Origin of the sequence: Williamsia soli, assembly GCF_017377795.1 — a bacterium.
Classification (GTDB): domain Bacteria; phylum Actinomycetota; class Actinomycetes; order Mycobacteriales; family Mycobacteriaceae; genus Williamsia; species Williamsia soli.
On record NZ_JAFRDR010000005.1, the window covers coordinates 1 to 56,849 of the forward strand.

Genomic DNA, 56,849 nt, shown 5'->3' on the forward strand with positions numbered 1-56,849 from the left:
AGGCCCAACGCCTGGCGATGTTCGCCGCGCACCGCGGTTGCTCATCCCCGGGATGCTCAGCTCCGGCGATGTGGGCCGAAGCCCACCACACCGTCGAATGGGCCCAGGGCGGGCTCACCGACATCACTTACCTGGCCCCGGCATGCCCGCAGCACCACAAGCTGATCGGGCCCGGCGAGCATCAGTGGCAGACCATCATGAACACTGACGGCCCCGACGCCGGCCGCTGCGCCTGGATACCACCAGCATTCCTCGACCCCGAGCAGAAGCCGCGGGTCAACCGTGCCCACCATCCCGACGAAGCCTTGATCGAGGCCCGTCAGGCCATGCTCGCACGCCGGAAAGCCCAACTCGAACAACGCAAACGAGAGATCACTGGACAACCGCCGGACCCACCCGACCCGCCAGGCGAATAGTCGTCAGTTGTTGTCGTAGAGATCGTCCAGCTCGTCGATGGTCTTTCCGGACGCGTCGGTGATGATGTCGAGTATCTTGCCGTACACCGGGCGGTCAGCACTGACGATGGACACGTGGTCTTCGCCGTCGGCAAGAACAAGATCGCCGATTCCGTTCTGGCGCTCCACCTCGTCGATGTACCGCTCCGACAGGATCGGCGGCACGAGGGTGTCGGCGGTTCCATGGATGGCGACGACCGGCATGGTCGGATCGATGTTCTGTACCGGGTCCACCGACGCGTACCGGCCGGGGACCTGCTCGGGTGTGCCGCCGAGGGCCGTCACGATCCGGTCGTTTCCGTGGTGCGCGGCGTAGACCATGTCGAGCGGACCTGCCAGGGACACCACCCGGGTGGGGCGGAACTTCGGATCGTGCCCGATCTCGCTCTTGGACAGCTTGTTGCGGGTACCGGCCCACATGGCCAGCTGTGCGCCAGCACTGTGTCCGACGACAAGCTCGTCGTCGGTGGTGAGCTGGGGGTACTGCTGGTCGAGGACCACCACGTAGTCGAGGGCATTGCCGACGTCGGTGAAGGTGTTAGGCCACCCGCCGCCGGACCCGACCCGCCTGTATTCGATGTTGTAGACAGCCATCCCGCGCTTGGCCAGGTCGATGGCGTAGGGGCGCATGGTCTGTGCGTCGAGCTGCGACTTCCACGATCCGCCGTGGATCAGCACGACGAGGGGGATGGTGTCGACGGCTTGTTCGCCTGCGGGTAGGTACAGGTCGCCCCAGTTCTGGGTCGAGTCGCTGCCCTCGGAGATGTCGTAGGAGACGCGGTGAACGGTGACATCGCCAAGGGACTGCACTGTGGACGATGTCGAACTGGGGGTGTCGCTGCTCGTGCAAGCGCACGCCGCCGCGATCACTGCGAGGAAAGCCACGGTGGTCGACACCGCTCTCAAGGTCAGCATGGTCAACAGTTAATCCTGCCCGGGGCATGACGATGGACGGTTCACCGGGATGACGTGCTCCCGGAGCGCGTAGGTATCCACATACCTTTGCCCGGACATCTCCCGGATCTCCATCATGAGCTGGTCGGTACACACGCGAATGTTGTTGCTGTGCAGAACAGATGGCGGCCCGATGGTGATACGAGCCCGGCGCCACGGGCGCACGCGTGCGGTGCCCTGCAGAGCGACGGGGATCACCGGTGCGCTGGTCGCCGCCGCAACCCTGGCGACACCGGTCCGGCCACGATGGAGGTGCCCGTCTGGCGACCGCGTGCCTTCGGGGTGGATCGCCCAGACACCGCCCGACTCCAGGATGTCCGTCGCGGCGTCCAGGGCCGCGGTCGCGGCGTTTCCACCCGCGCGATCGACGGGCACCTGACCTGCGGCAGTGAAGAACCAGCGTTGCACAGCGCCGCGCACCCCGGGCCGCGTGAAGTACTCGCTCTTGGCGAGAAAGGTCAGCCGCCGGTTGATCACCAGGCACAGCAGGAACGAGTCGATGACGGCCAGGTGATTGGCGGCGATGATGACCGGACCCGACCGCGGAACGTGCTGGAGACCGGAGACGATCGGGCGGGCGGTCAGTCGCAGCGCAGGTCCGACCAGCGCATACTTCAAGATTCGGTACCACATGGTCAGAGGGTCCCCTTGTCGACGGCATACGTAGACAATGTCTACGAATGCGATGGTAGACAATGTCTACATGACCCAGGATGTTGGAACTCGAGCGCGGCTGGTTCAGGCAGGCGTGGAGCTACTCGAGGATGGGGGATTGCCGGCTGTCGGGCTCAGGGCGATCACGCGGGCCGCGGGCGTCTCTCATGGCGCACCGAGACGCTACTTTCCTACGCATCGCGCGTTGCTGGCCGCTATCGCAGAAGCGGGCTTCGCAGATCTGCGAGCTGAACTCGAACCGGCGCTGTGTGGTCCGGGGCCGGCTGATTTGGCGGGCGCGCGCGCACGATTGCTCAAGATGGCCGGCCTCTACGTGGCTTTCGCGCGCCGTCGCCCGGACATGTTCGCGCTGATCTTTCGACACGATCTGCTCAAGGGTGCCGGGGAGAACCTCCGCGACAAGACCGGTCCGGTGGTCGATGCGCTGGCAGGGCTGATCGGTGGGCATGCACAGATGCACCGCGCGCTGAAGCTCTGGACATCCGTACACGGCGTCGCGATGCTCACCTCGACCCGAGCGCTTGACCTGTTCGATGCTGACGTAGACGCACTGGTCGCCGCAGCCGTCGATTCGGTGATTGCGCAACGTGATTCATGACCGGACGCAGCCAACCCCTACGTCGCGGCGGCGATCTTCTGTCCGAGCTGGGTGAGCACGTCGATGAACTCGTCCTGGGTGAATTCGAGTGTGCCCCGTAGCCACCGGTCGAGCAGTTCGGTCGTGCCGGCGACCATGAGGATGGTCGAGGCACGGTCCCGCGGGTTGTCCGGGTCGGTGCCGAGAACCTCGGTCATGAGCAGCGGCGTCAGCTCGTCGACGATCGATCGTCGGCGTCCCTCCAGGGTGGTGTTGCCCGACGCCGCGGTATAGAGGTAGGCCGCGCGGGGGTCCGCAGTCAGGGCTTTGACCACTGATGTCGCGACGTGTCCGATCCGCTGGTCGGTGGACAGGTCGGGCGGGAGTTGCTCCACGAGTGCGGTGCCCAGGGGCCTGAGGACGCCGTCGATGGCCTCGACGAGAATCGCGTCCCGATCGCGGAAGCTCTCGTAGAAGTACCGCTTCGACAGACCAGCCCTGGCGCTGATCGAGTCGACGGTGATCGCGGTGGCGCCCGACTCGGCAACCAGGTCGAGACAAGATTGGAGCAATTGCTCGCGGCGCTGGTCTCGACGCGTTTGCGCGGCGACACCCCGGTAGGGACGTACGACGGCGGCCATGAAGCCATATTGACACGTACACGGGACGGGACCTGCAGCTCATCCACAGGTAGGCGGTCGTCGGTCCGATCACATTAGGATCAACCGAGCACGGTGCCGACGGAAGGACATGTGGTGGACGGACTCCAGGTCGTGGTGGCAGACGACGATCTGCTGCTGCGGGAAGGCCTGGCGAGTCTGCTGAGCCAGTCGGGGCTCAACGTGATCGGACAAGCCGGCGATGGCGACGAGCTCATCACGCTGGTGCGCAAAGCTCCTCCGCAGCTGGCCATCATCGACATCCGGATGCCCCCGTCGCACAGCGCCGAAGGTCTCGACGCGGCGAAGCTGATTCGGCAAGAGTTCCCTGACGTCGCAATGCTACTGCTGTCTGCCCACGTCGAGGTCGATCACGCGCTGGAATTGCTCGACAGTGGCAAAGGCATCGGCTACCTGCTCAAGAGTCGGGTCACCGACATCGCCGACTTTGTCGACACCCTCGCTCGTGTGGCGAACGGCGCGTCGGTCATCGACCCGGCGCTTGTCCAAGAATTGATCGCCGCGAAACGGCGTGACGATCCACTGGCGGTGCTGAGTGCTCGCGAGCGCGATGTCCTGACGTTGATGGCCGAAGGACTGTCGAATTCCGGAATCGCCAAACGCCTGTGGATCACCGAGGGCACGGTCGAGAAGCACGTCCGGAGCATCTTGAACAAACTGGACCTCAGCGAGACCTCCGAAGATCACCGGCGAGTGCGCGCGGTCATCCTGTATCTCGATGCGATGAGCTGATCCCGGGAGTTCAGGCGCCGTCGCCGCCGCGCGACATGATCTGCAGAATACGATCGGCCGAGAGCTCGAACTTCGGCAGGAACCCGATCGCCGAACTCGCATCGACCATGTCCGCGAAATCTTCTTCGTCGTGTGTCGACACCAAGATCATGGTGAATCGGGGATCGTCGTCGTGAAGTGCTTCGACCACGTCGAATCCGCTTTCGCCGCCGAGGTCGATGTCCACCAGGATCAGATCGGGGTGGGTGGACCGTGCTGACTGCATCGCCGTGGCAAGAGTCGAAGCCGTCCCGACCACCGTCATCCCGGCAGACTCAAGCACACCGCGTGCTGCGAGGCAGAATGCGGTGCTGTCGTCCACGATCAGACAGCGAGCGTCGGCGGGCTTCACCCTTTCGAGGGTGTCAGAGAAGGACCGGCGAGGCATGCCCGCTAGCGGTACTTCCGCCCGATGACCGCATCCGGATTACGATCGCCGTGTGCGTGATCACGACGGTGGGACCTGGCGAGATCAACTCGTCACCAGTGTATTGCGACCCAGTACCCCACCCGTGGCGTGGGGAATCGCGGTTGGGGCTGCGCTGATCGCGGTCGAGATGCTGATCGTGTTCATGCTGGAGAAGATCGCCCCGGACAGTGCGTTCGGCGCGGTTTTCCTGTTCGGCGTGTTGGTGGTGTCGGCGGGGTGGGGCTTCGGTATCGCAATCGCCACCTCCGTCGCGAGCGCTGCTGCCTATGCGTACGTCCACGTCGCAGAGAACACCCACAGTCTGCTGCCGGCCGTCATCGTGTTCACGAGTGTCGCTCTGCTCACCAATGTGCTCGTCGGCCAATCTCGCCTGCGCGCAGCGGAATCCGATCAGCGTCGGCGGGAAGCAGACATGATGGCGGCTTTTGCGCGAACCATGTTGCGCGAGCCGATGTCCGCGGAGATGTTCAGCGCCGCGAGCGCTCGCCTGACCGAGGTATTGGACCTTCCTGCCCCCTATGCGGTCCTCGGCCCCGCGGATGCTCCGGTGACACCGGAACAACAACGGATCAACCTGCTCGACGACGGCGTTGCCGCAGGTTCGCTGCTCGTGCCGGCAGTGCTGTCGGCTTCAGACACGCGGCGGGTCCGGAGAATCGTGCCCGCTCTCGAAGCGCTGCTCGCGGCGGCGCGAGATCGGCACGAGTTGGGGGAGCAGACCGAATCCCTGGCACGCCAGCAGGCAGCTCTGCGACGGGTCGCGACTCTCGTCGCCCAGCGGGGTGAGCCCGACGTCGTATATCCGGTCGCAGCTGCAGAGCTCGCGGAAGGGCTCGGCGTCGAACATGTATCGCTCGTACGTTTCGACGGCGACGATTCCTGCCTCGTCCTCGCGGCGTGGGACGGCGATCCCGAGGGGCATCACCTCACGGTGGGCGAGCGGCTACCGCTCGGCGGATACAACGCCAGCACCCTCGTTCACGCCACGGGCCAGAGCGTCGCCGTCGACTACTCGAATGCGACCGGTCCCATCGCCGAGCGGTTACGACGACGCGGTTTCCTCTCCGGCCTCGGCGTGCCGATCAAACTCGACGACTCCACCTGGGGCGCCGTGATCGTCGGCTCCGTCGACCACCGTCCAGCCCACGACATCGAGGCGCGCGTGCTGGATTTCGCCGATCTCGTGGCCACGGCCGTGTACAACAGCGAAACACGAGGTCAGCTGACCCGATCTCGGGCGCGCGTCGTCGCGGCGGCCGACCAAGCACGACGGATGATCGAACGGGATCTGCATGACGGGGCGCAGCAACGCATCGTCTCGCTCGGCATGGAACTGCGGGCCGCGCAGATGACTGTGCCACCCGGCGAGGAAGACCTCCGCGAGCGCCTGGATCGCAGCGTCGAGACGCTGTCGCAGGTGCACACCGATCTTCAGGAACTCTCGCGGGGGATCCACCCCGCGATCCTGTCCCGCGGCGGCCTCGGTCCCGCCCTGAAGACCCTGGCCCGCCGTTCGCCGGTGCCGGTGTCGCTCACCATCTCGATTCCGACCCGACTTCCCGACACGGTCGAGGTCGCTGCGTACTACGTGGTTGCAGAGGCGCTGACGAACACGGCGAAGTACGCCCATGCCACGGAGGTCACGATTGCCGCCACCTCTGACGCCGGTGTCCTGGACCTGACCGTCAGCGACGACGGGAATGGCGGCGCCGACTCCGGACGCGGGTCGGGGCTCATCGGACTGCACGACCGAATCGACACTGTCGGTGGCACATTGACGATCACGAGCCCGGCCGGCGTCGGTACGACCTTGGTGGCCCGCATACCCGCGACGCCCTTCTGACCCCGGCTCGTCGTGGGTCGTATACCGGCTAGCAGGTATACCCACCCGCCGAAACTCCTCCCCTGGGTTGGACGCCAGCAGCGACGACGTATGCCTCCGATAGGACGAATGTTGTTCTCACACGAGCGAGCCAACAACCGCAGGAGGACACCATGCCTTACATCACCACCACCGACGGAACCGAGATCTACTACACCGAGCAGGGCGCCGGACAGCCCGTGCTGCTGAGCCACGGTTGGCCGCTCTCCTCCGACGCCTGGCAGATCGAGCTCAAACTGCTCGCCGATGCGGGCTACCGGGCTATCGCACATGATCGCCGAGGACACGGCCGGTCGTCGAAGACGTACCAGGGCAACGACATGGACACGTACGCCAAGGACCTCGCCGAACTCGTCGATTCACTCGACCTCAAGGACCTCATCCTGATCGGACACTCCACCGGTGGTGGCGAGGTGGTTCGCTATGCAGCCCGGTACGGACAAGGCCGCGTCGTCAAGGTGATCACCGCGGGCGCCGTTCCTCCGATCATGGTCAAGTCCGACACCAATCCAGAGGGCACGCCCATCGAGGTGTTCGACGGTATCCGCGAGGGTGTCCTCAACGACCGCTCGCAGTTCTACAAGGATCTGTCCGAGTCCTTCTTCGGAGCGAACCGTGAGGGTTCGAACGTGTCGCAGGGAGCCAAGGACGACTTCTGGCGCCAGGGCATGCTGGTGAACCTCGCTGCCGCCTACGACTGCGTCAAAGCGTTCTCCGAGACCGACTTCACCGAAGACCTCAAGGCACTCGACGTCCCGATCTTCATCGCCCAGGGTGACGATGATCAGATCGTGCCCATCGTCGCCGCGGCCAAGAAGTCCATCGAACTCGTGAAGAATGGTCGGCTCGAGGTCTACCCGGGAGCCCCGCACGGCATCTACGGCGACTACCAGAAGGCCCTGGACAACGACATTCTCAAGTTCATCGCCGAATAAGGCCGCCGAACAAGACATCGCGCTCGAATCTTCGAATCTTCACCCCCACCGCCCACCCGTTTTTGCACCCTCCACACGCAGTAACCGACGGTTCGTGCGAAAACGGGTGGGCGGTCGGGCACCAACCCCACGTTCATCCCATGCAACAGGAGCTTGCCATGACCACCACACCCACCATCGTTCTCATCCACGGCGCATTCGCGGACGGCGCCAGCTGGGCGCCGGTCACCCGACGCCTGCTCGACAAGGGCCACACCGTGCTCGTCCCGCCGGTACCCAACCGCAGCCTGATCGGCGATTCCGCCTACATCCGCTCGTTCGTCGAGCAGATCGAGGGACCGGTGCTCCTGGCGGGACACTCCTACGGTGGAGCGGTCATCACCGTTGCGGGGGCCGCTGACAACGTCGTCGGTCTCGTCTACGTCGCCGGCTACGCGCTGGAAGAAGGCGAGAGCCTCGGTGAACTGCAAGGGCGTTTCCCCGACTCGGACCTCGCGGCCAACCTCGTCTACTCGCCGTACCCGATCGACGGCGCAGAACCCGGCACCGACGTATCGGTGAACATCAAGACCTTCCACGAGATCTTCGCCGCTGGTATCCCGCAGGAAGAGGCGGAGGTGCTCGCGGTATCTCAGCGCCCCTTGGCCGCAGCCGCTTTCGGTGAGGCCGCACCGGTCGCCGCATGGAAGACCAAGCCAGGCTGGGGCATCGTCAGCCGCAACGACCACACCATCAACCCCGACGTCGAGCGATTCGGATACGAGCGCGCAGGCCTGCGCAAGGTCGTCGAGATCGACGCTCCGCACCTGGCGATGATCGCCAATCCGGCCGAGGTCGTCGCTGTGATCGAAGAAGCGCTGACCGAAGTGACCTCGGCTCAGGAAGCCCCGGCATCGGGCGCCCAGTCCTGACATTGCTCGACCTCGACAGCGGAACGGAAGGCTCGATGTCATGACCGGAGCACTCAGCCTGGGGCGGATCGGGAACGTCTTCTACTTCGTCGACCAGTTCGATGAAGCGGTCGACTGGTACTGCGCCCGTCTCGGACGCCAACCGGTCGAGCGGGGCGGTGCGCTGGTCGCCTTCGACATCGACGGGGTCCGGCTCACCATCCACAGATCCGACGAGTACAACTCCCCGGGGCCCACGGGTGTCTCCGCGTACTGGACGGTCTCGGACGTCGACGCGATCGTCGCCGATTGGACCGCCCACGGCGCCGTGGCACACCGGGGGCCGAAGACGGTCTTCACCGGAGAGAGGCTCTGTCAGCTGCTGGATCCGTTCGGCAACCTCTTCGCGATCCGGGAGACCCCGCCATCGGTCGGTACCGACATAGGTGCATCGTCATGACCACCGTCGACCCCGTCGTGACGGGGAACCCGGCGTGGGCGCCGCTTCGAAACCGGATCTACCGGATGCTCTTCATCGCCCAGTTGGTGTCGAACATCGGTCTGTGGATGCAAACCGTTGGGGCGCAGTGGTTCCTGGTGGAGCACCACAGCAGCGCGATCATCATCGCGCTCGTGCAGACGGCCAGCCTGCTGCCGACTCTGTTCCTTGCACTCCCGGCAGGCGGCCTCGCCGACCTGCTCGATCGACGTCGGTTGCTCATCGCGGTGAGCGTGTACACCGCACTCGCGGCGGGGCTGCTGACATTCTTGGCCTGGACCGACGTGTTGTCGCCGATGATGCTGCTGGCCATGACGTTCCTCCTCGGATGCGGGTCCGCTCTGTCGGCACCGGCTTGGCAGGCAATCCAGCCCGAACTCGTTCCGAAGGAACAGATTCCGGCTGCTTCCGCGCTGGGCAGCGTGACCGTGAACGGCGCTCGTGCGGTGGGCCCGGCGATCGGAGGAGTGCTCGTCGCGGCGGCAGGTCCGGCTGCGGTCTTCGCGATCAACGCGCTCACCTTCCTCGCGATCATCGGCGCGCTCATTTGGTGGCGGCGACCAGCAGACAACAAGGCGATCGATCGCGAACGCTTCGGGCGGTCGATGGTCACCGGTCTGCACTACATCCGGTCAGCGCCGGTTGTTCGCCGGATCATGCTCCGCTCGGCGCTGTTCGCCGTCCCGGCCTCCGCGCTGTGGGCGCTGTTGCCCCTGGCTTCGGCGCAGCATCTGCACTTCGGTGCCTCGGGTTACGGACTGGTTCTGGGACTGCTCGGCGTGGGCGCGTTGGTGGGGGTCGTGGTGTACCCGAGACTTCGAAAGAAGCTGTCGAGCAACGGTATCCTGATCGGCTCGGCAGTCGCCTATGCATCGGGGGTCGTCGCCGTGGCGCTCTTTCCGGTGTGGGCGGCGTTGCCCCTGCTACTCGTCGCCGGCGCGGCGTGGATCGGAACGCTGACCACACTCAATGCGTCTATCCAGCTGTCGCTCGCCCATTGGGTCCGGGCTCGAGGGATGTCGGTCTACCTTCTGGTGTTCATGGGCAGTCAGGCTCTGGGGTCGTTCATCTGGGGTGTGATCGCCTCGCACACCGGTTTCTCTGCTGCGCTGTTGATCTCCGCTGCCCTGTTGGTCGTCGCTGCGGCGAGTGTCAAGGTGCTCCCGCTGCGACCCGAGACCGGGACCCTGCCGCGTGGGGTGTCGACTGCGTGGCCGACGCCGATGGTGGTCTTCGGCCCCGAGCCCGACGACGGTCCCGTCATCATCTCCAACACCTACCGCGTCCGGCCCGGTGAACTCGAACAGTTCGAGGACGAGATGGTGGCGGTGGGCAGAGCCCGGCGCCGAACGGGCGCCTATTCCTGGGGTCTGTACTGCCACGGCGGGGACCCGGATGTCCGCGTCGAGCAATTCACTGTCCCGTCGTGGGGAGAGTTCGAACACCAGCATCGCGAACGGTGGACCGACTCCGACCACGACCTCATCACCGCTGCGCTCGCCCATACCACCACCGGGGCAACCGAAGACGAACAACAGTTGTTCGCACTTCGGGCGAAAGACCGTGCGGCGGCTGGTATCACTGCTCGATAGGTATCACTGCCCGATTGATATCACTGTCAGATAGGGGACGAGCTACCCCCGCCTCCCCGACATCTTGATGATCGCGATGTTGGTGCCCGAGATCAGTGCGATCCCCAGCCATTCGTGAAATCCGAGAAACTGCTGGAGCACCACCATTCCCGCGAGCGCTGCCCACACGGGATTGAAGCTGGTGAAGATCGCGAACTGCCCGGTCGGCACCCGGCGTAACGCGAGCAGGTCGACGGCATACGGCACCGCCGACGCCAGGACACCGGCGCCGATCGTGAACCACAGCACCGATCCCGTCAACTGCCCGGACGAGATGGCGAGCACGAGAACGGGGAGATAGATGAGCGTGGCACCGGTGGTCGCCAGCGCGGCACCGTCCAGACCCGGTAATCGGGTGCCGACCACGCGGTTGAGCACGATGTACGACGCCCAGCCCGCCGCCGCGATCAGTCCGAGTCCGACGCCGAGGTAGTCGGTGGATGGGTTCGGCCACACGAGGATGTAGACGCCTGCGCCTGCGAGCACCACGAAGACCAGATCGACCGGCCGCCTGGAAGCCCACATTGCGACCATCAACGGGCCGAGGAACTCCAGGGACACCGCCAAGCCCAGGCCGATGCGGTCGATCGCCAGGTACAGCGTGAGATTCATCGTCGACACGGTGACGGCGAGTAACAACACCGGCCACCACTGCGTCCAGCGGAGCGCGCGCACCTGCGGTCGAGCGATGGCGAGCAGTACGGTCGCGGCCACGACCTGACGCACCGCGACCACGGCGGCCGGCCCGATCGCCGCGAACGCGTGCGCACCGAGACCCGCACCGACCTGATTGCTGAGACCGCCCGTGAGCATCAACGCGACACCGCCCGCGGTGGCCCGCGATTCGGGGGATGCGACGGTGGCGTCCCCCTGGAGGGAGCCCGCGGTCAGGTCGGTGGTCATGTCGGTCAGTGTGGACCGCTGAGAAGCCAATCAAAAATGCCCTACGCGCATGCGTTATACGCTTGACGCATGGCACTGGAACTGCATCAGCTTCGTGCCTTCGTGGCCGTGGTCGACGAAGGCACGTTCACCGACGCGGCCATCGTGCTGCGGGTCTCGCAGGCGGCGGTGTCGCGGGCGGTCGCCGGGCTCGAGTCGGCGGTGGGCGCACGGCTTCTACACAGAGGCCCGCGGGAGGCGACGCTGACGACGGCCGGCTCGGGGGTGCTCGGGCACGCCCGGCGAGTGCTGGAGGAGGTGGCTCGACTCGAGGAGTCGTTGTCGCGGCCTGCAGGTGAGTTCAGGATCGGCTATCACTTCGCTGTGCTCGGCGCGCACACCGTTGCAGTTCAACGGGATTGGTCGGCGTTGCACCCGGGCAACCCGCTGGTGTTCGTCCAGTCCACCAGTGCGAGTGCCGGGCTGCACGAAGGTCTGGTCGAGGCGGCGGTGCTACGCCGCGTGCCGTCGGTACGCCGGATCGCCACCGAATTGATCGGCACCGAGAACCGTTTTGCCGCGATCGCTGCGTCGGACACGTTGGCTCGACGCCGACGTTTGACGTTGAAAGACCTGCAGGACAGGACCATTGCCATCGATCCGCTGGTGGGGACCACCACAGGTGACCTGTTCGCCGACAGGCCGGTGGAGGTTCGCACGACCCACAACATCGACGAATGGATGACGGCAATCGCCGCCGGACAGGCCGTCGGCTTGACGCCGGAATCCACAGTGCACCAGTACCGCAGGCCCGGCATGGTGTACCGACGCGTCGTCGATGTCGAGCCGGTGTCGGTGTGGCTCGCCTGGCAGCGCGACGCCCCGCCGGATCGCATCGCGGATCTGCTGACGATGATGCGACAGGCCTACGCGAGCTGAGCTACTGGAGGTTCCGCTTGTGCGGCTTGATCTGGTGGGGTTCGACGTCGAGGTCGCCCGCGGCGAGACCGTAAGAAATGATCCCCAGTGCAATGTTGCACGTGAAACCAACCCGACTGGCTTGCAGTGTTCCATTCGGCCGGGTGGTCGCCAGTCTGCCCAGATCCTCGCTGGTCAGGTACGCGCAGGTCTGCAACTTCACGCCGACTTGAAGTCGGCACAAGGGCCCGGGAGCGCATGGACATTGCGCTCCCGGGTGCCTCCAGACAAGGCTCGGCCTTGCTGCAGCGATATCGCTCACAGGGATGTCACTTCAGGGTGAACGTCGCATTTGCGTTCGGGTAGGCCGATTGGATGCCGGGGATGAGGACGTAATTCGTCGAGCCGGCCCCATCGATACCTGAACCGAATGTGCTGGCCCCGTCGATCTGCGAATCCACGACGCGATACGTGGCGATTGGTCCGGTGGCGCCGATCTGGTATTCGACATCGGTCTCGAGGAAGTTCTGGCTTCCTGCGACGGCTACGACGGTCTCGCTCTCTCCGGGTGCCAAGGTGTCCTTCGGGGCATTCACCCAGCCGCCCGATGAGGACTCGTTCCCGGAGAGGTATTCGGTTTGCCCGGTGTTGTTGCTGATCGTCATGGCGATCGAGGGCTCGCCGGGGTGGGTGACCGGGACGGTACCCGCGTTGGCAGCGCCTGCGACTCCGAAGCCGATTGCGGCAGTCGCTGCGATACCCAGGCAACCGGCGCCGATGCGGTTCACGGTGCGTCGTGTGGTGGTGGTCATCTCATTCTCCCTCTGTGGCAGTACTTCTCGTGATCTTCTCCGGCTTGTTGTCGGTGATGAAATAACTATGTGCCCTGGGGAGGCGAAGCGGTGTCGGGTCAACGGACCGTTGAGGGGATGAAACGGTTGTCCACCGATAGGTGGACGTCGCGCCTCAACTCGGACGGGATCCAGCGTGGGTTAGGCGATCACGCACCACGGTCAGGGCGATCACCCCGAGACCCACGAGCAGCACGAAGGCATTGGCGGACGTCAGGGCGATGGTCTCGGTGGTCGTCGCCCCATGGGTGTGACCGAGGTGGAACAAGAAGTGGGGCAGGGCGAAGACCGTGTAGGCAGCGGCCGCGGGGATGACGAACGCCGCGCGCGGTCTGATTGCTGCGAGGAGCAGCAACAGCGCGATGCCGAGGGTGGCGCCGCCGAAGTCGCGGGCGTAGTGCTCGCTGTACGGCGGCGTGAGGTCGACGGTGGGGAAGTGCTCGTAGAAGGACGCCGGAAACATCTGATTCCAGACTCCGACGACGAACTCCACCACAAAGAGGATCAACAGGCCGAGGCGGATCAGAAGGCTCATACCGGACAGACCGGCGACGAACCTCAAACGTGACGTGCTCCTACGGAACCCGGGAGTCGTCCGCGCGCGACCAGTTCGGTGATCATCACCAGCGCGCAGGAACTCACCGCGAGGATCGAGATCAACACGAACAGCTGCATGACAGCGGCATCCGCCGGCGATGCACCACCGAGGACCATTCCGACGAACGCTCCGGGAATCGTCACCAGTCCTACCGTGCGGGTTTGGTCGAGCGCGGGTACGAGTGCGGTGGCTGCGGCGCTGCGGCAGACCTCCATCCGCGAGTGATAGTCGGAGATGCCCAATGACATCGCCGCCTCGACCTCCCCGCGGCGGGCCGAGAGTTCATCGAAGGCACGTCGTCCCGCGAGGGACGTCGTGTTCATGGCGCCGCCGATCATGATGCCCGCACTCGGGATCACGGCGAGGCCGGTGGGGGGAAGTACTCCCGACGCAACCAGGACGGTGACGACGACGACCGACGCGAGGGCGACCGGAAGGAGAAGGGTCGCGGCTTCTCCCACCGTGGGGCGCCGGTTCACCACCCGGCCGGCAGAGGTCCACGCCGCGACAACAGACATGACGGCGACGAATCCGGCGGATGCCCAGAGGTGCTTGACGAGGATGCCGAGAACCAGGGCCAGCAAACCGAGTTGCACCGCCGCGCGGATCGACGCCCATGCCACTGCTCGATGGTGTCCGGTCCGTCCGACGTAGGCGATGCCGGTGGCGGCGATGGCCAGCAACACAACTGCAACAGCCAAAGCCGGACCGATGCGGATCACGGTGTCCGACAATTGCCCTCCCGACTCTGATCTCACTGATGGTGTCAGACTGCCTCGTTTAGAGGGTTGACTGACCGCCGAGCGTGCGGCGAAGAGGTCGCGCCTGTCGTCTCCGCTTTGCGGTGTGGGTACCGCGGGTCAGAGCTGTTGAGCAAAAGAACATCTCACGAGTCGGTTGATTCGGCAGCGAGCAGTGCGGTGCTCACGGCGTCTATGAGGTGGGTTTCGTCGGCGGGGTCGGTCGGCGGCCACAGGACGAGCGCGAGGAAGGTGCGCACAGCCAGCGACGACACGATGATGTTGGTGGGGTCGAGCCCGATGAGCTGAGCGGCGATCGCGCGAATTGCGGCGGAGTCGGTGGCGGCTCGAGCGCCATCGATGGCGTGCTGCGAGCGCAGGAATTGGCGGGCGATCCGATCGGTCCGGATCTGGGTCAGTGCCTCTGCGATCGCGGTACGTGCGCGGTCGGTGCCGGACATTTCGGCCACGGCTTCGGTCACTGTGGTGGTGATGCGGGTGGAGGTATGAAGAAAGACCGCCTCTATGAGTTGTTTCTTGCCGCCGGTGTGGCGGTAGATAGTTGCGCGTGAGCAATGCGCGCGGGTGGCGAGGTCGTTGATGTCGAAACGGTCGATGCCGCGCTCGGCGATCAGGGCGCCGGCGAGGTCGATCAGGCGGGCGCGGGCGGTGTCGGAGCGGTCGGAGCCGACGAGCCAATCTGGGGGCATATCTCAGTATGAGACATTCATGGCGAATGAGTAGCGTGTTGTCGCAGCTCACTGGCCTCATGTGAGACATGGAAGGCCGCCCTGGCGACGACGTCGTATCGACTTTTCGTCCAGCTCTTGCCTCTGGCGACGGTGCACCTCAACGCTGGTGCCATGAGAGATCTCGATAACCCGTACCCGTATCTCGCGCACCTGCGATCGCATGCCCCGGTGCACCGGCTCGGAGATTCCTCGTTCTTCGTCGTCAGTTCGTGGGATCTGATCGCCGAGGTGTTGGCGCGCACGAAGGACTTCTCCTCGAACCTGACCGCAACCATGATCGTCCATCCCGATGGCGGGGTCTCCGAGTGTCCGGTCGCCGAACTGGCGTCACCGTTGCACGTATTGGCCACCGCTGACGATCCCATGCACCGGGACCATCGCACGATGGTGATGCCCGCGTTGGTGGCGCGCCGCGTCCGCGCCCTGGCGCCGTTCATCGAGGCTGCCACCGGCGACCTGTGGCGAGAAGGACTGCGTGATGGACGTATTGATTGGGTGCAGGCGGTCGCGCAGCGCCTTCCGATGCTCGTGGTGACCGAGCTGGTGGGCCTTCCGGCTCAGGACGTCGACGATCTGGTGCGATGGGCGTTCGCATCCACGATGTTGCTCGACGGTGTCATCACCGCCGACGACCTTGACGTAGCGACCGCCGCGGTCGGAGAACTGGCCACCTATCTGTCCTCGGCTTATGCTGCGGCTCTTGAGAATCCGGGACCAGACATTCTGGGCGATCTCGCCCGACTCGCTGCCGCCGGAACTCTTGACCACGACACCGCAGTGATGATCCTGATCCAACTCGTGGCGGCCGGAGCCGAATCGACCATCAGCCTGCTCGGCACCAGCGTGTGGCTCCTGGGCCGCCACGGCGACATCGCCAACCGCCTACGCGGCGACCGCAGCCTGATTGCGCCGTTCGTCGAGGAAGCGCTACGGCTCGAATCACCGTTTCGCGGGCACTATCGTCATGTCGTTGACGACACAACCCTCGATGGCATCACGCTGCCCGCCGGCTCGCACCTGTACTTGGCGTGGGCCGCAGCCAACCGCGACCCGCACCGGTTCGAAGACCCCGACACCATTGTCCTCGACCCCGCGACACGCCCCTCTCACATGGCTTTCGGCAAAGGGATACACCTATGCGTCGGCGCGGCACTGGCCCGACTCGAAACCCGCACCAGCATAGAGTTTCTCCTCGACGCGACCGGTGAGTTCACCCTCGATGACCCCACGCCACAGTGGACCCGCAGCCTGCTTTCGAGACGCCTGCACACCCTGCCTCTCACCGTTCATTCTGCGGGCGTGACCTAAGCGCCGATGCAGTCGGCCACCGGACTCACACACTGAGTTCATCAACTCGAAAACTACTGCACAGAAACGGAATAGACGATGAAGAGAGCGTGCATGTCGCTCTCACAGTAGGCGGGGGAATGGCTGATACCGGTGCAGTGCCTGAGGCCGCGGCGCGCGCGTACATGTATGGATTCCCGTTGGTGTTCAATCTCGATCAGGTGAACCGATATGTCAACGAAGGGATCGGCGCCAATTCTGCGGCGCCCTTCAATTCGTTCAGTCACGCACGCACCCTGGCGGGTCCGAAAGGCACCTTGTCACCATCAACAACGACACCCTCTACTCCATGGCGCAACTCGATCTTTCCGTCGGCCCGGTGTCGCTGCATGTCCCCGATACCGCAGGCCGATATTACGTACTGCAATTCGTCGACGCCTGGACGGATAACTTCGCGTACGTCGGTCACCGGGCAACCGGAACCGCCGCCGGCGAGTGCGTCCTCGTACCCCGGGGTGGATGTCAGACCGCCTTGCTACACTGCCGCCGATAGTGCTCTGCATGGCGAAAGATGTTGAAGCACAACAAAATAGATCTTGTCGAACACTTGTGCGAACACGGATATCGCGGTAGATTTTAGTCATGAACTTCCGGGGGCTGTTCGAACACCTATCAACGATGGCGGCGGATCCGTTATTGCTCGCACCGCTCGACGACTTGGCGTTGTCAGAGGAGACGGTCTACGCACTGCGGGCGAAAAACGTCTTAGACCAACTTCTGTTCCGGTTCACCGGCGACCTCGACAAGCGTGGTGTGGCAAAGACATCCGGCGTGGACTCGACCGCTGAGCTACTGCAGTCCGCCGGAGTGCCACCCGCAGTCGCCGGCCGCTACGTCCGAGTGGGGCGCGCCCTGGGTTCCATCCCTTCAGTCGCCACCTACGCCATCGACGGGACCCTGTCCGGTGAGCACATGGACGCCATCGTCAAAGGCCTGGGTCACATTGATCGTCGGGACCCCGATCTGTCGGAATCCGATCGCGCCGACTGCGTCCGCGGATTGCTCACAGAGGCCCGCGTGTCGACACCGGCGGCAGTGAGCCGGCGAGCCCACGAGATGGCCATTGCATTGTCACCGGCCGACAAAGAGATCCCCGACGCCGAAAACGATGACCTCAATGAAGTGTCGTTCGGGACCGGCGACGACGGCCGCACCCACGGCACCCTCGACCTCGACAAAACGCTCGGCGAGAAGCTGTCTGCTGCGTTGCGTCCGTTGGCTAAGCCGGTCCCAGAACCCGATGGGTCACCTGATCCCCGCAGCACGCCGCAACGTCTGTCCGAAGCCCTCGGCAAGATCCTGGATGTGTTCTTCGCTCACCAGGACCGGCCCACCGAAGGTGGGGTGAAACCGCGGGTGACGATGACCGTCTCCGCCGAGCAACTCCTGGCCTTCCAGATGAACGGCATCCCCGGCGCGAAAGTACCCACCGCGGCCGCGACGTTCGAGTGGACCGGACCGGTGTCGTTGCCCACCGCACAGATGACGGTGTGCGATTCGGTGATCACCAAGATCCTGCTCGACAACAACGCCGTACCCCTCGAGGTGGGACGCGAATTCCGTACCGTCACACCCGCAATCCGCAAAGCGCTCACTGTGCGAGACCGCGGATGTGCCTTCCCGGGTTGCGGCTGCCCCGCCGGCTGGACGGACGCGCACCACATCAAGTTCTGGAGTCACGGCGGCGAGACGAGCCTGACCAACACAGTCCTGCTGTGCCGCCGGCACCACAACTACATCCACCACAAAGGCTGGACTGTCTTCATCGGACACGACGGACATCCCTGGTTCATCGCGCCCGGGAAGACTGAACCAATCCGATCCCACGCCAGACGGACCATGACCAACGAACCACTCGCCGCCTGAACGGCTCAAAGCGAGCACACGGATTCACGAGAAACTACACACGACGACGCAGTCCCAAGCTACTACCGCAGCACCGGATAACACCGGTGCGGCTGGAACATTGACAACTCAATAGTGTGAGCCGCCCCATCGACGGAGAGGCATCAGCGGCATGACATCTGTCATGCGGTTCTCGTGACATCGGCAGTGGGTGCGACAGTTCCGGTTGCAGCAGGGTTTCTCTCATGAACACAACCGCAATAGAACTGAGCGGACTGACCAAGACGTTCGCTTCGTCGAAGGGACCCGTCAGGGCCGTCAACGGCATCGATCTGCGCATCGGTGCGGGCGAGATCGTCGCGTTCCTGGGCCCGAACGGCGCAGGCAAGACCAGCACCATCGACATGATGCTCGGACTGTCCACGCCCGATTCAGGGACGGTCCGGGTGTTCGGCACCGACCCCGTGACGGCAGCGGGGAACGGCCGGATCGCCGCAGTGATGCAGACCGGAGGTCTGCTGCCCGACTTCACCGTCGCGGAGACCATACGCATCGTCGCCGGCACGTTCGGGGCAGCCGCCGCTGTCGACGGGGTCGTCGAGCGAGCCCGGCTGACCGACATCGCCGACCGCAAGGTCTCCAAGTGTTCCGGCGGTGAACAACAGCGGCTGAAGTTCGCGTTGGCGCTGTTGCCCGATCCCGACCTCATCGTCCTCGACGAACCGACAGCCGGGATGGACGTCGAGTCGCGGCGAGCATTTTGGGCGACGATGCGCGCCGACGCGCAGAGCGGCCGGACGGTGGTGTTCGCGACCCACTACCTCGAGGAGGCAGACGATTTCGCCGACCGCATCGTGATGGTCGCCAAAGGCCAGATCGTCGCGGATGGTTCGACGGCGAGCATCCGGGCACAGGCGAGCGGCCGTACCGTCTCGGCCGTCCTCGATCGCAACGATCTGGCGATGGTCCGTGCGGAGTTTCCGGAGTTGACCGACGTCACCGAGCGCGGTGGTCGCCACCATCTGCGTACGCCGGACTCCGATGCGCTCGCCCGCCACCTGCTCACGGCAACAGGGGCTCGCGACGTCGAGATCACCTCCCACAACCTGGAAGACGCCTTCGTCGCGCTGACCAGTGATCACCCACAGAACGCAACACCCGAGAGGACCCGCTGATGACCACCCTGACCAGCCCGGCCGCGCATTCGAGGGCAGGTGTCCTGCGCGGCTTCTCCACCACCTATGTCCGCCTCGACCTTCGGCGGGTGATGCGGAATCGGCGAGCGATGATCTTCACCCTGGCCGTGCCCACCCTGATGTACCTGATCTTCGGTGCCACCGCCGACTACGGCGGCGACAAGATCGGCAGCGCGAACACCGCCGCGTACGTGATGATCCACATGGCGATCTACGGGGCGATCCTCGCAACGACGACCACCGCCGCGTCGGTGGCCCTGGAACAGCAAGCCGGCTGGACGAGAACGCTCCGGATGACCCCGATGACACCGGCGGCCTACGTGGTGTCGAAGGTGCTCGTCGCTCTCACCGTCGCCGCGCTGCCGCTGATCCTGTTGTCGGCGGTCGGCGTCTCGACCGGTGCGAGTGCGCCCCTTGGTGACTGGGTCGCCGCGGTCGTGCTCGGGTGGCTCGGTTCGGCGCTGTTCGCCGCATTCGGGCTGGCGGTCGGCAGCGCCCTGAGGTCCGACGCCGCCACGCAGGTGCTCGGCGGAGTCCTGACGCTGCTGGCGTTCGCGGGCAACGTGTTCGTCCCACTCAAGGGCGCGATGCTGACGTTCTCCATGTTCACGCCGATGTTCGGGGTGAGCCAACTGGCGAACTATCCGGTCACCGGTGGCGTCACGGCGTACGGCGATCACATCTCGCTGCTGGTCTGCTTCGTCAACATCGCCGTGTGGGCAGCGATATTCGGATACGCGGCAATTCACTACTACCGCAAGAGCACGGCGCGACAGTAGGTAACTTCGACAGTGACCACCCGTAGCAACCACAGTTCGGAGATCTCACATGTCCCTCACCGCCCTCCTCGAAGTGAAGTTCAAGCCCGAAGCCCTCGACGAAGCTAAGGCAGTGTTCAAGCGGGTGCTGAACGAGACCAGGGCATTCGACGGATGCGAGTCGGTCGAGGTCCTCGTCGACGCCGCGGATCCGACGCGCTGGGTGATCCTCGAGCGCTGGGCGTCGGTGGAGCAGGACGCGAAGTACCGCGAGTTCCGTGCAGGCGAAGGCGCGATCACCGACCTGGGCCCACTGCTCGCCGGCGCTCCCGGCCTCACGTCGTACCACACAGACGACAGCATCTGAGCTCAGAGAATCTGATCCTGGACAACTAAAACAGAAACATGTTCTAGTTCTTGCATGTTGCACTTCGCGCACGAGGACGTCGACGACGCCGAACTCGAACGGCTTCGTGGCCTGTACGGCTCGTTCACCGATGCCGTCCGCGATCTGGTGGACGCGACCATCCGCACGGAGGTCGACGAGGACACGCTCCACGCGGTGCAGGCCGAGATCGAGGCCGCGACTGCCCGATTGCGGACGAAGCAGCTCGACGGCCCGTACGGGGTGCGGGTCACCCCGACGGGTAAGAGCATGGCGTGGGGTAATGCGGCGGTAGGACTACGCAACGCCGCAGCCCCGCCGATGGTGATCAATCACGACGGGAAGGGCAGTTCGTGGGCAGAAGTCGACCTGGGTGCCGCCTACGAGGGCCCTCCCGGTCTGGTCCACGGGGGAGTGGCTGCGCTGCTGCTCGACCACATCCTCGGAGAGACGGGCAGTTTCGGACGCCGGACCAACCTCACCGGGACGATCGAGATCAAGTTCCTGCGGGCGACCCCGCTGGGACCACTGCGGGTCGAGGCGCGGATCGATCGCGACGAGCAGTACAAGACATTTGTGGTCGGGAGCATCTCTGATGCCGAGGGTGTCACCGTTCAGGCGCGCGGGGTCTTCATCGTCCCGAAGTGGGCCCGCGACCAGGGAGACCTCTGGGGCTCGCAGCAGTAGTCGGCCCAACCCGTGGCGAGACGTGCGATGGGGCTTTGCTGCCGTCTGGCTGCTGTTCCTGATCTACCCGGTCGCGTCGGTGGTGTCGTCGGACACGCTCAGCACCACCGAGCGCGTCTTCACGCTGACCGTGCTCGGATGCTTTGCGCTCGTGTACGTCCTCGCCTGCGTCTACGTGCTGTTCCGGCGAGGACTCACTGAACCCACCCGTACCCGGAACTCGATCGCGGTCTTCATCCTGCTCATCGCTCTCGCCGGGGCCGCGATGGTGACGCTCGGCGAGAACATCTTCGCTCTGGCGCCGTACTTGATGGCGGTCTCGGCCTTCGCGTTTGCGCTGCCGATCGCGGTGGCGACCTGTGTGGTGCTTCTCGGAGCAGCGATCCTCACGCCGGAGATCGTCGACGGCTGGTCCCTCGACACGAGCATCGTGGTGATGCTGCTGGTGGTCGGCCCGACGCTGCTCGCCGTACGTGTCCTGCGGTCCCGCGAAGAGTTGCGGGAGCAATCCGCCGCCGCGTCGCGGAGACTGAACGAACAACTCGCGGTGGTCGCCGAACGGGAACGAGTTGCGCGCGACGTCCACGACATCCTCGGCCACTCCCTCACGGTGATGACGGTGAAATCGGAGCTCGCCGGCAGGCTCGTCGATGTCGACCCGACCGCAGCCAAGGCCGAATTGGCTGACCTGCACCGGATCTCACGCGAAGCGCTGGCTGAGATCCGCGCGACGGTCGGAGGGTTGCGTTCCCCGGATCTGGCCACCGAACTGCTCTCGGCTCGCACCGCCCTCGTCGCGGCTCGGATCGAGCCGTCACTGCCCGCCGACGTCGACGTGGTGAATCCGGCCCACCGGATCCTGTTCGCGTGGACCCTGCGCGAGGCCGTCACCAACGTGGTGCGCCACTCAGGCGCGACGCAGGCTCGGGTCACACTGGGGGAGAACCGGATCGAGGTCACCGACAACGGTGTCGGTCTGCAGGGCCCAGCCGACGGGAACGGTCTGCGCGGGCTGCGCGAACGCGTTCAGGGCTCCGGTGGCACCCTTCGTATCGTCGGTGACGACGGAGCCGGCACGACGATCGAGGTCAAGCTGCCATGAGCGAGATACGACTACTTCTGGCAGACGACCAGGCCCTCGTCCGCGGGGCGCTGGCGGCACTGCTGAGTCTTGAGCCCGACCTGAACGTGGTCGCGCAGGTCGGGCGGGGCGACGAGGTGCTCGAGCAGGCCCGCGCGTCCTCTGTCGATGTCTGCCTGCTCGACATCGAGATGCCGGGCGCCGACGGTATCGAGGTGGCGGCACTGCTACACACCGAACTCCCGCAGGTCAGGACCCTCATCGTCACCACATTCGGAAGGCCCGGGTACCTGCGCAGAGCCGTGGAGGCAGGCGCCTCGGGTTTTGTCGTCAAGGACACCCCCGCCGCAGAACTGGCCGACGCAGTGCGCCGCGTCCACGCGGGTCTGCGGGTCATCGATCCCACGCTGGCGACCGAAAGTCTCACCGCCGGAGGCAATCCGCTGACCCAACGCGAACGGGACGTGCTCACCATCGCTCTGGCCGGAGCGCCGGTGGCCGAGATCGCGGCGCAGGTCCACCTGTCGGCGGGAACCGTGCGGAACTACCTGTCCAGCGCCATCGGCAAGACCGGCGCGGAGACCAGGGCCCAGGCCGCCCGCATCGCGCAGCAGCGGGGCTGGCTCTGACGGCCGGGTCGTGTGGGAACACGAGCACCGCCCGTAAGTCGAGTTCGTCAGCTCCCGCGGCGACGGTGTTGAGGTCGCCGATTTCAATACGGCGAGGGTGGCGTGAGAAAATGATTCGATGCTCATTGCCGGGGTGATCCTTCGTGCAATGATCTTCCGATCATCTGCGGTCAGCAACGGCGCTGGCCTGGAGTAAGAGGTGCAGCCCACCTGTGGAGTGTCAGCGCTGGTGGACGTGATTTGAGGCTTGCCTAACTGGGTAAGTCCCAGCTCACTTGCCGTATCCTCTGCTGAAACGGTGCGCCCCACGTGGGCGCGATGTTAAGGGCGAAAAAGTATGAAGCACGCTCCCGGCCCCATAGGGCTCTACGATCCGCAGAACGAGCACGACTCGTGCGGTGTTGCCTTTGTCGTCGACATGCATGGTCGACGCAGTCGCGACATCGTCGACAAGGCGATCTCGGCACTGGTGAACCTCGAACATCGAGGTGCCGCCGGCGCCGAGCCGAACACCGGTGACGGTGCAGGCATCATGATCCAGGTCCCCGACGCGTTCTTCCGCGCCGTGGTCGACTTCGATCTGCCCGCCGAGGGCTCCTACGCCACCGGTGTCGCGTTCCTTCCGCAGGGCTCCGGCGACGCCAAGACCGCGTGCGACGGCGTCGAGAAGATCGTGACGTCCGAGGGCCTGACCGTCCTCGGCTGGCGCGACGTGCCCATCGACGAGAGTTCGCTGGGCGCGCTGGCCCGTGACGCGATGCCGACGTTCCGCCAGATCTTCATCGCCGGGGCCGCCGGCGACGACCTCGAGCGTCGTTCGTACGTGGTGCGCAAGCGGGTCGAGACCGAACTCGGCAACAAGGGCGCCGGGCAGGACGGCCCGGGCCGTGAAACGGTCTACTTCCCAAGTCTTTCCGGGCGCACGTTCGTCTACAAGGGCATGTTGACCACTCCGCAGCTGCGGGGCTTCTACGTGGACCTGCAAGACGACCGTGTCGAGAGTGCGCTGGGTCTGGTTCACTCGCGCTTCTCCACCAACACCTTCCCGAGCTGGCCGCTGGCCCACCCGTTCCGCCGCGTCGCCCACAACGGTGAGATCAACACCGCCACCGGTAACGAGAACTGGATGCGGGCGCGCGAGGCGCTCATCGACACCAGCGTGTTCGGTGAGGGCACCGGCGAGAAGATCTTCCCCGTCGTCACCCAAGGCGCTTCTGACACCGCGCGGTTCGATGAGGTGCTCGAACTGCTGCACCTCGGTGGACGCTCGCTGCCCCACGCGGTGCTCATGATGATCCCGGAGGCCTGGGAGCGTCACGAGTCGATGAAGCCGGAGCACCGGGCTTTCTACGAGTACCACTCGACGCTCATGGAGGCCTGGGACGGCCCCGCGTCGGTGTGCTTCACCGATGGCACCCTGATCGGTGCCGTCCTCGATCGAAACGGTCTGCGCCCGAGCCGGATCTGGGTCACCAAGGACGGACTGGTCGTGATGGCGTCGGAGGTCGGTGTCCTCGACATCGATCACGGTGACGTGGTTCAGAAGTTGCGTTTGCAGCCCGGCCGGATGTTCCTCGTGGACACCGCCGCCGGCCGCATCGTCGACGACAACGAGATCAAGGACGAGCTCGCCGCCGAGCACCCGTACCAGGAGTGGCTCGACGAGGGCATGAAGCACCTGGACGACCTGCCCGGTGAGCCGCACAGCCACATGGCGCACGATCGGGTGAAACTGCGTCAGCAGGTCTTCGGTTACACCACCGAGGAGGTCAGCCTGCTGGTCGAGCCGATGGCCCGCACCGGTGCCGAAGCGATCGGCTCGATGGGTACCGACACTCCCATCGCGGTGCTCTCGCAGCGCCCCCGGATGCTGTTCGACTACTTCCAGCAGATGTTCGCCCAGGTCACCAATCCGCCGCTCGACGCCATCCGCGAAGAGGTCGTCACCAGCATCGGTGTCACGATCGGCCGCGAGGCCGACCTGCTGAACCCGGGACCGGAGTCGTGCAAGCAGATCGTGCTGCCGCAGCCGATCCTCGACAACGACAACCTGGCCAAGCTCGTACGCCTGGGTGAGGACGAGCGTTTCGCCGACTACCGCAGCGTGCAGATCCGTGGTCTGTACCCGGTCGCCGATGGTGGCGAAGGGTTGCGCAAAGCCCTCGACGACGTCCGCACACAGGTCTCGGAGGCCATCGCCGGCGGCGCCCGTCTGGTGGTCCTGTCGGACCGCGAGTCCGACGAGACCCTCGCGCCGATCCCGTCGCTGCTGCTGACCTCGGCCGTGCACCATCACCTCGTCCGCGAGAAGACCCGCACCCAGGTCGGACTTCTCGTCGAGGCCGGTGACGCCCGCGAGGTGCACCACATGGCCGCACTCGTCGGCTTCGGTGCCGCCGCGATCAACCCGTACATGGCCCTCGAGACCATCGAGGACATGGCGCTGCGCGATGCGCTCGGTGGGCTCGACTACAAGACCGCGCAGAAGAACTACATCAAGGCTGCAGGCAAGGGCGTCCTCAAGGTGATGTCCAAGATGGGCATCTCCACCCTGGCGTCCTACACCGGCGCCCAGCTCTTCCAGGTCATCGGTATCAACCAGGACACCGTCGACGAGTTCTTCACCGGACTGCGGTCACACCTCGGCGGCATCGGCCTCGACGAGATCGCCGCCGACGTCGCCGCCCGTCATGCCGTGGCGTTCACCGGTCGGCCCGAAGAGCGGGCGCACCGCGAGCTCGAGGTGGGCGGCGAATACCAGTGGCGCCGCGAGGGTGAATATCACCTGTTCAACCCGGACACCGTCTTCAAGTTGCAGCACTCGACCCGCACCGGGCAGTACTCGGTGTTCAAGGAGTACACGAAGCTCGTCGACGACCAGTCCAAGCGCATGGCATCGCTGCGTGGGCTCTTCGACTTCAACTTCGACGATCGCGATCCCATCCCCATCGACAAGGTGGAGTCGGCGCGCGAGATCGTCAAGCGGTTCTCCACCGGCGCGATGAGCTTCGGCTCGATCTCGGCCGAGGCCCACGAGACCCTTGCGATCGCGATGAACCGCCTCGGCGGTCGTTCCAACTCCGGCGAGGGCGGCGAAGACGTGCGCCGGTTCGAGCCCGACGAGAACGGTGACTGGCGTCGCAGTGCCATCAAGCAGGTCGCCTCGGGCCGCTTCGGCGTCAACTCGCACTACCTGACGAACTGCACCGACATCCAGATCAAGATGGCCCAGGGTGCGAAACCGGGTGAGGGCGGACAGCTTCCGCCGCACAAGGTGTACCCGTGGGTCGCCGAGGTCCGTGGTTCGACACCCGGTGTCGGACTGATCTCGCCGCCGCCGCACCACGACATCTACTCGATCGAGGATCTGGCGCAGCTGATCCATGACCTGAAGAACGCGAACCCGGCAGCTCGGATTCACGTGAAACTTGTCTCCGAGGTCGGTGTCGGAACCGTCGCTGCCGGTGTCTCGAAGGCCCACGCCGACGTCGTGCTGATCTCCGGTCACGATGGTGGCACCGGTGCGACACCGCTGACGAGTGAGAAGCACGCCGGTGGACCCTGGGAACTCGGCCTGGCCGAGACCCAGCAGACCCTGCTGCTCAACGGACTGCGCGACCGCATCGTCGTGCAGGTCGACGGCCAGCTCAAAACCGGTCGCGACGTCGTCGTCGCGGCACTGCTCGGTGGTGAGGAGTTCGGTTTCGCCACCGCACCGCTGGTGGTCTCGGGTTGCATCATGATGCGGGTCTGCCACCTCGACACCTGCCCGGTGGGTGTCGCGACGCAGAACCCCGTGCTCCGTGAGCGTTTCACCGGAAAGCCCGAGTTCGTCGAGAACTTCTTCCTCTTCATCGCCGAAGAGGTTCGGGAGTTGTTGGCCCGCCTCGGTTTCCGGACGCTGCAAGAGGCCGTGGGCCAGGTGCAGATGCTCGACACCGCCAAGGCGCTGAATCACTGGAAGTCGGCGAAGGCGGGCAAGCTCGACCTCTCGGCCATCCTCACGCAGGCCGATTCGCCGTTCATGAACCAGGATCTGTACTGCTCGGGCAGCCAGGATCACGCGCTGGACAAGGCGCTCGATCAGCAGCTGATCGCCCAGGCTCGCGCCGCCATCGACAAGGGTGAGCGGGTCAGCTTCTCGTCCGATATCGCCAACGTCAACCGCACCGTCGGCACGATGCTGGGTCACGAGATCACCAAGAACTACGGTGCCAACGGCTTGCCGGACGGCACGGTGATCATCGACTTCAAGGGTTCTGCCGGCAACAGCTTCGGAGCGTTCGTTCCGAAGGGTGTGACACTGCGCCTCAAGGGCGATGCGAACGACTTCGTCGGCAAGGGACTCTCGGGCGGCCGGATCGTGGTCAGCCCGGCCGACAACGCGCCCGAAGGCTTTGTGGCAGAAGAGAACATCATTGCCGGCAACGTCATCGGATTCGGTGCCACAGGTGGTGAGATCCTGCTCCGCGGTGTCGTGGGCGAGCGCTTCTGCGTGCGTAACTCCGGGGCGACGGCAGTGGTCGAAGGGGTCGGCGACCACGGGTGTGAGTACATGACCGGCGGGCGTGTGGTGGTTCTCGGATCGACAGGTCGCAACTTCGCGGCCGGTATGTCCGGTGGCATCGCCTACGTGTACGACCCCGCGAATGTTTTGAAGGACAACCTGAACACCGAACTGGTGCTACCCGAAGAGCTGGAAGCCGAGGATCTCGAGTTCCTCGAAGCCATCGTCGGCAAGCACCGCAACGAGACCGGTTCGCCGGTCGCAGAGAGCATTCTGAGCGACTGGGACAGCAACTCCCAGAAGTTCGTCAAGGTGATGCCCCAGGATTACAAGCGGGTGTTGCAGGCGATCGCCTCGGCCGAGAAGGACGGGCGCGATGTCGACGAGGCAGTAATGGAGGCCGCACGTGGCTGATCAAAGAGGCTTTATCAAGCACACCGAGCGGGAACTGCCCCAGCGGCGGCCGGTGCCCCTGCGGTTGATGGACTGGAAAGAGGTGTACGAAGATTTCGATCGCGACACCCTCAAGACCCAGGCCAGTCGCTGCATGGACTGCGGAATCCCGTTCTGCCACAACGGTTGCCCTCTCGGCAACCTCATTCCCGAGTGGAATGACCTGGTGTACAAGGATCGCTGGGCCGACGGCATCGAACGCCTGCATGCGACCAACAACTTCCCCGAGTTCACCGGCCGGTTGTGCCCGGCGCCCTGCGAGGCGTCGTGCGTACTGGGCATCAATCAGCCGGCGGTCACCATCAAGCAGGTCGAGGTCGAACTCATCGACAACGCCTTCGACGAGGGCTGGGTCAAGCCAGTGCTCCCGTCGGCCAAGACCGGCAAGTCGGTAGCCGTCGTCGGTTCCGGCCCTGCGGGCTTGGCTGCGGCGCAGCAGCTCACCCGGGCCGGCCACGACGTCACGGTCTTCGAGCGGGCCGACCGTATCGGTGGATTGCTGCGTTACGGCATCCCTGAGTTCAAGATGGAGAAACGGCACATCGATCGCCGCCTCGAGCAGATGGAGGCCGAGGGCACGCAGTTCCGGCCCGGCGTCAACGTAGGCGTCGACCTCACGGTGGAGCAGTTGCGGGCCGATTTCGATTCTGTGATCCTCGCCAACGGATCGACCCAGGGGCGCGACCTGCCCATCCCCGGACGCGATCTCGACGGCATCCACCAGGCGATGGAGTTCCTGCCGTGGGCCAACCGCGTCCAGCAGGGTGACGACATCCTTGACTCTGATGGGCAACCGCCGATCAATGCCAAGGGCAAGAGGGTCATCATCATCGGCGGCGGCGACACCGGTGCGGACTGCCTCGGCACCTCGCTGCGGCAGGGCGCCGAGATCGTGCACCAGTTCGAGATCATGCCCAGGCCGCCGGACGAGCGCGCAGAATCGACCCCGTGGCCGACGTATCCGCTGATGTTCCGGGTCTCCTCCGCCCACGAAGAGGGCGGCGAGCGGGTGTTCTCCGTGAACACTGAGGAATTTGTCGGCAAAGACGGCAAGGTCACCGGGTTGCGCGCGCACGAGGTCAAGATGAACAACGGCCGGCCGGAGAAGATGGAAGGCAGCGACTTCGAACTCGAGGCCGATCTCGTCCTGCTCGCCATGGGCTTCGTCGGACCCGAGCGCGCCGACTTCCTCGACAAGCTCGGCGTCGACTACAACGAGCGCGGAAACGTCAAGCGCAACGACAACTTCGAGACGACCGTGCCCGGCGTTTTCGTCGCCGGCGACGCCGGTCGTGGGCAGTCGCTGATCGTCTGGGCGATCGCCGAGGGAAGGGCCGCGGCCGCCGCTGCGGACCGCTTCCTCGCCGGTGCCACACTGCTGCCCGCACCGATCGTCCCGACGCAGGCGCCGCAGCGGTAGGACTCGCGAAACCGAGTCCGAACTGCAATGATGAGTCCGGATCCGGGGAGCTTTTCGAGTCAGTTGACGGGTGGGAAACTACCCGGCGCGATCAATGAACGAAGGACAGTACATGCGTGTGCGGCGGTGGGTCAGTGCTCTGGCAGCAGGAATTTTGACGGCGGGGGCCGTCAGCGTTCTGTCCGCACCGACGGCGGTTGCCGATCCTGCGGACTGCCCGGAGCTCTACGTCCTGGCCATCCCGGGAACCTGGGAGAACTCGGCCGACGGGCAGGTGCCCGGAATGCTGTCGTACCCGACGTCCGGTCTCGGATCGGAGACCCGCGTGCAGCTGGTGGGTTACAACGCCACCGCATTCCCGTGGGAGACCGGCGGCAGCATCTACGGCAAGTCGAAGGCCCAGGCAGTCGCCAACGCCGAGGGCCTGGCCATCACGATGACCAAGCGTTGCCCCGCCACGAAGATCGCGGTCATCGGCTACAGCCAGGGCGCCGACGCTGCCGGCGACTTCGCCGCCGAAGTCGGCACCCGCCGCGGTGTCATCAAGCCGAGCCAGTTCGCGGGCGCCGTGTTGATCTCGGATCCACGACGTACCAAGAGGGACGCGCTCATCGGTCCCAAGCTTTCCGGTGAAGGCAACGGTGGACCCCGCCAGGGCGGATTCGGCTGGGTCAGTGACCGCACGTTCACGATCTGCGAGCCCGGCGACCAGTACTGCAACATCCCACGCGACTACTACGTCTCCCGGATCGCCGGCTACCTGGCGGAGACCAGTGACCCCAACCCCGATCAGCTCGCTCAGTACCAGGCCGAGGCCTGGGCAATCGTCAGCGAGCTGGTGACCAGGGGTGGACCGGGCGCGCTCGTCGACGAACTGAGCAACGAGAAGGCGCGCGCACAGATCGTCGCGTTCAACCGGTTCCTGCAGTCCGGTTCGCACGGGGACTACGCCAACTTCGAGGTGGAGCCGGGCGTGACCGCGCTGCAGTGGGCACAGAACTATCTTGCAGGCCTCGCCTGACCTTCCGCGGAGCTGCCTCGAGGGCGGCTGCGCTCGCTCAGTGTGATCAGTGGGACAGATGTGACTCACCCGCGTGTGCTACCCGATGGGATGCCACCTCCGGCGTAACGTGGCCTACGTCACAGCGTTTGGAGATGTTGTCGCGATGACCTGCGAAGAGTAACAACGCTTTTCGTCGTCGCGACATATCGCGAGAGATGCTTGTGTCCCGACTGGCGATCAGCCGGCCGACGACATACAGTATCGACAAGAGTATCCATTGCACTAAACAGGATGTGATCCGTCGTGAAGCTGGCGAACCCCCGCACCCGCCGCCGCACTCAACTGCTCGGAATGACCCCGCATATCTTCGGGGCCGATGGGTACATCGCCCACCGGCGTCTCGCGCGGCGGCTGCCCGAGAACGGTGAACGACTCGTCACCACGGCCGAACTCCGCAGCTTCAACCTCTGACGGTCACCCCGGCGGCGAAATCGCCGATCAGTTTCGCGGCGACGTCGGGTTGCTGCACGATGAAGAAGTGCCGCGCCGGGATCACCGGCGTATACGAACCGCCGAGGAATCGCGCGTAGCGACCCTGCTTCCAGTTCCAGAACAAGCGCACCGGCGTGCGTCGTCCCGGTAGCGCCGACACGACATGGACCGGCGCAGTCAGCGGATGCGTCCGCCGCAGCGCAACCAACTGCGAGTTGAGAACCCCGAACGCCGCCTGCTCGACCAGGAAAGCCCGCGGGAAACGGGTTCCGTTGAACACTTCGGATATCCAGTAACGTTGCGCCGCGGTGAATCCGCCCGGCGGACCCGGCGACGTCGCAATCGCGTGTCCCTTGATCCCGGCTGACCGCGGCAGACGCAGGGCCTTGATGAACCGCGCCGCCACATGCGCGAGTCGGTTGCTCCAGCCGGGTGGCACCAGCTGCAACGGCAGCATCACGTAGGAACCATCGAGCATGATCACGCCCGCGACCCGGTCGGGCCTGCTCCTCGCGTAGCCCTCGACATAGAGCGACGCCAGGGAATGACCGGCCAACAGGACGGGCTCGGTGATCCCCAGCTCGTCCAGGATGTGGTCGATCCGCTCGACCTCAGCGGCGATCGACGGGATCTGGCCGGCAGGCAAAGGATCGGACAGTCCATAGCCGGGCCGGTCGTACCGGATCACGGTGTAGCGGGCCCGGAGGATCTCGGTGACCTGATCGAAGTCGAACCAGTTGCCTCCCAACGCCGCGAGGAACAGCAGTGGCGGCCCCTCACCGTCGACCACGACATGGGTACGGAGCCCCGCAATCGCGTGAAACGTCCCTGGTGGCTGCACCTGCGCAAGTTTAGGCCCGGTGGCTCTACTCGCGCCCGCCGACGAGGTCACGCATCCGTTCGCGCCGGTTCACGTACTTCTCGTAACGCCGCTCGGCGCGTTCGATCTTCTTCGGGGAGTAGAACCGTCGTGCCCAGAATGAGTTCGGATGGGCCAGCCGGCACGCGCCGACAAATCCGAGCAGCGGCACCGGAAGCCCGATCAATCCGGTGGCCAGCTTGCCCTTGAGCAGTGTGATGACGGAATAGGTGATGTGGATGACGACGCTACCTGCGGTCACCAGGATGCCGAGCGTGTTTGCGCCGGGCTCGTTGACGCCGATCGGTGAGGTTCCCACCAACAGGGCCAGACCCACGACGGCCGCGATCATGACGGCGTCGATCGACTTACGGCCCTCTTCGGACCAATAGACGTCTTCGAGGTGAAGCCACAAGGCGAACTCGTCGAGGGCCAGCGCCGCTCCGATCCCGAACATGGCGGCCAGGATCTCGCGCCACGGCGGATCCGGCTGAAAGCGGAACTCGAGCAGCCCGGCCACGAGGATCAGCAAGATGCCCCACACCTGATGGTGGATGTGCACACCACCGATGTAGATGTCGTTGACGGCGCCTCCGGCATCATCGCCCTCCGGTGCAGGCGTCGCGTTGCGGGCCTTGATCTTCCGGGTGATCGCGCGGGTGATCCCGTAGGTGACCACGAACCCGATCAGCGCTACCAGCGCGGCGGACCGCCCGGTGTCGACGACATGTTTGATGTACCAGTCCACTGACCTACCCCGCCGACCGTGCCGAACCAGCCGCTGAGCGTGCCGAACCAGCCGCGATCTTTGGCACGGTCGGCGGTGGGGGCAGCGGGGTCACTTGGGCTTGGCGAGCGGGAACGCGAGGGTCTCGCGGATCGATTGCCCGGTGAGGAGCATGACGATCCGGTCGACACCGATGCCGAGACCACCCGTGGGGAACATGCCGTGCTCGAGGGCCTGCAGGAAGTCCTCGTCCAGCTCCATCGCCTCGGGGTCGCCGCCGGCAGCCAGCAGTGACTGCTCGGTGAGACGCTTGCGCTGCTCCACCGGGTCGGTCAGTTCGGTGTAGGCAGTACCCAACTCGACGCCCCACGCCACCAGGTCCCAGCGTTCGGTGACTCCGGGAATGGTCCGGTGCTGCCGGGTCAGCGGTGACACCGACGTCGGGAAGTCCTTGTAGAACGTCGGGAACGTCGTCTGGTCCTCGACGAGGTGCTCGTACATCTCGAGCGCGACCTGCCCGGCGTCCCAATCGTTGCGGTACGGGATGTCGTGCTTGTCGCACAGCGCCTTGAGGGTGTCGACGTCGGTGTACGGGGTGACCTCCTCGTCGATCGCCTCGGACACCGCGCCGTGCAGCGTCTTCACCGGCCACTCGCCGGAGATGTCGACCTTCTCGATCACCCCGTCCTTGCCCTCGATGTAGACGACCTGCTCGCCGTGCGCCGCGACGGCGGCGTTCTGGATCATCTCCCGGGTCAGGTGCAGCATCCGGTCGTAATCGCTGTGTGCCTCATAGGCTTCCAGGCTCGTGAACTCGGGGTTGTGTTTGAAGTCCACGCCCTCGTTGCGGAAGTTGCGACCCATCTCGAAGACGCGCTCCAACCCGCCGACGCACAGTCGCTTGAGATAGAGCTCCGGCGCGATGCGCAGATAGAGGTCGAGGTCGTACGCGTTGATGTGGGTGCGGAACGGTGCAGCGTTCGCCCCACCGTGGATCTGTTGGAGGATCGGGGTCTCGACCTCCATGTAGTCGCGACCACCCAGATAGTCGCGCATCGACTTCACGATCGCGCTGTGTACGCGCATCAGCTCGCGTGCCTTGGTGTTGATCGTGAGATCGACATATCGCTGGCGGACGCGGGCCTCGGGATCGGTCAGGCCACTCCACTTGTCGGGCAGCGGATGCAGGCACTTGCCGAGCATCCGCCAGTCCTTGGCCAGCAGCGACAGCTCGCCCTTGCGGCTGCGGCCCACGACACCGCTGACCTCGATGAGATCCCCGAGGTCGACGGTGCTCGCCAGATCCAAGGTGTCGGGACGCAGTGCGCTCGCGTCCACCAGGACCTGCATGTCACCACTCCAGTCGCGGAGGTCCGCGAAGACGACCTTGCCGAAGTCGCGCATGCGGATGACCCGGCCCGCGATCCGGCCGGTCGTCCCTTCGGGGGCGGCCACCGCCTCGGCGATGGTGTGGGTGGGGGGATAGGCGGGTGGATAGGGGTCGACGCCTGCGGCGGTGAGCTGTTCGAGTTTCGCCAGCCGGACGCGGACCTGCTCGGGCCGTCGCGGACCGCGGTGCTCGGCCTTCTCCAGACCGGCGATCTCGGCGGCGACGGCATCGACGTCGACACCCTCCGGGACCGACGACGCCTGGCCGGTGAAATCCCGGCCCTTACCGAACTTGGGGAGTTTGACGAACCCCTCGTTGACGACTGCCGCGAGCCCGACTCGCGGAACGGTACGGGCATCCTCGAAACAGAGGAACCGCGGCACCCACTCGGGTTGATACTTGGCGTTCGACTTGTACAGCGATTCCATCTGCACGTACTTGGATGCGAAGGTCAGTGCGCCGTACATCGTGCGCATGATCGGGCCCGCGCCGATCTGGCCACCCTCTTCGAACACGGCGCGGAAGGCGGCGAAGTTCATCGAGATGTACAGGACACCGAAAGCCTCGGCATTCTCGGCGAACTCGGTGACCATCGTCTCGGTGAGCCCGTTGATCGAGTTGTGGTCGCGGCGCATCACATCGAGCGAGGCGCCCGTCGTGCCCCAGGGCACGAACGAGAGCATGCCGACGACCTTCTCGTCGTCGGTACCGGCGTTCTGCACCGCTTCGACGAGGATCGACCGGCCGTCCTGCGGATCTCCGAGGCGGCCGAGCGCCATGGAGAAGCCGCGCTCTTCGTCGGTGTCGCGCCAGGCGTCGGCGCGACTGATCATGGCGGCCATCTGCTCGTCACTCAGGTCTTCGTGACGGGCGATGCGCACCGTGATCCCAGCGCGCTTGGTACGGGCGACTGACTGCCGGACGGCCTTCATGTCAGGGCCGTTGAGGTTGTAGCCGCGCGTGTGGACGATTGCCTCGTCGCCGATGTTCAGTGTCGTGAAACCGGCGTTCTCCCAGACCTCGGCCCCGTGGATGCTGACGCCGATGGCACCTGGATGCCACCCGTACTGATCGCAGACCTTGATGAACTCGGCGATGGCGTCCGGCCAATACTTCTTGTCCCCGACGGGATCACCGCCGGCCATGGCCGTGCCGACTTCGACGCGATAGGTGACCGCGGCCATCCCGTTGGGTGCGAACACCACGGCCTTGTCGTGGCGGGTCGAGAAGAACGCCAGGGAGTCGTCGCCGCTGTACCCCTCGATCAGCAGGCGGATGAGTCGCTCGTCCGCGGGCGTCATCGAGTTGCTGGAGCGCTGCGACCGGAACAGGATCAGTGCGGCCGCGATGAGCGCCAAGGCGCCGAGCAGGCCGAGGAACGTCTCAAGCGCGGCGAAGGTGTGGTGGTTGTCGAAGTCGGTGGAGACGTCGATCGAGCCGAAGGTCACGACATGGTTGATCGCGTAGGGCAACCGCTCGGACTCTTCGAGGTCGCGCGGCCAGATCTCGACCAGGCCCCAGCCGATCAGGGACGCCGCGACCAGTCCGGCGACGAGGACGCCGAGTGCGCGCCAGATCGCGCCTCGGCGGACCTTTGTATAGAACTGCCGGTAACTGGCCACGAGGTAGCCGAGTGCGAGCAACTGGATCGCGAGGCCGATGAAGATGTTGACCCGCACCACGGTGTCGACACCGTTCTCGGAGGCAAAGGGCTCGAAGAGATAGATGACGTTGGCCGTGCCGAACAGCAGGATGTAGATGACGGTGAGCCACCAGGCGATCCGTTTACGTGAGGCGAGCGCAAACGCCAACAGCGCGAGCACGAATGCCCACGCGAAACTGGTGTCGGGGGCCACGACAATGTAATTGTCGACGTACGTGCGGGGCACTTCGGTGAGCCGGCGGAATTGCACCGAGAGACTGCTGATGAGGGATATGGCAGCGAGGACGCCGACCACCCAGCTCGTGTGCCGGGGCGCGTTCTTGAATAATCCCGACGGGACGGTTCTCCGCACCACGTGATGCTCGGTTGGCCTTGCCAATTCCTGGCTTTCAGGTAAATCCACGCTCACAGGTGTTGCCTTTCCACGGCTGGTCCGACGTAACGTTAGCGTGGCGATGCGATGATTGAACGGTGAGCCGAGAAACAATTCCGATCCGCGACAACATCATCCGCCTGGGCCAGTTCTTGAAACTCGCAAATTTGATCGAATCCGGGTCGGAAGCGAAGGAAGTCATCGCCGACGGGCTGGTGAGCGTCAACGGTGACACCGAGACCCGACGGGGCCGACAATTGGTGATCGGGGACGTGGTGGAGATCGGTGGTGCCGAGGCGGTCGTCGGGTCCGGAGATGGGCCGGAGCCGGACATCAACTGGTGACCGACACGAAGCCTTGTTACCGGTGAGTAAGTACAAGTCGTTACGCTGTTGTCCATGACTGAGACGACCTTTGTCGCGACGGCCGATCTGGTAGACGAGATCGGCCCGGACGTACGCAGCTGCGATCTTCAACTCACCCAGTACGGGGGCAGGCGCGAGTTCGCTGGCCGGGTCACGACGGTCCGCTGCTTGCAGGACAATGCCCTGCTCAAAGAGGTTCTCGGCGAGCCGGGCAACGGCGGGGTGCTGGTGATCGACGGCTCAGGATCGCTGCACACCGCCCTCGTCGGCGATGTGATCGCGGAACTGGGTCGCTCCAACGGCTGGGCTGGGATCATCGTCAACGGCGCGATCCGCGACGCCAAGATCATCGGGACCCTGGACATCGGCGTCAAAGCGCTGGGGACCAATCCTCGCAAGTCCACCAAGTCCGGCGCAGGGGAGCGCGATGTGCCGGTCGAGCTCGGTGGCATCACCTTCACTCCCGGCGATCTGGCGTACAGCGACGACGACGGCATCGTCCTCGTCGCGTCTGAATAGGGGAAAAATCATGGCGAAACCAGATACAGCGACATTTGACCGGTTGCGCGAACTGATCGCGATCGACGACCTCGGATCGCGGCCGACGCGGCCGGTGCTCGAGGCGTTCAGCGGCACGGAGATGACGACGGTTCCGGTGGGTACCGCCGAGGACGTCGATGCCGCCTTCGAGATCGCGCGCGCCGCACAGCGCACGTGGGCGCAGGTGTGGCCACGTGAGCGGGCGGCGGTGCTCATCGAGTTCGCCGCGTTGGTGATGAAGAACCTCGACGCGCTGGCCGACATGGCGCAGGCCGAGACGGGCAAGGCGCGGAGCTATGCCCAGGAAGAGGTGCTCGACGTCGCGATGACCGCGCGGCACTACGCCAAGACCGGCCCGAAGCTGCTCGCGGCCGGCAAGGTCAAAGGCATGCTGCCGCTCGCGACCGACGCCCGGGTGCGCTATCAGCCCAAGGGTGTCGTCGGCGTGATCTCCCCGTGGAACTACCCGATGACCCTCGCGGTGTCGGACGGCCTGGCCGCCTTGATGGCCGGCAACGCCGTGGTCCTCAAGCCGGACAGCCAGACCCCGTATTGCGCGCTGGCGATGGTGGAACTGCTCTACAAGGCCGGTCTGCCCAAGGAACTGTTCGCCGTGGTCCCTGGTCCGGGATCGGTTGTGGGACAAGCGATTGTCGCCAAAGCGGACTATCTCATGTTCACCGGCTCCTCGGCGACGGGCGCGCAGCTCGCCGAGCAGTGCGGCCGCCGGCTGATCGGCTTCTCCGCCGAACTCGGGGGCAAGAACCCGATGATCATCACCAAGACCGCCGATATCGACAATGCGGTCGAGGGGGCTGTGCGAGCCTGCTACTCCAACTCCGGGCAGCTGTGCATCTCCATCGAGCGCATCTACGTGGAGAACCCCGTCGCAGAGGAATTCTCGGCGAAGTTCGCCAAACGGGTCGCCGCGATGAAACTCGGCAGCGCGTACGACTTCACCACGGAGATGGGATCACTCGCCTCAGCGGCTCAGGTCGACACTGTCGCCGCCCATGTCGCAGATGCCAAAGAGAAGGGCGCGGTGGTGCTGGCAGGCGGTAACCGCCGCGACGACCTCGGACCGTTCTTCTTCGAGCCGACCGTGCTGACCGGGGTCGCCGAGGGTATGGAGTGCTTCGCGGCCGAGACCTTCGGGCCGCTTGTCGCGATCTACCCGGTGGACAGCGTGGCCGAAGCGGTGAAACGAGCCAACGACACCGAATACGGGTTGAACGCCAGCGTCTTCGCGGGGTCGTCGGACGAGGGACGCAAGATCGCCGCGGAACTGCGGGCGGGCACGGTGAACCTGAATGAGGGGTACGCCGCCGCGTGGGGTTCCACTGCCGCTCCGATGGGCGGGATGGGGATCTCCGGGGTCGGCCGCCGCCACGGCGCCGAGGGTTTGCTGAAGTACACCGAGCCGCAGACCGTCGCCGAACAGCGGGTCATCGGTCTCGGCGGTATCAAGGGCGTGCCGCGGGGGTTGTTCCTGCGGATCGTGCCGACCTTCATCAAGTCGCTGAAGTTCTTGCCCGGGCGGTAGGGGCTTCGGCGCGGACGCCTCGGCCAGAAAGGTCAGCTGACTCTCTGGCCGGTCAGGTCCCGCTTCGGTTCCTCCACCAGCGAACCACATAGATCACCAATGCGCCGAACAACGCCAGTCCGACACTGACCACCGGAACCTGCCGCGACGGCTCGGGCACCGGTGTGGGCTCGGTACGTTTGAGGGCGGTGAACCGGGCGCTGTGCTCCTCGGTGGGGGTGGGCTCCTCGACGACGAGCTCGGGCGTAACAGGTTTCGGTGCCGCAGGGGGCGCAGGTGCCACCGCTTGCGCGGGTGTCGACTTGGGTGGCGCGGTGTTACCCGGCTTGTCGGGCCCCTTCTTCGTCGGTGGCTTCCGAGGCGCGGACTTCGCCGCGGCAGACGTGGCGGCAGGCACCGAGTCCGTCGTGGGTGCGGCCTTCTTCGCGGGTGCCTTCTTGGCCGGCGCTGCCTTCTTCGCCGGAGCCGCTTTCTTGGCAGCTGTCTTCTTCGCCGGAGCCTTTGTGGCGGGCGCTGCCTTCTTCGCCGGGGCCTTCTTCGCGGCCGCCTTCTTCGCAGGTGCTTTTTTCGCCGGTGGAGTCCCGGGCCCGTCAGGAGAAGGCTGATCGCCAGGGGAGTTCAGATCCGGGTCGGCCATGGAAGATTGCGCTCCTTCGCTCTCTGCTGCGTCCTTGTCAATGATGCCCGGTACCGACCGAGTCGGCTCAGTTGGGTGCAGTGGTTCCCAGGCCGGCGGCAAGGCCGATCACCACCGCCATCAGCATGACTTCGGTGATCGCGCGACGCAGGGACACCTCTTCGCCGGTGCGGTGGGCGCGCGCCGCGGGCAACCAGGTGGTGCGCTGACGAAAGGCAACGATGATCAGCATCGCGAGGCCTGCAGACTTGGCCAGCAGGATGCGGCCGTAACCGGTAGTTGTCAGCTCACCGAGCGAATCGAGTTCGAGAAACGCTGCCACCACGCCCGTGAGGAACAGCACGAGGACGCACCATTGCGCATACCCGGAGAACAGTGGCAGGCTCGTCGCCCAACCCTTTCGGCCTCGAACGGTCAGTGCCAGCGCTGCCAACCCACCGCACCACCAACCGGCGGCGAGGACGTGGACGGCGACCAACACCGGCCCGCCGGTCTGCTGACCGAGGTGACCGGTCACGGGTCCGATCAGCAATCCAAGAGCGGTCACCGCGGCCGCGGCCTCGGGAGCCGCCATCGTCGGCCGGAACATCCAGACCACCGCGAACACCGCCACCACCAGCGCACATCCGGTACCGATCAGGGCCGGCGTCACCCCGCTCACCCGCACGAAGTCCGACAACCCGACCGCTCCGGGAGAGCGCCCGGTCCGCTCGGCGACCCCGAGCCAGGCGGCGACCAGCGCGGCCGCGAACCAGACGCCGGCCAGGATCGCGACCATCTGCAGCGCTCGCGGCTCGGTGGGTTCTCCACCGAGCACCCGCAGGCTGGTCAGCCCCAGCACGGCGATGGCTGCGCAGATGGCCACCGCGCTCGCCGCAGCATCCATCTCGGGACCGCCCGGGCGGGCGATCACCCAGCACAACCCGACTCCGAGCCAGGCCGCGGGCACGACACCGATCAACCATTCACGACGCGTCGTGCCCGCAGCCCGCACGGCCTAATTCCTGCGCTGCAGGCGGAGTGCGACGGCCAGACCGCCTCCGAACACGACCACCGCGACGACGATGAACGGCCACACGGGGATGCCCGAGGACGAGGATTCGTCGTCGTCATCGACGGAGGCGCCGGGAGTGCCCTGTCCGGCGGTGGTGAGGGTGAACGTCAGCTGACCCTCGACCGGATGCCCATCCGCCGACGTCACCCGGTAGTTGATCAGATACTCGCCCGCAGGCCCGAGCTCGCGCAGCTGCGTGCTGACGCTACGGCCGGTGACGGTCGGTTCGCCGTCCTGCCAGTAGTTTCGATCGGGCCCCACCACGGTCAACGCCGGAAAGCTCTCCTGCAGTGGCTCGTTGAAGGTGAGCGTCACTGTCGGAGGTCCCGCACTGACGGACGAACCGTCCGCGGGGTCGGAGCTGACCAGCGCCGAGTGTGCCGATGCTGTCGGGGCGAACGCGAACGTCGTCAGCAGTGTTATCACGATCGCGCCGAGGGTCAGCGCCAACCGCCTCACGAGCGCTTGCGGGCCAGTGCGCCGACCGCCACGCCGATGCCCAAGGCGCCCAACACGATTCCGGTACCGGCGAGCCAACGCGCGGTGTTGTCGGTATTCGACTCGGTGTTCGACTCGGACGATTCGGAGGTGCTCTGGCTGTCCTCCTCGTGGGTTGCGGTGTCGACGCCGTGCCCGTCGGCGGTCTTGGCGCCCAGTGTCACTGTCGGAGCAGGCTTGTCCGGCTCCGGCTGGCCTTCGACCGTCGGCTGATCCCACGCCACCACTTCACCGTCGGAGTACGTCTGCACCGCGGGCAGTGTCACCGTCGCCTGCTCGGGTAGCGGTCCGCCGGAGAGCCGGAATTGCACGAACTCACCGGGATTGATGCCCGGGTTGCCGGGGGCTGCCGTCCACGTCACGGAGGTCGCCTCCTCGCTGGCGGGATCTTTGGTGATCTCGGCGGTCCAGCCCGGCATCGGTTCGGTTCGAGCGGACTTCAGGTTGGGCAGTGTCACCGCCACTTTGGTGGTGCTCGCGGTGTCCGACTCGTTGGGGACCCGGAACGTGATGACGCCGTAGCCGCCCTGCGTGAGGTCGTCGCCGGCTGCGGTGACGTGTGCCGCCGCGACGCCGGCGCCGAGCAGGCTCAGACCGCCGACCACGGTGGCGGCGGCGAGTGAGGCACCGAGAACGCGGGCGCGTCGTGAAAATGAAGACATGATTGTTCCTGACTTGATATCGCAGTGATGCCACCGCGCACGAAAGGCGGGTGGTTGGGGGAGGAGAAGGCGATCAGGCCGCCGGCGGTCCCCGGAGTCCGACGCCGCCGGATGCGAGGACACCGACGAGGGGTCGCCGCTGCGGAGCGGAAGTCACCACGAATCGGGTGAGGTCGGTGATCGGCCCGGCGACCAGGAACCGCAGGGTCCGGATGACCGACGTGATCACTGAGTAAAGCCTGCCCGACCCGGCGATCAACAGTGCGCAGATCGGGATGGCGATGAGGTGGGTCGAGGCCATGGCCGCGGTCGACGAATGCGTATGGGCCATCGGATCGGCGGTCAGGGACAGGACGGTATGACCCGCCAACTGGGCGCCGGTGAGCAAGGCGACGAATGCCGCCATCGAAGTGAGCCGGTGTGACAGGGCACCCGCGGCGACGCCTATCACCACGAGCAACACGAGCCCGGCCGAACCGGGCAGATGGCCGGACGCCACACCGTGGGCGGCAACCGCCAACGCCGGTGCGGTGAAAGTGACGGCCAGAGATTTCAGGGACGGACTCCCAGCCGGGCCAGGAGGTCGGCGTCGATTGCGGCCAGTTCACGACTGATTGCGGCGTGCGCGCTGCGCCGGCGCGCGGCGGGCATGTGCTCGGCTGCCGCGACCGCGGTCGACAGATCCGACAACCGCTGCCCCATGATCGTGGTGAACGTCTTCGTCTCGGCGTCCGAATGCTTGGCGGTGAGGGTCTGCAGCGACTCTTTTGCGCCCGAGATCCGTGCGGACAGGGCCGCGCCGTGGCCGCTGTACCGGTTCAGTTCCGCTATCGGAACACCGGCGCGGTCGGCCTGGACGCGGCTGATCTGTTCGCGGGCCGCCGTGCTCGCGCGGTAGGCGATGGGTACGAGAACCGGGGACAACACCTTCGCGACCTGCAGGTATCGCTTGACGCGGGCGGTGGAGAGCAACTTGCCGTCGGCAACGGCCTTGGCGTTGGCCTGCGCGATCTTCAAATTCGTCTCGTTGGTCTTCGCCAAGACCTTCGCGGCGTTCTTGTCCAGCTGGGCCTGGGCCTTGAACGATTTCTTGGCGAGCTTGCGCTGTTGCTTCCGCTCGGCCTTGGCGTCCTTGCGGCCGGACTTGTCCTCGAGGCGGGCCTCCAGTTTGGCCTTGGCCTTGAGGGCCTTCGCCTGCGCTTTGCGCTGGGCTCGGCTTGTGCGACCGGAACTGAACAGACCCATGCGGTGCGACCCTCTCGCTTGTTTCGACCAGCCCCGCCTGCGGCGGTGTGCGAATTGTCGTGCAGTTGCGGTACAAGCATTACATAGCGTGCTCACCGGAGTTGTAGGCCCGAGCGCTCAAGACGGAGGATGGTGTCGATGGCAACACGATCATCGGTGCCATCTGGCCCGACACACACTCTGCTGACGCCTCGTGACCTGAGCGGTTGCGAGCATCGTCTTGCCCTGGACTCGAGGTTCCCCGCCGCGGTTGCCGTGCCCGACGACGCCGGGGTGGCCATGCGCAAAGAAGCGGCCGCCGACCACCGGAGCCGGGTCCGGGACATGCTCCACGCGCTGCACTCCGACGAACTCGCGGGGTGGGCCGACGCGTCCGCCGGTGGGCGGGCCTACCGCGTGCAGCAGACGATGGCGGCCATCGCCGCCGGTGCGCGCTGGATCTGGGGCGCCACCCTGCCCGACGACGTCGAGGGTGGTCGCCGCGGCTGGGCGGAGTTGCTGATCCGGGTGGACGACACCCGGGGTGCCGAGGCCCACGAGGGTGCGGCGTACATGCCGGTGATCGTCGTCAACCACAAGGCGTCCGATCCCGGTTCGGGTGCCATCACCAGTCCTGTGTGGGCGTGGCAGCCGATGATCGACGAAACCCGCAAGGTGCGCGGGAATTCCCGGGACACCACGCGGCTGGCCCAGCTCTACCGGATGCTGCAGACGCTCGGTGTCGCGGGAGTCGGATTGCTGCCCGCCGGGCCGGCAGGAGGCGTCATCGGCCTCGACATCGACTGCATGGTCGTCCTCGATCTCACGGATGCGCTGATCCGGTACGACGCTCTGCTGATCAGACGGCAGGGCATCGCGGCTGGGGACGTGCCCACGGCGCCGTCCCGGATCGGCGAGTGCCGCAGCTGCGCCTGGTGGTCGAAGTGTGGGCCCGAACTCGAGGCGGCCCGAGACGTCAGCCTCGTCGTCAACGGAAATCTCACCCAACTGCTCGCGACAGTCGATGTACGGACCATCGATCAGCTGGCCGGATACGACGGACCGGCGCCGGAGGGCTGGCCGGGCACCCTCGACGACGCGATCCTGATGGCGCGCGCCCGCCTGGCAGATGTGTCGCTGATCCGTCGGATGCCCGAGGTCGTAGTGGTGCGCGCCGACGTCGAGGTCGATGTCGACATGGAGAGCTACCAGGACGACGGGGCCTATCTATGGGGCACCCTGCTCACCGACAACACCGATCCGTTGCGGCCGGTGATCTATCGCCCGTTCGTCACCTGGACGCCGTTGCCGACCCGCGACGAGGCCCGCTCGTTCGCCGAGTTCTGGACGTGGCTGATCGGCGAACGGGACCGCAGTGTCGCGGCAGGCAAGACTTTTGCGGCTTATTGCTATTCACAACAGGCCGAGAACCGGTGGCTGCTCGGCTCCGCGGACCGGTTTGTCGGCGAGCCCGGGGTCCCGACCCGCGACGAGGTGCTCGAGTTCATCAATTCACCCCAGTGGGTGGACATCTACGAGGCCGTCAGCAGCAACTTCCTCAGTCCGCAGGGCAAGGGTCTCAAGAAGGTCGCTCCCCACGCCGGTTTTCACTGGCGCGACGACGAAGCCGGGGGTGAGGCGTCGATGCAGTGGTACCGCCGTGCGGTGGGACTGGACGGTGACCAGATCGATCAGACGCAGCGAGCCCGATTACTCGAGTACAACGAAGACGACGTCCAGGCGACGAAGGCCCTACGTGAGTGGATGAGCGCAGGTGCCGCCGAGCAGGTCCCGTTGGGCACCGACCTGCCCGGTCCTGCGGCGACCTGACCAGCGCTGTCAGCCGCGGAGAGATCCGCGAAGGGATTCGAGGAACGAGCCGCTCCCCAGCAGTGCCAGCGCGCCGAGCGCGAGCAATCCGGCCGGGGCGAGGTCGCGCGCCGTGTCCGCGCCGGCACATCCGCCTGCCGAGTCGGCACCGAGTAGGCAACTCGCCGAGGCAGGTAGAGGAGCTCCCGCGTCTGTGTTAACCGGAGCCGGATTCGGCGGCGTCGCGGCGGGGTTTCCCGGGGCTCGGGTGGCCTGCGGCGCGGCGGGTGACGAGATGGTCTCGGGGACATCGACGGTCGGTACCGGAACGATGGCCCCGCCGCTTCCACCGGTACCCGACCCGCGTCCACCACCCCCGGCCACGCCGGGGACCTGCTCGGCAGCGGGTTTGGAGGACTCTGGATTCTTGTTCGGTGCTGTGCCGGGCAGCCGCGTGCCGGGCAGTCGCGTGCCGGTGGGCGTGGCCGTCGGGGTCGGTGTGGTGCGCGTCTGGCGGGTGCCGCCCGTGCCGCCACCGTTGATCGGCGGTACGAAAGCCGACGTGGTTGTCGAACTGTCGGCTGTCGAACTGCTGGTGGTCGACGTGCTGGTGGTGGCCTCGGTGGTCGTCGTGGCCTCGGTGGTGGTCGTTTCTGTCGCGGTCTCACTCGGACCGTTGCAGTGGTGGTGGTGGTGATCACCGGGATGACAGTGCGCGTCGGCGGGAGACGAGGTGGTCAAGACGAGTGCGGCGCCTCCGGCGACCAGGGCGGCTGCCGCCAGGGTTGCCGACCACCGCAGGACACGCACCCGCGGCGCACGGTGCTTCGACATCGAAACCTCCATGGGGGTGAACGGCGCGTGACTCTTGAAATTTCGTGCTGTTCACGGTTTATTCAGGTGGGCCCGGTCAGCGTCGACCTGGAGTCCGAGAGCAATCTGCATGCCATCGCGGGCAGTCTGCACCGCCTTGGCAGCAATATTTCGATAAGCTACCATATGGCAAACACGACGTGCGGAGTAGTGAATTTCTTACTTCTAGCTGGTCGCTGCGCAGCGATCGGCCCTCATTGGGAGGCACACCTGAGATGCGCGTGGAGCGTGGAATGTCTGACATTGTGAACCCGGTGGATCCCGACACCACCTTCGATCCGGGCCTGTTCGCACGGCGTCTCGAAGAGCTGTTCCGCACCGTTCCCGGCCCGAATGGGCGTGCATACAGCGCCAAGGCGATCGCGAATCGGTCGACCGAGCTGGGATTCCGCCTCGGTGAGTCGTATTTGAGTCAGCTCCGGTCAGGCAAGGCGAAGTCGCCGTCGTTCCGGACCGTCGAAGGCATCTCCGCCGCGTTCGGCGTCGACGTGCATTACTTTCTCGAGGACCGGGCGGCGCAGCGCACCCGCGACCAGATCGATCTGATGCGACTGCAGGCCGACACGAGCGTTCAGCTGGCCGCCTTCCGGCTGGCCGGACTGTCCAGCGACTCGGTCACCGTCGTGAACGAACTCATCAAGGTCCTGCGGGTCCAGCAAGGCCTTCCCGCGGATCCGCCGGATCTTCTCAAGTCGTCAGAGCCCGAGCTCGGCCACGGCCATTCTGGTCTGCGCGTGGTGGAAAGGCGCGAGGCCGCCGACTAGACCGTCAGGAACCGAAGGATGGTTGATGCGATCCGAGAGAATCCTGCGGGCCCTGTGTCGTCGCGAACTCGCCGACCTGGACCTCGATCTGCCTCTTGACGCCGAACAGTTGTGTGCCCGATATGGCGACAGGCGCGGCCGGGCGATCAAGATCCTGGCGCACCCGCTGCCGGCCGGCACCCCGAACGGGGTCTGGCTGATGGCGGACGACGCAGACTATTTCTTCTACCAGGCGAACACCACAAGACTGCATCGCGATCAGATCATCATCCACGAGTTCGGCCACCTCATCGCGGGGCACCAGATCCTGGGCACTCCGGGGTCGTTGCTGACCGCCGACGCACCGGACCAAGCCGGTACCTCTGAGGCTTTGAGCCGGACGTGTTACTCGAATGAGCGGGAGTGGGAGGCCGAGATGTTGGCGACGATCATTCGCGAATGGGCGACCACAGCAGCGCAGGGCGTCGGTCGATCAGCCGAACACGATGGGCTGCGGGGGATTCAGAGCATTCTCGGAGGACATTCCGGATGGTTGTAGGCCACCGATGGTGATCGCAACCGTCAACGCAGGTGCGCTCGCGTTGTTCGCGATCGCGTTGTGCTGGCGCATAGACCGGATACGACGCGAGGGCGCGGGACTTCAGCCGACGGCCATGACCGTCGCCATCTCTGCGATGACCCTTGCCTTCGTGAGTATCAACCCGCATGTGCGGGAATGGCTGGACACGACCTTGTTCACCGGGGCGGCTCGGGTGATCTTTTACTGTCTGTTGGCAAGTGGGGTCGCGGCGCTGGTCATCGTGTTCTTCTTCGGATCTGCCGAGGAGCAACGTCAGCGGCGAGCCGGGATGGAAGCGGTGCCGCTCGTCATCGCGATGATCGGGCTGAACGTGGCGATGTTGGTCACCCCGACCCCGGTGCGCACCGAGAACGTCTCCGAATGGACGGTGCAGCACTTCGGATTTGCGCTGTTTTTCGTGATAGCCGGGTGCTACCTCGTCTATGGCCTCGGCGCGTGTGTGCTCTCCATCCGGAGATATGTCGGATTGGCAGACGGCTATCTCCGACATTCCCTGATGGTTCTGCTGACCGGTCTCTCGCTCGTCGGGCTGGGTTCGCTGGTACAGACCGCATTCGTGGTGTTGTCCGGGCTGAGTCTGGCCACTGTTCCTGTCCTGCTGAAGATCTCGGCGGTCATCTCGTCCGTCGGAGCGGTTCTCTTCCTGGCCGGGATCTGCTACCCGATGCTGCGGGCCCGCTGGATCAAGGTGCGGTACAACTTTCGCCACCGCCGAGACCACTCGGACCTCGAGCCACTGTGGTCTCTGACCACGTCGGCACTGCCGGAGGTGGTGTTACCCCTTCGCTCGGGTACCGATGTCGACGGATCGATCAATCTGCTCTACCAACGTCGGGTCGTGGAGATCCGGGATGCGCTGTTGCAGCTCAGTCCGTTGTTGCCCGACGACTTCGATCGACTGACCGATCGGGATCAGGTCTTCTACCTGCGTGACGCCGTGGAGGTCTATCGCGAGGCAGGCGGCTCGTCCGGTGCTGTTCGGCAGGTGCTCGTCGGCGCAGGTGATGACCTGGACGCCGACGCCGCACCGCTACTTCGTATTTCACGGGCGTTGGCCGACCACCCGGTCACCCGGGGGAGCAACCGGACCGGCTGACCGCGGACTACCTGGCGCGGCGGCCGGCCGCGCGGACCATCTCGCCGACCGTGGTGAACTTGACGCGCGGACGCTCGAGTTCTGCCCCGGCCTGCCGCTCGGCGCGGTCGATGGCTCGGACGCCCCGATAGCCGATGACGGTGCGCTTACGCTTTCGCAACAGGGTCCCGAAATCAGATGGTGCGTGCTGTGAGCGCGAGATAGCGCCGGCGGCAGCATCTTTCAGGAACATCTCAACCGTATTCTCGGCGCACACCTTGTTTGCGCCGATCCCGCCGCGGGGTCCACGCCGGGCCCAGCCCGCAACGTACGCGCCGGGAACAACGGCGCCGTCAGCGCCGACGAGCCGACCGTCGACGTTGGGGAACACCCCGCGGCCATCATCGAACGGGAGGCCGGCGATCGGGGTCGAGCGGTAGCCGATGGACCGGACGACGAGGTCGGCGGCGATCTCGTGCCGGCGCTCACCCGTGACGACCCGGAGCCCCTCGACATGGTCCTCTCCGACGATGGCCTCGGGCGTGGTGTGGAAGAGGAATACGATGCGTCGCCGGGCAGGGTCCGCCGGTGCCGCGAGGTCGACGGTGGTGCCCGGATCGTCGTGGACGATCACCTCGACGCCGGGGATCGACGACAGCGCACGATATTCCGCCGAGGAGTACGCGGCACCGGCCTGATCTCTGCGGCCCACCACGATCACCTCGCGGACGTTCTGTTCCCGCAAGACGGCCAAGGCGCGATCAGCGATGTCCGTGGTCGCCAGTATCTCCGGCGGCGAGACCAGGATGCGCGCGACGTCGAGTGCAACGTTCCCGGTGCCGACGACCACCACCCTGCCGGACCGGTCGGTGGCGGCTATCGGGATCTCGCCCAAGTCGGGTGCAGAGTTGTACCAGGCCACCAGGTCGGTTGCCGACGTCGAGCCGGGGAGATCTTCACCCGGGATCCCCAGGCGGCGTGAGTCACTCGCGCCGACGGCGTAGATGACACCGTCGAAGTGTTCGCTGAGTTCGGCAGGCGTGATCTGGCCGGCGGCCACGTCGTCGCCGATCTCGATATTGGTCGCCATCGTCACCCGGGGATTGCGGTAGAGCAGATCAAAACCCTGGAGCACCTTCTTGGTGCCGGGGTGGTCGGGGGCGACACCGGCCCGGACCAGACCGCCGGGGGTGGGAAGCCTGTCGATCACGGTCACCTGCGCGGAGCTGCGATCGAGCAGGGTGCGCAGGGCGTACCCGCCCGAGGGCCCGGTGCCCACCAGCGCAACCCGAAGTCCGGCAGGGAGTTTCGGGATGACAGGGTAGGTGATCGGGGTCCAGCCGGATGTGACGTCGGAGTTGTCGCGGTAGTACGAGGCATTGATGTCGATGAAGACCTTGTCCCGGGTACCGAGCTTGTCCGCGGGATAGATGGCGTCCACGGGACAGGCATCGGCGCACGCGCCGCAGTCGATGCAGGCCTCGGGGTCGATGTGCAGGATGTCGGAGCTACCGAACCCGCGCTCCTCCGGAGTCGGATGGATGCAGTTGACCGGACAGACCGAGACACATGCCGCGTCGCTGCAACAGGTTTGGGTGATGACGAACATCAGAGCATGTTGACTTTCCGGTAGACCCGCGCGGCGGGTTTGGTGAGCAATCCTGCTTCGTCGAGGAAGCTCATGAGGTGGGCGCAGCTGCTCCGGACCATCGACTTGAAGTGCTCGTTACCCCGGCGGGCGGCGACTGCGCGCTTGGCGTCGAGTCCGGCGTCGGAGTAGGCCTGTGGCCGGATCATGCTCGTGAAGATGAACGCGGCGGCTATCGAGACGACCAGCGCGCTCCACTGACGGCGCACCCACCCGACACCCTTCATGGAATCCCGCACCTCTTCCCGGGCAAACTTCATGTGGCGCGATTCCTCGAGGACGTGGATCTCGTTGACCGTGCGGATGAAGGGGAGCACCTGCTCATCACGCATGCAGCCGCGCTGGAAGACGTCCAGGATCTCCTCGGCGACCAGGATTCCGGTGTAGGCCACCTCGGCGCGGGCCGTACGCATGAACACCTTGCCGAGACGCCCGACGAACTTCGACGGGTGGTACGACTTGCCGACCATTTTCTGTGAGGCCTTGGCGAACATGATCGAATGCCTGCACTCGTCGGCGACCTCGGTCAGCGCGAACTGGAACTCGGAGCTGTGGTAATTGCCGAGGTACTGGTCCCGGATCACCATCTCCTGCAGGATCATCTCGAACCAGATGCCGATGTTCATGATGGATGCGAACTCATGCCGGGTCAGCGCAACTCGCTGCTGCTCGGTCATCTCGTCCCAGTAGTCGGTGCCATAGAGCGACGACCACTCCGGACTGCACCCGTACTTCGCCGGGTCCATCGGCTGATCCCAGTCGATCTCCGTCATGGCGTTGCGGGACAGCCGCGCGGACGACGCGAGCAGCCGCTTCGACACCTCGTCGGCCCCCTGATCACGCAGGCTGACCACGTTGTCTCCGTGATCGCGAATGGTCGAGGCGTTTGCAGCTGTGGCCACCATGGGAGTTCCCTTCACCCGAGTCCGACAATGCTCATTGATATAACAATAGATGTTGTCATGATGTGACGTGATCGGTCAAGGGATTGTCCGAAAACCTATGAGGCATGCGTCGTCGGTGAGCTCTCAGGTTCGGCTACCGTCGCTGACATGCTCGAGATGTGGGACGCCCGCTACGGAACGGTGGTCGTCGAGACGACGGACGCCGGGCGCGGCATCGTGGTTTCCGGGGACGACGTTCCCACCGCGTCGATCACCAGGACAGGTACCCCCGAAATCCGCTCGGACGTGCCGATCGGGACGCGGGACGGGCAGCATCTGCAGCTTCTGCTCGATGGCGAGGAGTATGCCGTGCGCCCTGGTCGGGGCAGATTCTCTCGCCGGTCCTATCGCGTCCGGGTCTCCGGTCACGGCCAAGAGTGGCTCTTCGCCCCGGCAACGCCGAGCAGTCATCGTCTCGTGAAGGGTTCGGGCTACCGGGGAGACAACGAGGTCGGGATGTTCACGGCCGACGAGGCAAGCATCACCGCGGAATGGTCCACCGAGATCAGGATCGCCGGTATGGTCGCCGGCGCTCCGGATTCGACGTCGCCGGACTGCGCTCTCGGGTTCGTGCTCGCAGCCGCTTTCGGGACAGGTGCCCGGCTGATGATGGTTGCCATTGCGTCTGCGGCGGCGGATGCCTTCTTGCCGGGCTGATCGTTCCGGTGAAGACACAACAAGCCGGGCTCGAGTGAGCCCGGCTCGTGGTGGCGTGAAAGGTCTAGCGCGGTGCCATGCGCAGTGCGCCGTCCATGCGGATGGTCTCGCCGTTGATGTAGTCGTGATCGACCAGGAACGCGGCCAGCTTCGCGTAGTCGGCCGGCTCGCCAAGGCGCTGCGGGAACGGGATCCCTGCCTCGAGGGTCTTCTTGAACTCCGGGGTGATGCCATCGAGCATCGGGGTGTTGATGGTGCCCGGGGCGATGGTGTTGACGCGGACGCCGACCTGCGCGAGGTCGCGGGCCGCGGTGATCGTCATCGCGTGCACGCCGCCTTTGGAGGCGGTGTAGGCGATCTGACCGATCTGCCCTTCGAACGCGGCCACCGAGGCGGTGTTGATGATGATGCCGCGCTGGTTGTTCTCGTCGACCGCGTCCTGCTTCTGCATGCGGTTGGCGGCCAGGCGCATGACGTTGAAGGTGCCGACCAGGTTGATCTCGATGATCTTCTTGAACAGGTCGAGTTCGTGCGGGCCCTTCTTGGTGAGGATACGGCTGGCCCAGCCCACTCCGGCGCAGTTGACCGCAACCCGCAGCGGGGCGCCGGACTCCGCAATCGTGTCCAGTGCCGCCTCGACGTCGGCTTCGCTGGTCACGTCGGCGGCGATCAGCGTGACGCCCTCGGTCGCGCCGGCCTTGTCGATCGACGGCTGCAGATCCAGCCCGAAGACGACCGCGCCCGCGTCGGCGAACCACTTGGCGGTGGCGGCCCCAAGACCTGATGCGCCGCCCGTGACCAATACTGCTGAACCTGAGATCTCCACTGCTGTTGCCGTCCCTTCTACAAGTGTCCGCGGGTTGTCGACCCCGCTGTGAACACCCTAGTCAGCGGCTGTGGTGAGCGATCGCTCGGCCGGGGCCTGTTCGTCGGCGATGCGCCCGCGCTCCGCGCGTGCGGCTTCCAGGCGGCCGTGCTCGCGGTGACTGCGGACGTACCAGGTACCCCCGCTGACGATGATCGCGACCGCGGTGATGGTGAACATGGTGACGACGAAATTGTTCGCCGTCACGAGCCCTTCGGCCGTCAGCCAGACGGCGAAGACGAAGAACAGCACAGCTGCTCCGTAGGCGATGGCCTTCTCTGGGAGGCGACGACCCAGCAGGGCGCCCACGGCGATGGCCAGACCGTCTGCGGCCACCATGCCTATGGTCGACCCGATCCACACGCCGGCCCAGTTGTGGTCCGTGGCCAGGGTGATGGTGGCGAGCATCGTCTTGTCGCCGAGTTCGGCGAGGAAGAACGACCCCACCACCGCAAGCAGGATCGACTTGCTGACGCGTTCGGCCTTCACCGATTCGTCGTCGTCGAGGGAATCGCCGCGCAACGTCCAGAATCCGAAGATCAACATCGCGAGCCCGCCGACGATGGACATCAGGTCGGCGGGGATCGACAGGCCGAGGAAATGTCCGAGGCCGACGGAGACCGCATGCACTGCAGTCGTGGCGATGGTGATGCCGAGGACAACGACCCACCACCGGTAGCGGAGAGCGAACGTCATCGCCATCAGCTGAGACTTGTCACCGAGTTCGGCAACGAAGATCACGCCGAAGCTGACCAGGAATGCGGTAATCACACGACCAACGTAAGCCTGCCTCATCAATTACTGCAACAGCTTGCGCACCCGTATTTCCGCAGGTGGGAGGCCCTTTCTTAAAAGTTTGGGAAACCGAAACTTAGGTTTCCCTTACCCGGGAATTCTGCGCCGGCATACCGCGCTGCCCTGACCTGCACGATCGGGGGACAAGTGGTCTGGATCTAAGCAGCGAGGAGCATCGCCAGGACGGCGGTGTCGGGGTCGTTGCCGAGATCGACACCCACCTGATTCCGCATCATCACCACCGTGCCGTCGGCCTCGGCCTCGGCCCACCCCGCGCGGTGCTCGAGACCGAGCTCGGGGAGGCCGGGCAGCAGCACACAACCGGAGGCGACATCGGAGCACTCGGGGAGCGACGGACGCGTCTCTGACGGTGGATGCAGCATCAACAGTGCAGGTGGCGGCGTATAGAAAGGACCGGCGTCCGCGAAGTCGTTGTCGATGACACTGCCGACCGCGAGCATCAACCCGACGGTGTCGGGGTCGCACACCTCAGGGCGGTCCTCGATCACGCTGAACACCGTCGTCGTGCGCAGGAAGCCGGGGCGGCAGGCGATCCGCACCGATGCGACAAGGGTCTGTGTCCATTCGAGCGTGGTGTCCGGCCAGCGACCCGAGATCAGGATCCCGCGTAGTTCGCCGTCTCGGTGGAAGGGAGTGAGCCCGATCGGAATGGATCCGGACCGCGACTTCTCGTGACCGGTGGCGTCCTCGCTCATGGTGACCTCCTGTTGCCGGAAGTGCTATTCGTTTATGTGATCGCCCTTGATCTCAAATTTTTGCCTGCTATCGCAGCATGCCCGGTAAATGGTTGGCACACAAGCCGACTCGACTGCTAAAACAGCGGTTTAACACGGAGTTCTCATCCGGCCCGTTCGCATGCCGTGAGCCAAGCGAACTGACACCGTCCGGCGTGCGAAGCGAGCCAGGGACACAACAACGGCCGCCCCGAAGGGCGGCCGCCGCGTGATGGTGCGTGGAGCGGGGTGCGCTCAGGCAGGCACGATGAGGCCGGAGCCCTGCGCCTGAGCCTTGGCGAAACGCTCGGAGGCGTCGGCCCAGTTGACCACGTTCCACCACGCCTTGACGTAGTCCGGCTTGACGTTCTGGTAGTCGAGGTAAAAGGCGTGCTCCCACATGTCGAGCATCACGATGGGGATGAAACCAACGGAAGTATTTCCGTGCTGATCGGTCAGCTGCTCGATCAGGAGCTTGCCCTCGATGGTGTCGTAGCCGAGGATCGCCCAGCCGCTGCCCTGCAGTGTGGTGGCTGCGGCGGTGAAGTGCGCCTGGAACTTGTCGAATCCGCCGAACTGATCGTCGATGGCTGCGGCGAGGTCGCCCTCTGGCTTGTCGCCACCGTTGGGCGACAGGTTCTTCCAGAAGATCGAGTGGTTGGTGTGCCCGCCGAGGTGGAAGGCGAGGTTGGCCGACAGCTGAAAGACCTTGTCAGCGATGGTGCCGTCTTCGCGAGCAGCCGCAAGCTTCTCGACTGCGGTGTTCACGCCCTTGACGTAGGTGGCGTGGTGCTTGCTGTGGTGCAGCTCCATGATCCTGCCGGAGATGTGCGGCTCGAGAGCTGCGTAGTCGTAGTCCAGATCCGGCAAGGTGTAGTCAGACACGATGTTCCTCTCACTATGCGGGGACGGAAAATCCCCAGTTTGTCGTCCTCTAAATGGGCTCTACCCGTTTGAGTGCACTTCCTACCCTTACGCAGGATATGGCGATGTGCAATAGCGTGCGCCAGATGCACCTCAAGCCTGGTTGAGGTTTGGCGATGCTGATCGGCCGGGGAAAACGGCCCTGCTCTGCGTACTAGGAGACGAAGATCAGAATGGCGAGCACCAGCAGCAGGGCCACGACGCTGATGCCGGTGGTGAGGCAGCGTGCTCCGACATTGATGGGTTCTGCACCCGGCCACGTTCGGGGACGACGCTCGAACAGCGGAGCGTTGTTTCCGGAACTGGTCGAGGCTGCCACCCGTTCTCCTGCCGTCCGTTCCCACCCGGTGCGCCACTGGTGAGTGACTACCGTCACAAGCGCGCATGTGTCGCAAGCTAAGCATGTCTGTGGCCAGGACTCAAGCCGTGATCGCGCGATGGGGCCTGATCGCCCATCCAACTATCATCTTCCGCGGGGCACGCGATGCGAATGCTGTGCGTCCAAACGCCAGGAAGATCGAGCGGAGGTGGATCGATTGGCACGCCCGACTGCAGCACAGCTGTACGCCGCCTACGGTGACAACGCCGACAGCGACGTCACCCTTCGCCTCCTGCGCTCGCGAAACGCGGTTCCCTACCTCGCGATCATGGCGGCCCGGCTGGCCGACGGTCAGGTCGACGGTGACCATCTGAGCGCGGGCGTGGAGAAAGACCTTGCGGACCTCGCCGACCATTGGCTGCAGCGCGGCTGGGAGCTGCCCACCGCGGACGACCTGCTCGACCGCTGGGTGCGCGCGGGGTACCTGGCCCGCACCCTGGTGGCCGACACTCAGATCGAGCGTTACCAGCTCACGCGCGGGGCCACCCAGGCCATCGCGCAGGTGCAGGCAGTGCGCCAGAACCGCACGGTCGCCACCGAGACGGTGCTCGAGCTGGTGATGTCGCGATTGTCCAACATCGCGGTGTCGATCAATCCCGATCCCGGTGAGCACATCCGAGACATCGACCAGAAGATCAGCGAATTGACCGCGCGCAGAGAAGAACTCGCAGCCGGCGCGATTCCGGCGGTCGACACCCGCCGGGTTCTCGACGACATCAGGATGGTCAGTTCGCTGGCCGAACGGATGCCGGCAGACATCATCGGCTACGGGGAGAAGATGCGGGAGAACTCACGCGCCCTGCTCACCAGCGGCCTCGACGCCGAGCAGGGATCGCACGCGGACGTGCTCAACCGGATGTTCGATGGCCACGATGCGCTCGCCGACTCGGACGAGGGCAAGGCGTTCGACACGTTCTACACGCTGATCGCCGACCACCGGCTCCGCGAGGACCTCGAGGCGAGTATCGCGGCGATCGCCTCGGGGCTGCCGAACCTGCCCCACGACCTGCTCGACACCCTCACCGGGTTCATCGACCGGATGTGGGACGAGGTGCAGTCGGTCGACGAGGTGCGGGGGCAGGTCTATCGCCGGATCAACACGTTCGTCAAGGACGGCGACTTCCTGCACTACCGCGCGCTGCGTAGCCAGATTTCCGACGCCCAGCGCGCCGCCGCTGCCGCATTTGTTCATGCGGGTCCGGGCAAGGACATGGGCATCGCCGTTCCGATGAGCGCCGCAAGCTCCAATTCCGTTGGAGCCCTGGTCTTTCACGACGGGATCATCGATTCACCCGGTGCGGTCGCCGATACTGCGGGTGAGATCAGGATCGACCCCGCCGACCTGGTCGGTGTGGAGTCGATCGACTGGCACGCCCTGACCGATGCGGTGAACGATGCCATCGCATCGGGACCGGCCGGTATCGACGACGTCCTGGTGTTGCTGCCGACCGCGAGAACCGGCGATGTGATCGGGATCTGGTCGCTGGCGCAGCGGCACGGTGCGACCGACGACACCCGCGCCGAGATCACCGTCCTGGCCCATACAGCCCGCGGTCTACGTGAGATCAACATGCCCGCCGTGCTTTTCACGCATTCGCTGCCCGACCCCATAACCGCGCAGCCACATGAGGTGATGCACTTGCTGGACGAGCCAGACGAAGCGGGACAGAAGGTGGTCAGGTGAGTACTCCGGAAGAGCCGACGGGCGAGCAGGAAATCCAGCAGCAGGAAGGCGAAGACCTGTTCGTCGACGATCCGGGTGCACTGACCGAACCATCGGTCGATCTGTCGCACTTCGCCTTCGACGGCTCGGAGCCGGTCGGGACGATCAGCGACCCGCAGGTCGACGCGCGATTCGATGGCGACACCTCCGCGCTACCCGCGCCGGTCTGTTACGCCCTGCAGGAGCTGGTCGCCGCAGCGCACGTCTCGGTACGCTCGCGCAACTGGAAGACCATCGAGGTGCACGAAGAGGTCATCAGATCCCGGCTCTCCGAACTGAACCTGCAGCTCGAGATCAATCGGGAACACAAGTACGCCTTCACCCGGCAGGTCTCGGAAAACGATCCGAGGCAACGGAATATCCTGCGCGCACAGACCCTCACCCTGGCCGCCTCGGTGCTGGCCCTGTTCCTGCGTCAGAAGTATCTGACGAGTGCAGATGAGTCGGTGGTCGCAGAACGCGGCGAGATCATGGACCACATGCTCACCTACAAGCCGGTGTCGGACACCGACGAGGCCGGGTTCATCAAGCGTATTGACGCCGCCATCAACCAACTGGAGTCGCGCAAGATCATCCGCGCACTGCCGGGCACCGATCGCTACGTGGTGCACGGGGTGATCG

The 56,849-nt window shown here is 65.4% G+C and carries 58 protein-coding genes and 1 pseudogene (1 of these 59 running past the window's edge); 32 read left to right on the forward strand and 27 right to left on the reverse strand.

Features of this window, described 5'->3' with window-relative positions; all coding sequences use genetic code 11:
- A partial coding sequence (locus J3S28_RS14350) for an HNH endonuclease signature motif containing protein (protein WP_207841436.1) occupies positions 1-416 on the forward strand: 416 nt, incomplete at its 5' end.
- A 3-nt stretch (positions 417-419) separates the two neighbouring features.
- Here the strand turns inward: J3S28_RS14350 and J3S28_RS14355 are convergent.
- Both J3S28_RS14355 and J3S28_RS14360 read right to left on the reverse strand, forming a co-directional pair.
- Positions 420-1,370: an alpha/beta hydrolase family protein gene (locus tag J3S28_RS14355; protein ID WP_207841437.1), complete on the reverse strand. Its 951-nt coding sequence runs from the start codon at positions 1,368-1,370 to the stop codon at positions 420-422.
- A 9-nt stretch (positions 1,371-1,379) separates the two neighbouring features.
- Entirely contained in the window at positions 1,380-2,042 is a 663-nt protein-coding gene (locus J3S28_RS14360; RefSeq protein WP_207841438.1) for a lysophospholipid acyltransferase family protein, read from the reverse strand.
- Between the two features lie 70 nt (positions 2,043-2,112).
- Between J3S28_RS14360 and J3S28_RS14365 the strand changes: the two genes are divergently transcribed.
- Positions 2,113-2,682, forward strand: a complete 570-nt coding sequence (locus J3S28_RS14365; protein WP_237341606.1) for a TetR/AcrR family transcriptional regulator — start codon at positions 2,113-2,115, stop codon at positions 2,680-2,682.
- Positions 2,683-2,699: 17 nt separating this feature from the next.
- Here J3S28_RS14365 and J3S28_RS14370 read toward each other — a convergent pair whose 3' ends face one another.
- On the reverse strand, positions 2,700-3,302 hold the full coding sequence (locus J3S28_RS14370; RefSeq protein WP_207841440.1) for a TetR/AcrR family transcriptional regulator: 603 nt from the start codon (positions 3,300-3,302) through the stop codon (positions 2,700-2,702).
- A 114-nt stretch (positions 3,303-3,416) separates the two neighbouring features.
- Here J3S28_RS14370 and J3S28_RS14375 point away from each other — a divergent pair, with 114 nt between their 5' ends.
- Complete coding sequence (locus J3S28_RS14375; RefSeq protein WP_207841441.1) at positions 3,417-4,073, forward strand: response regulator; 657 nt, start codon at positions 3,417-3,419, stop codon at positions 4,071-4,073.
- Between the two features lie 10 nt (positions 4,074-4,083).
- Here the strand turns inward: J3S28_RS14375 and J3S28_RS14380 are convergent, their stop codons facing one another.
- The gene (locus J3S28_RS14380) at positions 4,084-4,464 is read right to left on the reverse strand and encodes a response regulator (RefSeq protein ID WP_307797143.1); all 381 of its coding nucleotides are present in this window, start codon (positions 4,462-4,464) and stop codon (positions 4,084-4,086) included.
- A gap of 205 nt (positions 4,465-4,669) precedes the next feature.
- Between J3S28_RS14380 and J3S28_RS14385 the strand changes: the two genes are divergently transcribed.
- From J3S28_RS14385 to J3S28_RS14405, 5 genes are all read left to right on the forward strand, one after another.
- Positions 4,670-6,385 (forward strand): GAF domain-containing sensor histidine kinase, encoded by a 1,716-nt coding sequence (locus J3S28_RS14385; protein WP_443735579.1) that lies wholly within the window; start codon positions 4,670-4,672, stop codon positions 6,383-6,385.
- A gap of 152 nt (positions 6,386-6,537) precedes the next feature.
- On the forward strand, positions 6,538-7,359 hold the full coding sequence (locus J3S28_RS14390; protein ID WP_207841443.1) for an alpha/beta fold hydrolase: 822 nt from the start codon (positions 6,538-6,540) through the stop codon (positions 7,357-7,359).
- Positions 7,360-7,517: 158 nt separating this feature from the next.
- Positions 7,518-8,270 carry an alpha/beta fold hydrolase gene (locus J3S28_RS14395; RefSeq protein ID WP_207841444.1) on the forward strand — a complete coding sequence of 251 codons (753 nt, stop codon included), beginning with the start codon at positions 7,518-7,520 and terminating at the stop codon, positions 8,268-8,270.
- 40 nt (positions 8,271-8,310) lie between these two features.
- Positions 8,311-8,709 carry a VOC family protein gene (locus tag J3S28_RS14400; protein ID WP_207841445.1) on the forward strand — a complete coding sequence of 133 codons (399 nt, stop codon included), beginning with the start codon at positions 8,311-8,313 and terminating at the stop codon, positions 8,707-8,709.
- Positions 8,706-10,340, forward strand: a complete 1,635-nt coding sequence (locus tag J3S28_RS14405) for an MFS transporter (RefSeq protein ID WP_207841446.1) — start codon at positions 8,706-8,708, stop codon at positions 10,338-10,340. Before J3S28_RS14400 ends, J3S28_RS14405 begins: the two co-directional genes overlap by 4 nt.
- A gap of 42 nt (positions 10,341-10,382) precedes the next feature.
- Here the strand turns inward: J3S28_RS14405 and J3S28_RS14410 are convergent, their stop codons facing one another.
- On the reverse strand, positions 10,383-11,282 hold the full coding sequence (locus tag J3S28_RS14410; RefSeq protein WP_237341607.1) for an EamA family transporter: 900 nt from the start codon (positions 11,280-11,282) through the stop codon (positions 10,383-10,385).
- Between the two features lie 69 nt (positions 11,283-11,351).
- Between J3S28_RS14410 and J3S28_RS14415 the strand changes: the two genes are divergently transcribed.
- Positions 11,352-12,200: a LysR family transcriptional regulator gene (locus tag J3S28_RS14415; RefSeq protein WP_207841447.1), complete on the forward strand. Its 849-nt coding sequence runs from the start codon at positions 11,352-11,354 to the stop codon at positions 12,198-12,200.
- 1 nt (position 12,201) lies between these two features.
- Here the strand turns inward: J3S28_RS14415 and J3S28_RS14420 are convergent, their stop codons facing one another.
- From J3S28_RS14420 to J3S28_RS14440, 5 genes are all read right to left on the reverse strand, one after another.
- Positions 12,202-12,402, reverse strand: coding sequence for a PNPOx family protein (locus J3S28_RS14420; RefSeq protein ID WP_207841448.1), 201 nt, complete (start codon positions 12,400-12,402; stop codon positions 12,202-12,204).
- A gap of 106 nt (positions 12,403-12,508) precedes the next feature.
- Positions 12,509-12,991: a hypothetical protein gene (locus tag J3S28_RS14425; RefSeq protein WP_207841449.1), complete on the reverse strand. Its 483-nt coding sequence runs from the start codon at positions 12,989-12,991 to the stop codon at positions 12,509-12,511.
- A gap of 154 nt (positions 12,992-13,145) precedes the next feature.
- The gene (locus J3S28_RS14430) at positions 13,146-13,592 is read right to left on the reverse strand and encodes a hypothetical protein (protein WP_207841450.1); all 447 of its coding nucleotides are present in this window, start codon (positions 13,590-13,592) and stop codon (positions 13,146-13,148) included.
- Complete coding sequence (locus J3S28_RS14435) at positions 13,589-14,362, reverse strand: ABC transporter permease (protein WP_207841451.1); 774 nt, start codon at positions 14,360-14,362, stop codon at positions 13,589-13,591. The genes J3S28_RS14430 and J3S28_RS14435 overlap by 4 nt, the downstream gene beginning before the upstream one ends.
- A gap of 152 nt (positions 14,363-14,514) precedes the next feature.
- The gene (locus J3S28_RS14440) at positions 14,515-15,078 is read right to left on the reverse strand and encodes a TetR/AcrR family transcriptional regulator (protein WP_207841452.1); all 564 of its coding nucleotides are present in this window, start codon (positions 15,076-15,078) and stop codon (positions 14,515-14,517) included.
- 153 nt (positions 15,079-15,231) lie between these two features.
- On the opposite strand from J3S28_RS14440, the gene J3S28_RS14445 reads away from it, so the two are divergent.
- The 13 genes and pseudogenes from J3S28_RS14445 to J3S28_RS14505 all read left to right on the forward strand — a co-directional run bounded on the left by J3S28_RS14445 (position 15,232) and on the right by J3S28_RS14505 (position 30,902).
- Entirely contained in the window at positions 15,232-16,428 is a 1,197-nt protein-coding gene (locus J3S28_RS14445; RefSeq protein ID WP_207841453.1) for a cytochrome P450, read from the forward strand.
- Between the two features lie 119 nt (positions 16,429-16,547).
- A pseudogene (locus J3S28_RS14450) lies at positions 16,548-16,924 on the forward strand (DUF1254 domain-containing protein); the annotation flags it as partial.
- 125 nt (positions 16,925-17,049) lie between these two features.
- Positions 17,050-18,333: an HNH endonuclease signature motif containing protein gene (locus J3S28_RS14455; RefSeq protein ID WP_207841454.1), complete on the forward strand. Its 1,284-nt coding sequence runs from the start codon at positions 17,050-17,052 to the stop codon at positions 18,331-18,333.
- A gap of 224 nt (positions 18,334-18,557) precedes the next feature.
- Entirely contained in the window at positions 18,558-19,487 is a 930-nt protein-coding gene (locus J3S28_RS14460; RefSeq protein ID WP_207841455.1) for an ABC transporter ATP-binding protein, read from the forward strand.
- Positions 19,487-20,287 carry an ABC transporter permease gene (locus tag J3S28_RS14465; protein ID WP_207841456.1) on the forward strand — a complete coding sequence of 267 codons (801 nt, stop codon included), beginning with the start codon at positions 19,487-19,489 and terminating at the stop codon, positions 20,285-20,287. Before J3S28_RS14460 ends, J3S28_RS14465 begins: the two co-directional genes overlap by 1 nt.
- Positions 20,288-20,336: 49 nt before the next feature.
- Positions 20,337-20,633 (forward strand): putative quinol monooxygenase, encoded by a 297-nt coding sequence (locus tag J3S28_RS14470; RefSeq protein WP_207841457.1) that lies wholly within the window; start codon positions 20,337-20,339, stop codon positions 20,631-20,633.
- Positions 20,634-20,687: 54 nt separating this feature from the next.
- Positions 20,688-21,338 carry a PaaI family thioesterase gene (locus J3S28_RS14475; RefSeq protein WP_207841458.1) on the forward strand — a complete coding sequence of 217 codons (651 nt, stop codon included), beginning with the start codon at positions 20,688-20,690 and terminating at the stop codon, positions 21,336-21,338.
- 22 nt (positions 21,339-21,360) lie between these two features.
- Complete coding sequence (locus J3S28_RS14480; protein ID WP_307797144.1) at positions 21,361-22,440, forward strand: sensor histidine kinase; 1,080 nt, start codon at positions 21,361-21,363, stop codon at positions 22,438-22,440.
- Positions 22,437-23,048 (forward strand): response regulator transcription factor, encoded by a 612-nt coding sequence (locus J3S28_RS14485; protein WP_207841460.1) that lies wholly within the window; start codon positions 22,437-22,439, stop codon positions 23,046-23,048. Before J3S28_RS14480 ends, J3S28_RS14485 begins: the two co-directional genes overlap by 4 nt.
- A 337-nt stretch (positions 23,049-23,385) precedes the next feature.
- Positions 23,386-27,969: a glutamate synthase large subunit gene (gene gltB / locus J3S28_RS14490; protein WP_207841461.1), complete on the forward strand. Its 4,584-nt coding sequence runs from the start codon at positions 23,386-23,388 to the stop codon at positions 27,967-27,969.
- The gene (locus J3S28_RS14495; RefSeq protein ID WP_207841462.1) at positions 27,962-29,428 is read left to right on the forward strand and encodes a glutamate synthase subunit beta; all 1,467 of its coding nucleotides are present in this window, start codon (positions 27,962-27,964) and stop codon (positions 29,426-29,428) included. Before gltB ends, J3S28_RS14495 begins: the two co-directional genes overlap by 8 nt.
- Before the next feature lie 112 nt (positions 29,429-29,540).
- A complete protein-coding gene (locus tag J3S28_RS14500; RefSeq protein WP_207841463.1) occupies positions 29,541-30,449 on the forward strand; it encodes a cutinase family protein in 909 nt (302 codons plus the stop codon).
- Positions 30,450-30,734: 285 nt separating this feature from the next.
- Complete coding sequence (locus J3S28_RS14505) at positions 30,735-30,902, forward strand: hypothetical protein (RefSeq protein ID WP_207841464.1); 168 nt, start codon at positions 30,735-30,737, stop codon at positions 30,900-30,902.
- Here J3S28_RS14505 and J3S28_RS14510 read toward each other — a convergent pair.
- The 3 genes from J3S28_RS14510 to lysX all read right to left on the reverse strand — a co-directional run bounded on the left by J3S28_RS14510 (position 30,892) and on the right by lysX (position 35,917).
- On the reverse strand, positions 30,892-31,764 hold the full coding sequence (locus tag J3S28_RS14510) for an alpha/beta fold hydrolase (RefSeq protein ID WP_207841465.1): 873 nt from the start codon (positions 31,762-31,764) through the stop codon (positions 30,892-30,894). The two genes, J3S28_RS14505 and J3S28_RS14510, sit on opposite strands and share 11 nt — an antisense overlap.
- Before the next feature lie 25 nt (positions 31,765-31,789).
- On the reverse strand, positions 31,790-32,530 hold the full coding sequence (locus J3S28_RS14515; RefSeq protein WP_207841466.1) for a hypothetical protein: 741 nt from the start codon (positions 32,528-32,530) through the stop codon (positions 31,790-31,792).
- Between the two features lie 90 nt (positions 32,531-32,620).
- A complete protein-coding gene (lysX, locus tag J3S28_RS14520) occupies positions 32,621-35,917 on the reverse strand; it encodes a bifunctional lysylphosphatidylglycerol synthetase/lysine--tRNA ligase LysX (protein ID WP_372436007.1) in 3,297 nt (1,098 codons plus the stop codon).
- Positions 35,918-36,033: 116 nt separating this feature from the next.
- Between lysX and J3S28_RS14525 the strand changes: the two genes are divergently transcribed.
- Genes J3S28_RS14525 through J3S28_RS14535 form a run of 3 tightly spaced genes read left to right on the forward strand, consistent with a single transcriptional unit; the run spans position 36,034 to position 38,383 of the window.
- Positions 36,034-36,279: an RNA-binding S4 domain-containing protein gene (locus tag J3S28_RS14525; RefSeq protein ID WP_207841467.1), complete on the forward strand. Its 246-nt coding sequence runs from the start codon at positions 36,034-36,036 to the stop codon at positions 36,277-36,279.
- Positions 36,280-36,333: 54 nt separating this feature from the next.
- Positions 36,334-36,819, forward strand: coding sequence for a ribonuclease E activity regulator RraA (gene rraA, locus J3S28_RS14530; RefSeq protein WP_084892479.1), 486 nt, complete (start codon positions 36,334-36,336; stop codon positions 36,817-36,819).
- Between the two features lie 10 nt (positions 36,820-36,829).
- Complete coding sequence (locus J3S28_RS14535) at positions 36,830-38,383, forward strand: succinic semialdehyde dehydrogenase (RefSeq protein ID WP_207841468.1); 1,554 nt, start codon at positions 36,830-36,832, stop codon at positions 38,381-38,383.
- Positions 38,384-38,435: 52 nt separating this feature from the next.
- On the opposite strand, the gene J3S28_RS28585 is transcribed toward J3S28_RS14535, so the two are convergent.
- The 6 genes from J3S28_RS28585 to J3S28_RS14565 all read right to left on the reverse strand — a co-directional run bounded on the left by J3S28_RS28585 (position 38,436) and on the right by J3S28_RS14565 (position 42,479).
- Positions 38,436-39,020: a hypothetical protein gene (locus tag J3S28_RS28585; RefSeq protein ID WP_272874194.1), complete on the reverse strand. Its 585-nt coding sequence runs from the start codon at positions 39,018-39,020 to the stop codon at positions 38,436-38,438.
- Between the two features lie 67 nt (positions 39,021-39,087).
- Entirely contained in the window at positions 39,088-40,014 is a 927-nt protein-coding gene (locus J3S28_RS28750) for a CopD family protein (RefSeq protein WP_207841469.1), read from the reverse strand.
- 3 nt (positions 40,015-40,017) lie between these two features.
- The gene (locus J3S28_RS14550) at positions 40,018-40,533 is read right to left on the reverse strand and encodes a copper resistance CopC family protein (RefSeq protein WP_207841470.1); all 516 of its coding nucleotides are present in this window, start codon (positions 40,531-40,533) and stop codon (positions 40,018-40,020) included.
- The gene (locus J3S28_RS14555; protein WP_207841471.1) at positions 40,530-41,234 is read right to left on the reverse strand and encodes a YcnI family copper-binding membrane protein; all 705 of its coding nucleotides are present in this window, start codon (positions 41,232-41,234) and stop codon (positions 40,530-40,532) included. Before J3S28_RS14555 ends, J3S28_RS14550 begins: the two co-directional genes overlap by 4 nt.
- Positions 41,235-41,307: 73 nt before the next feature.
- Positions 41,308-41,754: a YtxH domain-containing protein gene (locus tag J3S28_RS14560; protein WP_207841472.1), complete on the reverse strand. Its 447-nt coding sequence runs from the start codon at positions 41,752-41,754 to the stop codon at positions 41,308-41,310.
- Between the two features lie 32 nt (positions 41,755-41,786).
- Positions 41,787-42,479, reverse strand: coding sequence for a DUF6474 family protein (locus J3S28_RS14565; protein ID WP_207841473.1), 693 nt, complete (start codon positions 42,477-42,479; stop codon positions 41,787-41,789).
- Between the two features lie 138 nt (positions 42,480-42,617).
- Between J3S28_RS14565 and J3S28_RS14570 the strand changes: the two genes are divergently transcribed.
- Positions 42,618-44,288 (forward strand): TM0106 family RecB-like putative nuclease, encoded by a 1,671-nt coding sequence (locus J3S28_RS14570; RefSeq protein ID WP_207841474.1) that lies wholly within the window; start codon positions 42,618-42,620, stop codon positions 44,286-44,288.
- A gap of 9 nt (positions 44,289-44,297) precedes the next feature.
- On the opposite strand, the gene J3S28_RS14575 is transcribed toward J3S28_RS14570, so the two are convergent.
- Positions 44,298-45,101, reverse strand: a complete 804-nt coding sequence (locus J3S28_RS14575; RefSeq protein WP_207841475.1) for a hypothetical protein — start codon at positions 45,099-45,101, stop codon at positions 44,298-44,300.
- 272 nt (positions 45,102-45,373) lie between these two features.
- Between J3S28_RS14575 and J3S28_RS14580 the strand changes: the two genes are divergently transcribed.
- Genes J3S28_RS14580 through J3S28_RS14590 form a run of 3 tightly spaced genes read left to right on the forward strand, consistent with a single transcriptional unit; the run spans position 45,374 to position 47,580 of the window.
- The gene (locus J3S28_RS14580) at positions 45,374-45,904 is read left to right on the forward strand and encodes a helix-turn-helix domain-containing protein (protein ID WP_143695245.1); all 531 of its coding nucleotides are present in this window, start codon (positions 45,374-45,376) and stop codon (positions 45,902-45,904) included.
- Between the two features lie 25 nt (positions 45,905-45,929).
- Positions 45,930-46,442, forward strand: coding sequence for a hypothetical protein (locus J3S28_RS14585; RefSeq protein ID WP_207841476.1), 513 nt, complete (start codon positions 45,930-45,932; stop codon positions 46,440-46,442).
- Between the two features lie 7 nt (positions 46,443-46,449).
- Complete coding sequence (locus tag J3S28_RS14590; RefSeq protein ID WP_207841477.1) at positions 46,450-47,580, forward strand: MAB_1171c family putative transporter; 1,131 nt, start codon at positions 46,450-46,452, stop codon at positions 47,578-47,580.
- 7 nt (positions 47,581-47,587) lie between these two features.
- Here the strand turns inward: J3S28_RS14590 and J3S28_RS14595 are convergent, their stop codons facing one another.
- Positions 47,588-49,168, reverse strand: coding sequence for an FAD-dependent oxidoreductase (locus J3S28_RS14595; RefSeq protein ID WP_207841478.1), 1,581 nt, complete (start codon positions 49,166-49,168; stop codon positions 47,588-47,590).
- Positions 49,168-50,112 carry an AurF N-oxygenase family protein gene (locus J3S28_RS14600; RefSeq protein WP_207841479.1) on the reverse strand — a complete coding sequence of 315 codons (945 nt, stop codon included), beginning with the start codon at positions 50,110-50,112 and terminating at the stop codon, positions 49,168-49,170. Before J3S28_RS14600 ends, J3S28_RS14595 begins: the two co-directional genes overlap by 1 nt.
- Before the next feature lie 147 nt (positions 50,113-50,259).
- Between J3S28_RS14600 and J3S28_RS14605 the strand changes: the two genes are divergently transcribed.
- Positions 50,260-50,808 (forward strand): hypothetical protein, encoded by a 549-nt coding sequence (locus J3S28_RS14605; RefSeq protein WP_207841480.1) that lies wholly within the window; start codon positions 50,260-50,262, stop codon positions 50,806-50,808.
- Between the two features lie 64 nt (positions 50,809-50,872).
- On the opposite strand, the gene J3S28_RS14610 is transcribed toward J3S28_RS14605, so the two are convergent.
- The 5 genes from J3S28_RS14610 to J3S28_RS14630 all read right to left on the reverse strand — a co-directional run bounded on the left by J3S28_RS14610 (position 50,873) and on the right by J3S28_RS14630 (position 54,445).
- Positions 50,873-51,634, reverse strand: coding sequence for an SDR family oxidoreductase (locus J3S28_RS14610; protein WP_207841481.1), 762 nt, complete (start codon positions 51,632-51,634; stop codon positions 50,873-50,875).
- A gap of 57 nt (positions 51,635-51,691) precedes the next feature.
- On the reverse strand, positions 51,692-52,444 hold the full coding sequence (locus J3S28_RS14615) for a TMEM165/GDT1 family protein (protein ID WP_207841482.1): 753 nt from the start codon (positions 52,442-52,444) through the stop codon (positions 51,692-51,694).
- Positions 52,445-52,626: 182 nt separating this feature from the next.
- Entirely contained in the window at positions 52,627-53,184 is a 558-nt protein-coding gene (locus tag J3S28_RS14620; protein WP_207841483.1) for a peptidase, read from the reverse strand.
- 273 nt (positions 53,185-53,457) lie between these two features.
- Positions 53,458-54,087, reverse strand: a complete 630-nt coding sequence (locus tag J3S28_RS14625; RefSeq protein WP_207841484.1) for a superoxide dismutase — start codon at positions 54,085-54,087, stop codon at positions 53,458-53,460.
- A 193-nt stretch (positions 54,088-54,280) separates the two neighbouring features.
- The gene (locus J3S28_RS14630) at positions 54,281-54,445 is read right to left on the reverse strand and encodes a hypothetical protein (protein WP_168176601.1); all 165 of its coding nucleotides are present in this window, start codon (positions 54,443-54,445) and stop codon (positions 54,281-54,283) included.
- A gap of 217 nt (positions 54,446-54,662) precedes the next feature.
- On the opposite strand from J3S28_RS14630, the gene J3S28_RS14635 reads away from it, so the two are divergent.
- A complete protein-coding gene (locus J3S28_RS14635; RefSeq protein ID WP_207841485.1) occupies positions 54,663-56,189 on the forward strand; it encodes a DUF3375 domain-containing protein in 1,527 nt (508 codons plus the stop codon).
- Positions 56,186-56,849 carry the 5' portion of a DUF4194 domain-containing protein gene (locus J3S28_RS14640; protein WP_207841486.1) on the forward strand. 122 nt of this gene lie beyond the right edge of the window, so the window shows 664 of its 786 coding nt (coding positions 1-664); the start codon lies at positions 56,186-56,188; the stop codon falls past the right edge of the window. Before J3S28_RS14635 ends, J3S28_RS14640 begins: the two co-directional genes overlap by 4 nt.

What these genes read in the sequence shown, in the direction of transcription:
- J3S28_RS14355 (WP_207841437.1), bottom strand. Translation starts at nt 1,370, where the DNA reads ATGCTGACCTTGAGAGCGGTGTCGACCACCGTGGCTTTCCTCGCAGTG.
- J3S28_RS14400 (WP_207841445.1), top strand. Translation starts at nt 8,311, where the DNA reads ATGACCGGAGCACTCAGCCTGGGGCGGATCGGGAACGTCTTCTACTTC.
- J3S28_RS14585 (WP_207841476.1), top strand. Translation starts at nt 45,930, where the DNA reads ATGCGATCCGAGAGAATCCTGCGGGCCCTGTGTCGTCGCGAACTCGCC.
- J3S28_RS14600 (WP_207841479.1), bottom strand. Translation starts at nt 50,112, where the DNA reads ATGGTGGCCACAGCTGCAAACGCCTCGACCATTCGCGATCACGGAGAC.
- J3S28_RS14565 (WP_207841473.1), bottom strand. Translation starts at nt 42,479, where the DNA reads ATGGGTCTGTTCAGTTCCGGTCGCACAAGCCGAGCCCAGCGCAAAGCG.
- J3S28_RS14425 (WP_207841449.1), bottom strand. Translation starts at nt 12,991, where the DNA reads ATGACCACCACCACACGACGCACCGTGAACCGCATCGGCGCCGGTTGC.
- J3S28_RS14415 (WP_207841447.1), top strand. Translation starts at nt 11,352, where the DNA reads ATGGCACTGGAACTGCATCAGCTTCGTGCCTTCGTGGCCGTGGTCGAC.
- J3S28_RS14465 (WP_207841456.1), top strand. Translation starts at nt 19,487, where the DNA reads ATGACCACCCTGACCAGCCCGGCCGCGCATTCGAGGGCAGGTGTCCTG.
- J3S28_RS14570 (WP_207841474.1), top strand. Translation starts at nt 42,618, where the DNA reads ATGGCAACACGATCATCGGTGCCATCTGGCCCGACACACACTCTGCTG.
- J3S28_RS14555 (WP_207841471.1), bottom strand. Translation starts at nt 41,234, where the DNA reads ATGTCTTCATTTTCACGACGCGCCCGCGTTCTCGGTGCCTCACTCGCC.
- J3S28_RS14620 (WP_207841483.1), bottom strand. Translation starts at nt 53,184, where the DNA reads ATGAGCGAGGACGCCACCGGTCACGAGAAGTCGCGGTCCGGATCCATT.
- J3S28_RS28585 (WP_272874194.1), bottom strand. Translation starts at nt 39,020, where the DNA reads ATGGCCGACCCGGATCTGAACTCCCCTGGCGATCAGCCTTCTCCTGAC.
- J3S28_RS14385 (WP_443735579.1), top strand. Translation starts at nt 4,670, where the DNA reads ATGCTGATCGTGTTCATGCTGGAGAAGATCGCCCCGGACAGTGCGTTC.
- J3S28_RS14575 (WP_207841475.1), bottom strand. Translation starts at nt 45,101, where the DNA reads ATGTCGAAGCACCGTGCGCCGCGGGTGCGTGTCCTGCGGTGGTCGGCA.
- J3S28_RS14535 (WP_207841468.1), top strand. Translation starts at nt 36,830, where the DNA reads ATGGCGAAACCAGATACAGCGACATTTGACCGGTTGCGCGAACTGATC.
- J3S28_RS14360 (WP_207841438.1), bottom strand. Translation starts at nt 2,042, where the DNA reads ATGTGGTACCGAATCTTGAAGTATGCGCTGGTCGGACCTGCGCTGCGA.
- J3S28_RS14410 (WP_237341607.1), bottom strand. Translation starts at nt 11,282, where the DNA reads ATGACCACCGACCTGACCGCGGGCTCCCTCCAGGGGGACGCCACCGTC.
- rraA (WP_084892479.1), top strand. Translation starts at nt 36,334, where the DNA reads ATGACTGAGACGACCTTTGTCGCGACGGCCGATCTGGTAGACGAGATC.
- J3S28_RS14590 (WP_207841477.1), top strand. Translation starts at nt 46,450, where the DNA reads ATGGTGATCGCAACCGTCAACGCAGGTGCGCTCGCGTTGTTCGCGATC.
- J3S28_RS14455 (WP_207841454.1), top strand. Translation starts at nt 17,050, where the DNA reads ATGAACTTCCGGGGGCTGTTCGAACACCTATCAACGATGGCGGCGGAT.
- J3S28_RS14440 (WP_207841452.1), bottom strand. Translation starts at nt 15,078, where the DNA reads ATGCCCCCAGATTGGCTCGTCGGCTCCGACCGCTCCGACACCGCCCGC.
- J3S28_RS14470 (WP_207841457.1), top strand. Translation starts at nt 20,337, where the DNA reads ATGTCCCTCACCGCCCTCCTCGAAGTGAAGTTCAAGCCCGAAGCCCTC.
- J3S28_RS14370 (WP_207841440.1), bottom strand. Translation starts at nt 3,302, where the DNA reads ATGGCCGCCGTCGTACGTCCCTACCGGGGTGTCGCCGCGCAAACGCGT.
- J3S28_RS14460 (WP_207841455.1), top strand. Translation starts at nt 18,558, where the DNA reads ATGAACACAACCGCAATAGAACTGAGCGGACTGACCAAGACGTTCGCT.
- J3S28_RS14605 (WP_207841480.1), top strand. Translation starts at nt 50,260, where the DNA reads ATGCTCGAGATGTGGGACGCCCGCTACGGAACGGTGGTCGTCGAGACG.
- gltB (WP_207841461.1), top strand. Translation starts at nt 23,386, where the DNA reads ATGAAGCACGCTCCCGGCCCCATAGGGCTCTACGATCCGCAGAACGAG.
- J3S28_RS14500 (WP_207841463.1), top strand. Translation starts at nt 29,541, where the DNA reads ATGCGTGTGCGGCGGTGGGTCAGTGCTCTGGCAGCAGGAATTTTGACG.
- J3S28_RS14390 (WP_207841443.1), top strand. Translation starts at nt 6,538, where the DNA reads ATGCCTTACATCACCACCACCGACGGAACCGAGATCTACTACACCGAG.
- J3S28_RS14405 (WP_207841446.1), top strand. Translation starts at nt 8,706, where the DNA reads ATGACCACCGTCGACCCCGTCGTGACGGGGAACCCGGCGTGGGCGCCG.
- J3S28_RS14580 (WP_143695245.1), top strand. Translation starts at nt 45,374, where the DNA reads ATGTCTGACATTGTGAACCCGGTGGATCCCGACACCACCTTCGATCCG.
- J3S28_RS14445 (WP_207841453.1), top strand. Translation starts at nt 15,232, where the DNA reads ATGAGAGATCTCGATAACCCGTACCCGTATCTCGCGCACCTGCGATCG.
- J3S28_RS14595 (WP_207841478.1), bottom strand. Translation starts at nt 49,168, where the DNA reads ATGTTCGTCATCACCCAAACCTGTTGCAGCGACGCGGCATGTGTCTCG.
- J3S28_RS14485 (WP_207841460.1), top strand. Translation starts at nt 22,437, where the DNA reads ATGAGCGAGATACGACTACTTCTGGCAGACGACCAGGCCCTCGTCCGC.
- J3S28_RS14475 (WP_207841458.1), top strand. Translation starts at nt 20,688, where the DNA reads ATGTTGCACTTCGCGCACGAGGACGTCGACGACGCCGAACTCGAACGG.
- J3S28_RS14395 (WP_207841444.1), top strand. Translation starts at nt 7,518, where the DNA reads ATGACCACCACACCCACCATCGTTCTCATCCACGGCGCATTCGCGGAC.
- J3S28_RS14365 (WP_237341606.1), top strand. Translation starts at nt 2,113, where the DNA reads ATGACCCAGGATGTTGGAACTCGAGCGCGGCTGGTTCAGGCAGGCGTG.